Genomic DNA, 46,331 nt, shown 5'->3' on the forward strand with positions numbered 1-46,331 from the left:
GACCCGCATCCTCGGAAACGGCCCATGAGACAGTCGGGCAAGGCTCACCGATCGTCACCGAGGAGAAGGATGCATGAGAGCGTTGCCCGCCGTCACCGGCCGTGATGAGTTCGATGCCCTGGTCGTCAGAACCGACTACCTCGACGACCGGGCGTGGCAGGACGTGGCGGCGGCGCTGACGGAGCCCTGGGGAGACAGACAGTACGAGGCAGACGTCCACTTCATCGACGATCCGGCCTGGTCAGGGGCGACCGTTGACGAGGTGCTGACGGCAGTCCGCGGCGACGACAGTCTGGCCGTCGTCTTTCTTGCCGACCGTACAACCATGCAGGCCAAGAGCCACCCGCTGCTGGCGGTCACCACGCTGACACGGGAGGAATGCGTGGACGAAGAGGACTACGAACAACTGACCGAGTTCGGTCGTGATTTCCGCGTCATCCCCGCAAGACTCCACGAGGTCCACGCGAACCTGAGCATCGGGAACCTGGGCTTCGAGGAGTTTGCGGCATGGGCTCACGATGATCTCGAGGGGATCTTCCGGTCCTTCTGAACGGGTTCACGGAACTGCGGACAGAGCCGTCTTCCGGGCTCTGTCCGCAGTTCCGTGATGAGCGCGATCATGGTGGGAGTCCCAAACGCCCCAGGGGTCAGCGTCTGATCTTGGGGCGGCCGCTCTCCAACGCGTTCCGTGCCGCCTCCATGAAGGCGTAGCGATATTCGCGCTTGGCGGGACTCTGTTCGGGCGAAGCGGTGTTGCGCATGTGGGTGTGTAGCACCGTGGTGTAGTCATGGGCGGCCTGGGCGGGTAGCGGGCGGCCAGCCAGCGCGCGACACCGGCCAGCGCGGGCAGCGCCATCCCGGTGCAGGCCAGGGTCCAGGTGGCACCCTCCTCGCGCGAAAGCCGTACCAAGTGCGCCCAGACCGCATCGCGCGTACGGGGCGGGCACTGGCGGCGCAGCATCCGGTCCCGCAACTTGTCCAGAGGGATCGTGCGGTTGGGCAGGCCAGGAAACGGACGGCCGTCCAGGGACAGCGGCTCCGGCCCGCTCACCAGCCAGGCGAAGCTCTGTCGGGCGGTGTCCAACGGCAGCGACTGATGCGCGCCCCGATCCCAGTGCGGGTCGTCGCCTCGCTGTGCGTGAGCCATGTCAGGCGTCTCCCTTCGCGATCGGAAGAATCGGCGCCTTGAGGTAGCCACACGGCCGACAAGAAAAGAGCAAGACAAGAAAAAGGGTGCGGTGCGGCACGCTGTCCGAGTTGCTGTGCAGCACTTAATTGATGCCGATGACGACGCTGCTGTCTGAGTCAGTGTGAGTGGTCATCTTGTACGGCTTTAGTCGTCTCTTAGTAGCCTGCAGTAGGCGCTGACCTGCACTTTATGTGATCTAGGAGTCTTGCCTCTCAGGTGGTCGGAACAGGTGGGCACAGGACTTCCCGTCCTGCGTCCCTTTGGTTGATGGAGAGTGGATGTCAGGGGTCGGTGTTCTCGGGCGGGCGCTGAAAGGAATTGAAGAACTTGGCGGCGCCGTGTCCAAAACAGCCCCGAGAGCCGGACTTTTGCGGTGAGAGCGCACCGCATTGAGGGTGGGCATGAAGCCACACCAGCGTCTGGATCAGGCTCCGGAGGGCACGCGCCCTCCCAGCGCGCTGATGGCCATCGCCCTCATGCCAGCCTCTGGCGGACTGGCTTCATCTGGCCGGTCGCCCAGCTGCGCTGCCTCACGGAGGCCAGGGGAGCGGAGCGCTCGCGCAGCCTTGCGATGGCCCGCTCACCGGACTCATCGAAGTGGCGGAGTCGGTGGGCCGACTCGACCGGACTACCGAAGGCCGGCCGGCCGACCCTGTCACCCAGGCACACGCCCCTGAAGACGAGCGACAGGCTGCCCCAAAGTCCGTACACCGACCCGCTGCGGAAGCCAGTCACCTCCGCTGGGAACTGATCGCTTAGCAGTACGACCAAATGATCAGGCATGCGACCGCGATCCGTACGCGGACCGCGTCGACCCAGGCGATCCTTCGCCGCTTCACCCGAAACGCCTCCCGCCCCACCGACGCGGCGATGCTGGAGGTCGGCCGCGCCCCAAAGAGCAGCTTTGTGGCCCGCTACCTGCGGCTGCGCGACCTCCAGCGGGAGATCGATGAGGGCCTGAACGCGATGGAGTCTTCCAACGGCGCCAACTCCGTGATCGCGTACGGCAAGGGCGGGGAGATCGCCCCGAACCGGCGCGACGAGCAGGAGATGTTCGTCCTGTGCCTGCGGATCCTCCAGTCCGCCCTGGTGTACGTGAACACCCTGATGCCCAAGGCGTCCTGGGCGAACCGCAGTGGGCCGACCTCCTCACACCCGCCGACCACCGCGGCCTGACCCCACTGTTCTGGTCCCATGTCCGCAATTAAGGGGAGGCCAACCTCGACATGGGCGCTCGCCTGAACCTCACTGCGACCACCGTCCTCGGACAGCACAGCTAGTGGCTCGTCTCGTGACCTTGGGCCAGGTAATCGAGGTGTGGTCGGCGGGAGGTTTTGCCAAATGGTCGACCAATGAGCTTCTTCGAGCTGGCCACCGATCAGGTGATGGTCCGCGAAGCGCAACGAGCGAGGTCCCCGAGCTGTTGATCGAGATGTCTGACGTCTCGACCACGCTGCTCGGGGGCCTCGTTGGTCATCTATCCTGCCGCACTCGACCTGCAAGCTCCGCCCGTCTCAACGCGCGATGGTGGCACTGGTTTACCTGCGCGAACACACCACCCTGGCGAAGATCGCTGCCGGGTTCGGGATCAGCGAATCCACCGCCCACGCCTACACCAGCGCAGTCATCCGTCGGCTCGCCGAACGCGCGCCAGGTCTGCTGAAGGTCCCGCGCCAGGCCGATGCGGACTTCGTCCTGCTGGACGGCACCCTCGCCGAGTGCGACCGGGTCGGAGACGGACGGGCCGACTATTCCCACAAGCACCGCGGGCGCGGGGTGAACGTGCAGGTGGTCACCGATCCGGACGGCCGGCTGCTGTGGCTCTCACCCGCGCTGCCGGGCCGAGCTCACGACCTGACCGCGGCGCACATCCACCGGATCATCCGTATCTGCAAGCGCCTGGGCGTCCCCATCCTGGCCGATCTCGCCTACCAGGGCGGCGGCCCCTGGGTGACCATGGGCATCAAACGCAGACTCCTGCAGGAACTCACCCTCACCGAGAAGACCTCAAATGGGCCCTGGCCGCGGCACGAGCACCCGTCGAACGCGGTGTCGCACACCTGAAGGCCTGGCGGATCTTCCGCAGATCCCGATGCAGCCCAAACCGCATGACGCCAATCGCCAAAGCCATCCTCACCCTTGAGCGGCAACGCTGAAGAAGCTCACTGAACTCGGTTGTCAGAGGGGGGCCTTAAGGTGCGGATCATGACGGGCCGATCAGGCGCGGATCTCTGGTCCGCGCTGCTCGTCGTGCCCTCTGCCGGGTCCACCGGCAGAGTCTTCACAGGCGGAAGGAACCCGCGTGCACATACGCAAGTTCACCGGAAGAGCGGCGGTCTCGGCCGCCCTCGGTATCTCCCTCCTAGGCTTCGGACCCTCCGCATCCGCAGCCGACAGCAGCACCCAACTCCCCATCTCCTCACACGAGGACATCGTGGTGGACGGCGTCCACCGGCACGTCTTCATCAGCGACCCGGCCAGCGGCAGTGTCGTGGTGACTGGCTACGACGGGACGGTGGTCAAGCAGATCGACGGCGAGCCAGGCGCATCCGGCCTCGCGCTCTCGGCGGACTCCGGGACCCTCTACGTCGCGCTGCGCACCGCCGACGCGATCTCCGCGATTGACACCGCGACGCTCCAGGAGACCGCCCGCTACTCCACCGGCGCCGGCACCGCGCCCCAGTACCCGGCCATCGCCGGCGGCAAGGTCTGGTTCGGCTACGGAGGGGAGCCCTGGGGCGGCATCGGCTACGTCGACCTCTCCGGCCCCGACCCTGTGATCCACGCCCCCAGCGGCGGCGGGCGCACCTTCGCCTCCGCACCGATCCTCGCTTCGTCCCCCGGCAACCCGGGGCTGCTGGTGGCGGGCGACGCGAGCGTAAGCCCGCCCGTGCTCGCGGTGTACGACGTGAGCACGGGCGATGAGCGGCAGACCGCGCACACCTCGATCTCAGGGGGCAGCGTGGCGGACCTCGCCGTCACACCCGACGGCAAGGACGTTGTGGTGGCCAGCGGAGCACCCTACTACCACCAGTCCTACTCGACCTCGGACCTGTCGCCGAGCAACCGGTACACCACCGGCGCCTATCCCAACGCCGTAGCCATCACACCCGACGGCAGCACGCTTGCGGCCGGCCTCTACGCCCCGTACGACCCGGACGTCTACCTGTTCCAGCCGAGCGTCGACACGCAACTCAAGAACTACGACTTCCCGTCCACGTCCACCGACACCACCACGCTCCAGGAAGCGGGCCTGGCCTGGGCACCGGACGGCAGCCGGCTCTTCGCCCTCACCAAGACCTACGGCCTGTCGACGTTGACGCTGCGCGTCCTGGACCAGAGGGTTGAGTCCACCCTCACGCTGCAGGCCCCCGAGTCCGTCCGGCAGGGCAAGAAGGTCACCGTCTCCGGGACGCTGAGCGCGTCCGCGCCGTTCCCGGCCGGCACCGAGGTCGACGTGACCCGATACGACGACGCGCACCCGGAGCAGGGCGTGTCGCTCGGCAGCCACTCGGTGGCGGACGACGGAACCTTCAAGTTCACCGACATTGCAGACACCGCGGGCTGGGTGGGCTACGGCGTCCACTACGCGGGGGACGCAAGACACACCGAAGCCCGCGCCTTGGTCAATATCCGGGTCTCGTAGCGCCTTCCGCTCGCCCCTTCCGCCGCCCGCCCGACAGGGCGGGCGGCGGGTCTCTGGCGACTGGGAGGCCGGCCAGTACCCACACCTCCAGCGAACTGAGCATGTTCCTTAACCTCGCTGGTCACGTTCGGTGATGGTTGCGGGGCGTTTGACGGTCTTGCCGACGTCGTAGTGGGGCGGGGGTGCCGGTTCCTGGAGAGCGTCTCGTCAAGGTGCAGCCGAACTGGGCCAGCCGCCGGGCTGTATCCGGGGGCGTTTTTGTACCCGTTCATGACCTCCGTGCGATAGACCGGGTTGGCCCACCCGCGCGTTTCCGGACGGTGCGAGATCCCCTTGGTATGCGTTCCGATCGAGGCGATAGGGTCGCTGTGGCAGAGGAGTTGGGCCGAGGGGTTGGACGGCCCGGCCGGTTGTGAGACTGGAGGATGTCGGTGAGCCGGGCGATGCAGGTGTTTGTCGCGGTGGCTCTTGTGATGAGCGTGGCCGGGTACGCCGCGACAGAGGCTCTCAATGCCGAAACGCGGCATGCACCGGACCCGAATCCGACGGCGGACCGGGTCGAGGTTCGTCCCTCGCTGCCATGCGATTGGACACCTACTGCCGCACCTCCGACCGACCCTGTGCCGCGCACGGCTGTCGCAGTCGCATGTGATCCCTCGTACGACGGGGCGGATGGGTAGGACTGGGTCGCTCAACGCTTCCGAGGGGCAGAAGGGACGGCATCGCATGAGTGAGCAGGTTCGAGTCGAGGCGGCGTGGCGGCGCATTGAGGGGTGGCTTCAGAAGTACGCGCCGCAGTCTCACGGTTTGCTGCGTGCGCCCGCCACATTTGAGCAGATCGCGCAGACCGAGCGTGTCCTTGGATGTGTCCTGCCGCCGGAGCTGAGGGCGCTCTACTTGATGCATGACGGCGTGCACGGGGCGGACCTGGACGAGTTCGGCGAGCAGCCGTTTGCCCCGGAGGGTGAGGAGGATGCGTGGCACCGCAAGGCGAACGCGGTTGACTTCATGCCCAATGGCCAGGCATGGCTCCCGCTGGAGCACGTGATCACCGCGCACGGTGGGCCGTTGTCGGCGTTGGACGGTCAGGAGACCGCTTCTTGCGTGCCGGTCACCGCGAGCGCGAAGTACACGATGCTGGAGGGCATGTACCTCGACCTGGCCACGGGGCTGCTGGGTATCTGGGCGGATGCGCAGGAGCCGACGTCGCTACGGATCGGTCTGGCCGACTGGCTGGAAGAGGGTGCCGCTGCCCTGGCCGAAGGACGACCCGATCGCGTCCTCGGGATGTGCCCCTACATGTCGCCCACGGGTGACGGGCTGACCTGGTTCGACCCGGATCCGATGTACGAGCAGGACGGCTGGCGTCCCGTGACGAACTGACCTTGCATGGTGTGCCCGACAGACCGGCCCCGGACCCGTGGCGGGGTCCGGGGCCGGCCTGCGGAAGGTCAGGACATCACGGGCGCTGAGCGCACACGATCACGTCAGCTGTGGCATCACAGTCCTGGAATCCGTCGATGTCCACCCAGTACGTGTCCTTGTCGAGCAGCCGGAACGTGGACGCGAACGACCCGAACCGTGCCATCGACTGGGAGTTGACGTTGAGTGACATCGAGGACCGGCCGCAGGTTTCGTCCCAGGTCGGGGCCGCGTAGCGCTCATCGTCGTAGAGCCGGTAGGTGCCGTCGGGCAGCTTCTTCTCATAGGTCTGCACGCACTCCCGTCCCTGAAGGGCGTCCGAGACGGGCTTGGGGTTCAGGCCTCCCTCGCTGGTGGGCATGCCGGCCGACTCGTACGTCGCGTTGAACGAGTATTCGTCGCAGGAGCGTCGGTCCTTGTTGGAACTGGAGAGCTCCGGATGGAGTGCCGTGTCATTGCGGTACACCATGCGGTTTGCCGCTGCGCCGTAGCAGATCCGGTAGCGGTTCGAGTTTTCGCTGCGGCCCGTGCCGCCCGCACCCGCCGCGTTGCGGGTCTTGTTGGGCATGTAGTGCAGCGGAGTCACGGGTGTCTGGCCGAAGTACTCGGGGGCCAGCCGGTTCTGGATCAGCCAGGTATGCGCCGCGGCCGCCGGGAACTTCTTGGAGTTCATCGAGTAGCCGGGGCTGTAGGAGGGCACGACGCAGCCGCCGGTGCCGTACACCTTGTCGCAGCGGATCTCGAACGGACCGGAGGACACCTTGTCCTGGGTGACGACCATGTTGGGGGTGTCGGTGCTGAAGGACGCCCCGACCAGCAGGGTGAGTACCTTGGACAGGTCCTTGTCCTTGAGGCCGGCGGCGTTCGTGACGCTTCCGTCCCAGGTGAAGTCGGCCGTGCCCTGGGCGATGTGCTGATCGAGACCGGACGACCACGAGGGTGTCCGCCCGGTTTCCCAGTCGAAGCCCATGCCGTTGGTGCAGCCGGTGCTGCCGCAACCGGTGATCACGTTGAACGCCATGGCCTTGGGCGAGGACGGCCACATTTCCTGCACGGTGGGCATCAGCGGGTACATCTGCAGGAAGGTCTTGATCGTGTCGCTCTTGGGGTCGAGCTTCACCTGCCACATGACGTCCCAGTACTGGCGGTAGACGCCCTGCGGCGTCGTGCCCTCCGCACCCCAGGTGAACAGCAGGCAGGCCTCGGTGCGGCGGATGAAGGACTTCTGGTCGATCTTCGTCGGATCACACCAGGACGTGTCGAGGACAGGGCCCGTGTAGGAGCTGGCAGCGAAAGGCGTCGTGTCCGTCTGCGACTCCTGCTGCTTCCGGTACTCCTTGAGCGCCTTGGCCGCCTGCGGTGAGCGCTGCTTCTGGGGGGTCATGGTCAGTGTGACGTCACCGGCTTTGGTGACCCTCTTCTTCGGAGACAGGAGCGGGGGCGCGTCCACGGTCGTCTTCCCGGAACTGGTCACCGTGTTCCAGCCGTTCCACCCGAATGCCGGGTAGGGGTTGTTCCAGTCGGCAGGGTCCGCCGCGGTCGTCGCCGGCGCGTTCAGGGTGATGTCGACCTTGTGGCTCCGCGGCGCCGGGGCGGTTCCGGCGATGAAGCCGTATTCGCTGGTGGTGCCAACATTGTCCGCGCGGTCGACGGCCCGGGTGTCCACGTGGTGGGCGCCGTCGGACGTGGGCGTCGTGGTGAAGGAGGCAGAGGTGCCGGTGGTGGTCGACGTGGTGTTGACCGTGGTCCAGGTTCCGCTGCCGGGGACGCCCGCCTCGGGGTCGGGGTCTTCGCCGTCCACCCGGTACTGAAGGCGGTTGGCGTCATCGGCCGTGGTGGCCGTCCAGGTTCCCGCCTGTCCGGCCCCGCCGCCGTAGCCGCCCTCGGGGTACTGGCTGGAGGTCACCGGTGACGGTTCGCCGGGTGCCGTGGTGTCGACGACGAACTCGGTCCACGGCGACCAGTTGAGGTTGTAGTGGGTGCCGTCGTAGGCGTTGGTGCGGAACTTGTAGGTCTTGCCGTCCTGAAGCTGCCCGGCCGGCACGACCACACTGACCGGCTTGCCCTGTTCGCCGAAGTCGGAGACGAGCAGGCCCTCGCCCAGGGGTGTGGTGATGGGGGTGTTGGTGGCGGCGTCGTAGACCTGGAAGGTGCCGTTGACGGTGTCTCCGTCGGCGTCCGTGAAGGTGTCACGCAGAGTAGGTGTGGTGGTGTCCACCGCCCACACCCCGGCGTACGACTTGAAAGGCGTCCCGGCCTGGCGGGCACTGCCGTCCGAGGGACGGTAGTTGTAGGTCACGCTCAGCTTCGGCTGGTTGGCCGTGTTGTTACCGGAGTTGACGCGCTTCCAGGCACGGGTGTCGTCGGTGGCCGCACGCAGGCCCATGAAGCCGCGGGTCGCCTGCGCCGACGCCCAGGTCTGAACGAGGGCATCGACATCGGCGTTGATCCACCCGTCGGGCTGCGTGCCGGTGCAGCTGGGGTTGCCGCGTGTCTGGGTGGAGGAGTGGTACTGCTGGTTCCACGTGGGCTGATTCGTCCACCTTGAGGAGGTGGATGCCGCGGTGGTGTCCCAGATGGTCCACGACTGCGCCGTACAGTCGGTGTTGCCGGAGTGGAAGTTCCACAGCGCCAGGTTCGTGTCGATGATCAGCGCGTCCTGGATCGGTGTGGTGTTCCAGTGGATGAAGGACCGGGCTACCCGCGTGGTCCCGTCGGCGTTGGTGGTGCCGGGATTGCCGAAGTCGAGCTCGGTGTCCGTGGACAGGTCCACGGTCTCACCGCGCTGCACGTAGGTGTCGAACGTCGACGCGAGTGCTGAGGTCGACGGGTCGACCGTGACCGGGTACCGCGTAGCAGGGTCGGAGAGGAACTCGGTGCTGGGCGTGACCACCAGGTCGATGCGGCCGGTGCCCTTGTTCACCACCTTCATAGCCACGCGGGCCTTGCGGGTGTGCTCCCCGGACTGCTGGTCCACGGAGGCGTCCCACATCACGGGGGCTGGCATTGTGGCCCGCCGTCGCCCTGTCTCGGCGTCGGTGAAGGTGACCGACCCGTCCTCGTTCGCCTTGGCCTTCAGCCCCTTGGCCCTGACGGGCAGGGTGTAGGAGTAGGCGCCGGAGGGGCGCTGGTTGATCTCCACGAACTGCTCGAAACCGGTGCGGGTCGCTTCCACGATGACGTCGGCACCGGGAACGGCCTCGCGGTAGCGGGCCGTTGTCCCGTCCAGCTCCGGTGCGGGCAGGCCGCCCTTCCACTGGAGGGTCACGGCCTCCTCCCCGCTGCCGAGCGTCACCAGATCCCGCGGAGCGGCGTTCTGCGCGGCCGCCAGCGAGCGCGGGGCGGTGCCACCCTTGCCGGCCAGCCGCAGCCCGTTCGGGTGTTCCTTGGCCCTCACGGTCCCGTCGGCGGAGGTGGTCAGGGCGGCGTCGACCTTGTGCCACTTACCGCCGCGCCACACGCGCTCCGGTCCTGGCGTCAGCTCGGTCGTCAGCGTCCCGTCAGGGTTGGCGACGGTGTAGGACGTGGCTGTCGTCTCGTCAGGTGCGACGACCTTCTTGCCCGTCTTCTTCGCTTCCAGAATCGCCCACGCCTTGGAGCCCTTGGCGTGCGCGGCAGCCCACGCCATGTCGTCCTGGAGGATGTCCGCCTTCGTGGGCTGCGAGGCGGCGTCGCCGGCGGGTTCGGGAGCGGGTGCTGCGGAGGCTTGTGCGCCAGCCGCGATTCCCACCTCAGTGATGAGCAGTAGCGCGGCGGTTGCTGCGAGCAGGTTGCGTCGTCTGTGTCTTGGCGTCCTGCGATACGTGGATGAGTACACGAAGTGCCGTGTCCTTCCCCATAGCCCTGAATCGATCAGGTGTGCGATTCCGCACAAGATCAGGACTGTAGGCGGGAAGATCCATACCGATGAAGGCGATTTCCGGTCAGCATGTACACGCCAACCATTTGCCGGACTCGGTACCCGCAAGTTCAAGCGCAGGGCGGGAACCAAACGTCACACACATCACAACGCCGGTGAGGCAACACAGCGGTGACTCAACCGCGTTGGGGCGGCAGCGGAGCCTGGCGCATGCGCGCCCTCGGGCACCCGATCCGGCGACGGACGGCACCGCCCCCACACGACCGGAGCGATCGTGCGGGGCATCGGACCGTCCAGGCCCGACCGGGCGCCCGAGGGCGTGAGGGAATCCGCCCCCGCATCCCCGGACCACGGACACGATCCGTGCCGCCCGGCTGCGGCGCGAACGCGGTCGACCAGAACGCCCAACACCGTTCGGGGCGTTCGGCTGAGCACGGGTCCTGGTACCAGGACTCACTCCCGATCAGTCTCTAAGAACGGTCCGTGGAGTCGGCCAACGCCAGCCACCCGATGTCGCCGGTGGTGTCCGCCTGGCGCACGGCATGCTCTGGCGGCTACGCCTGCTGCTTGAGGTGTTGAGTGAGGCGCTGGAAGGTGGCCCAGGCATGCGGTTCGGTTCCATCGCCCAGGGGGTAATGGAAGGCTGGTTCGGCCGGAGGGCCGAGACGGGTGGGGGTGGGGCCGAGGGGCGGGCGCTCGGCGTGAGGCGGGCCTATGCGCCTCGCCTCGTCGTGGCCGAGCGTGAAGGACACCGGGATCGGTGGGGGTTCGAGTTGGGCGGGGACGGTGAGGTCGCGGCGGGCGGTGCGGAGCGACGTGAGCAGGGTGACGAGACCGTGTTTCGCGTCGAGTTCGGCCGCGAGAGTCTCAATGGCTTGCAGGGGCGGTGTTTCGTTGCCGCCGTAGCCGAGCGCGAGGGTGATGTCTTCTTCGATGCCCGCCGTCGTGCGGAGCACGCGCATGGTGGCGAGAGCGGGCCGGTCGGGGTGGCCGATGGCGATCAGCCAGCTGGGGCGGGGTGCGCGGGCCCGGGCGAGGTCGGTCAACTGGCTGGTCGACCAGGGGAGGTTGACCGGTTCGGCGGTGCTCCAGCCGGCGGGCGGGGTGCCGGTCAGGTGTCGGAAGGCGGCCTCCAGGGCGCGGCCGAGGACGAGGTCCGCATCTGCGGGGTGTCGGGTGCGCAGCGTGAGGAGTAGTTGGCGTTCACCGGTCTGGGTGGCCGGTTTGAACGCCTCGGCCACGGAGGCGGTGCCGTCCTCGTCGCGTACGGGGGTGAAGGTGCCGTTCTTCCAGTGGAGTACGGCACCGGACAGGCCGTCGTAGTAGCCGTGTTCGGGGTCTTGGACGACCCAGCGGTTGGGCGCCCCGCGCAGGGCGGTGCGGGTGGGCAGGGTCAGGCGGGACGTGGGTGGCGTGACGATGTGCAGGGCTCGGTCGCTCTCGGCGGCCACGCGCAGGGCATCCGACAGCCAGCTGGTCATGGCGACCAGGGGGCGGTCCTGGATGACCACGGCCGTGGTGGCGGTGAGGACGTCCACGGCCGGGGCCGCCGTGGCGGGGACCGGAATCGCCGAGACGTCGGTCGTGAGGGGGACGACATCCGTCGTGGCGGCCTCCGGCGGCCAGACCGTGCCGCCCAGCACGGTCGCCAGCCGCCCGGCGAATGAGCCGGCCAGCCGTCCGGCCTCGGCCACGGCGGTGGAGGCGCGGGCCTCCGTCCACCACACCGGCCCTTCCTCGACCGCGTAACCCAGCAGACGGGCCGTCTCACCCGGGACCTGGACCAGGATGGGCGCCTCCACCGAGACCAAGGGGCGGCCGTCGGGGGCGCAGAGCTGGACGACGGCGCCGTCTGCGGTGGTGTGCACGCCGAGGTCGGGGCCGCCGGCGTACAGGCCTGCCAGCAGGGTGGGCAGGTCCGGCATCTTGGGGGTGAGGGCGATGACGTCCTTGGTCACGGGCTCTCTTCGTCTGCTACGGCGGTCTGGATGAGCTGGTGGGGGCGGCCGCGGCGGACGAGCGTGCCCCGGCCGGGTGGCTGCTGGGAGGCGTACAGGCCGGGGAAGAGCTGGCCCTCGGTGCGCTCTCCCGTCATGACGAGGGCGGCGGTGCCGGTTTCGCGCAGGGCGGTCAGCAGCGGTTCGTACAGGGCGCGGGAGGTTCCGGCGGTGCGGCGGGCGATGACGAAGTGCAGGCCGATGTCCCGGGCGGAGGAGAGGTACGGCAGGAAGGGCGCGAGCGGCTGCTGGCCGGCTGCGGTCAGGATGTCGTAGTCGTCGACCAGGATGACGATCCGCGGCCCGGTGAAGGCGGGCTCAGTGCTCAGCGGCGCGTCGGGGTCGGCCGTCTCCGGCAGGCGCTTTTCCAGTTCGGTGGCGATGCCGGTGGACAGGGCCGCGGCGAGCTTGGCGTTGTGGGCGTAGCCGCCGCGGTAGGGCTCGGGCACCGTGCCGCGCAGGCCGCGGCGTGGGTCGTAGACGCCGAAGACGAGTTCCTTGTCGCCGTATCGCTCGATGAGCTGGGTGGTGATCAGCTTCAGCAGGTTGGTCTTGCCGCATTCGTTGTCGCCGAGGATCAGCAGGTGCTGGTCGGTGTCGAACAGGTCGAGCAGGACCGGGGCGAGGGCGTCCTGGTCGACGCCGAGAGGGATCTTGGCCGGTTCGGCGGCCGGGGTGGGCAGCTTGGCGGCGGGAAGGCGGGTGGGCAGGACCCGGACGGGTGGGGCGAGTTCGCCATGCCAGGAGGCGCGGATGGTGCGGGCGGCGCCTTCGAGGGCCGGGCCCAGGTCGCCGGTGGCCGGGCGGTTGTCGATACGGGGCAGTGCGGCCTGCGCGAACAGTTTGCCGTCGGTGAGGGCTCGGCCGGGGTTGTCGGGGGTGAGCGTCTCGGACAGTTTGCGGTCGATGGAGGAGTCGGCGGGGTCGTTGAGGCGCAGCTCGATGCGGGTGCCGAACATCGACTGGGTGGCGATGCGGACATCGTTCCAGCGCAGCATGCCCGCGACGACATGGATGCCGTACCCGCCACCGCGCTTGAGCAGGTCGGCGACCGGGTCGTCGAGGTCGGCGAACTCGTCGCGCAGGGCGCCGAATCCGTCGACGAGCAGCACGACGTCGGTGGCGCCCAGCTCGGGCAGCCGTCCCTGTCCGCGCAGGTGGCGCAGCTGATCGGCGGAGTCGATGCCGTGTGTGCGGAACAGCTCCTCGCGCGCCGTCAGCATGGCGCGGACCTCGGCGACCGTGCGGGCGGCCCGCCCATGGTCGGCGCGCCCGGCGATGCCGCCGACGTGCGGCAGGCCGGCCAGCGCGGTCAGACCGCCGCCGGCCAGGTCCAGGCCGTACACGGCGACGTCGTACGGCGTGTGGGTGAGGGCCAGGGACAGGGCGAGGGTGCGCAACAGGGTGGTCTTGCCGGACTGCGGGCCGCCGATCACGGCGATATGGCCACCGGCGACGGTGAGGTCCAGCAGCCAGGGCTGCTGCCACTGCCGGGCCGGGTCGTCGAGGGTGCCGAGGGGGATGCGCATGGGGCCGCCCGTGTGCACGAGGCGCAGTCCGTCCCCGTCGGCCGCGAGCGGGCCCGCTGCCGCGTCCAGGGTCACGGCGGCGGGCAGCGGGGGCAGCCAGATCCGGCGTACCGGGGGTGCGGCGGTGGCGAGTTGGCCGACCATGACGGACAGGACGCTCGGCCCTGTCTCCCGTGGGGCGGTGACCGGCTCCTCTACGACCTCGGTGTGTTGCCGGGTGTACGCCGGATAAGGCCGGGCAAGCGGCTCGTCGCCCCGCTTGTGAACGGCCGGTCCGTGGTGGGCGCCCGAGACGTAACCGGCCTTGAAGCGCTCGTACGTTGACGTGTCGACCTTGAGGAACCCGAAGCCGGGCAGCGGCGGCAGGTGGAAGGCGTCGATGGTGTCCAGGACGGTGCGGGACTCGTCGGCGGAGAAGGTGCGCAGGCCGAGGCGGTACGACAGGTAGGTGTCCAGGCCCTTGAGTTTGCCGCCCTCGATGCGCTGGCTGGACAGCAGCAGGTGCACGCCGATGGAGCGGCCGATGCGGCCGATGGACAGGAACAGGTCGATGAAGTCCGGCTTGGCGGTGATGAGTTCGCCGAACTCGTCGATGACGACGAACAGGTGCGGGAGGGGCTCCAGGTCGGGGCGCTCGGTGGCGCGCAGGAGGGCGTAGTGGCCGATGTCGGCGACGTTCCCGGCGTCCTTCAGGACCTGCTGGCGGCGCTTGACCTCCCCGGCCAGGCTGGAGTGGACGCGCTCGACGAGGCCTGCCTGGTTCTCCAGGTTGGTGATCATCCCGGCCACGTGCGGGAGTTCGGCGAAGGGGGCGAAGGTGGCGCCGCCCTTGTAGTCGACCAGGACGAGGGCGAGGTCTTCGGGGGAGTGGGTGGCGGCGAGGGCGAGCACTAGGGTGCGCAGCAGTTCGCTCTTGCCGGAGCCGGTGGCGCCCACGCACAGCCCGTGCGGGCCCATGCCGAGCTGTGAGGACTCCTTCAGGTCCAGGAGCACCGGTTCGTGCCGTTCGGTCAGGCCGATGGGCACGCGCAGGAAGTCACGTTCCCCGCGCGGCGCCCACAGCCTGTGGAGATCGAGGCGGGCCGGGTCCTCGATGCCGAGCAGTGCGGGGAAGTCGACGGGCCCGGACACCGGTGTGCCCTCGGCCGATGACTCCGCGGACAGCCGCAGCGGGGCCAGCATGCGGGCTATGCCCTCGGCACCAGGGGCGCTCACCTGGTCGACGGTGCCCTCCGCGGCGGCTGCCCGGCGCAGGTCGTCCACGACGATCCGGTCGCCGTCGACCGTGATGCGCACGTTCACCTGGTCGGGTTCGTGCACCTGCCGCTCCAGCAGGTGCAGCACGGTGACGCCCATGTCGGGCATGGCTACGGCCGAGTCCGGCAGCGGCAGTTCGGTGGCGTTGGTCCCGTGGGTGTCGCTGATGACGAGCATGCGGGACGTCAGACGCAGGGCATCGTGGTTACGGCCCGCCAGACCACGGCGCACCTCGGCCGCGTAGGCCGCGCGCCGGCGCAGGTCAGCGGCGCACAGGCGGGCCAGCTCGGCAAGGTCGTGGGCGATGCGCCGGGCGGCGACCGGGCCGTCGTACGTCTGTGAATCAAGGATGTGGGGCAGCCACTTGGCCCAGGCCCAGTCCGCTTCGTGAGGGCTGCCGAGGGCGAAGGCGACATCGTCCGGGGCATGCGTCACCGCGGCTTGCAGCAGCAGCGCCCGGGCGACTCGCAGGACGCCCTCCCGGTCGCCGACGATGCTGACGTTCCCGGCCCGGTCCAGGGGCACGGTCAGCGGGAAGTCCGTGGCTGTGCCGAAGCGGTTCCGGAGGGCGCGGGCCTCGTTCAGCATGAAGGGGTCGGGGGGCGTGAGGACGCCCCCGGCGCTGTTGTTGGCGATCGTGAGTTCCTGCGCGGGGACATCACCCGTGCCGGCCCGCACCCGCAGGAAGTCGGCGTCCGTACGGCGCCGTTCCCACAGCCGCGCGGGATCGCGGACGAGGTCGTACAGGGCCTCGGGCGGCGGGTTGAGCAGCCGGGACTGCTCACGCCGCTCCCGCTCGGCGTTGCCGAGTTCCTCGCGCAGCTCCTCCAGGTACTCCAGATAGCGTTCACGCTGCACGCGCCGGGTGCGCTGGGCCTTGCCGCGCTGGGAGAGGAACAGGGCGACGGCGCCGAGCAGCGCGACGACCAGGACGAGGGCGCCGATCGCGGCGAACTGGCTGTTGCGGATGACGGTCATGAGGACGACGGAGCTGACGATTCCGGCCATGGGCAGGAGTGCGGTGGCCGCGTTGCCGACCCGTCCCTCCGGCAGGTTGGGCGGTGCCTCGACGGTCCGGGACTCGGCGGGCGCGAGCGGTCGGGTGCTGCGGGCGGGCCGGTGGACCACGCGCTGCGTCACCTGACCCTCACCGCCCGCTGCATCACCTCGGCCGCGAGACGGACGGCCGCGTCCTGGGTGCTCCGGCCCAGCATGGCGGTGTGGATGGGGCCTCCTTGGGCGAGGTGACGGTCGTAGGGCAGCGGGACGACGAGCACGCCCGGTTCGCGCAGGTGCGCCACGGCGGTCTTCTCATCGAGGGTGACGTCAGGGGTGTTGGCGCTGAGCGCGACCACCGTGGTCGCCAGGGCGGAGTGCGGCAGCCGGGCCAGCCAGTCGAGCACCTGCCGGGTGCCGTGGATCCCCTCGGCGGTCATCGGGGCGACGATCACCCGCGCGTGCGCGGTGTCCATCGCCGTACGTGCCACCTCGCCGGGCAGCGTCTCGCAGTCCACCACCGTCACTGCGAAGTACCGTCGCAGCGCGAGCGTCACGGTCCGGTAGGTGGGGACGTCCAGCGGGGCGCCCACCCGCCCCTGGCCCGCGGGCAGCAGCCAGCCGCCGTCGGTCACTGGCACCAAGTAGCCGGTGACATCGGTGAGTTGCATGGAGGGGGTGAGGATCCGGGCGAGGTCGGCGCACGACCAGCGCACCGTGTCCGCGCCCATGCGCACCGGGAGCGTCCCGAGCGCCGCGTCGGCCTCCAGGGTGAGCACCGGGTCGTGCCGGTAGTGGTTGAAGGTGCGGCCGAGCAGCGCGGCGACCGTGGACTTGCCGACGCCGCCGCGGATCGAGGTGACGGCGATGACCCGGCCGGTGGTGACCGGCTGCTGCAACTCCTGGGCGAGGCGGGTCTGTTCGGTGACTTCCCGGGTGGCGGAGGCGGTGAGTCTGCGCAGCGATGACCCGGCGCGGCGCGCGACCGAGTCGCCGTGCTGCGGGCTGCCCAGGGCGAGGGCGAGCCGGGGGTCGACGGTGGGGAGGGACTCGGGGACCGGGACGGGGACACGCGGGTCAGGTGTCCGGCGGGGGGCCGGGGGTGAGGGTGAGGGCTGGGGCGGTTCGGGAGCGGCCTGGGCCGGCGACGGCGAGGGCGCGGCAGGGCCGACCGGGTCCGGGGCGCCGTCGGCCAGTTCCCGCAGCACGTCCCGCTGCCAGTCTCCGCCCTCTGCCATGTCCGCCACCGTGCCCTAGGCGAAGGTGCCGAGCAGCCGCCCGTACACCCCGAACACGCCGATCACCAGCGGGAACAGGGCGATCACGGCCACCGACTCCACCAGGTCCCCGGCGCGCCGCAGCCGCACCCGCACATGCTCGGCCGGCTCCACGGCCAGCACCACCAGCGGTACGACGGCCAGGACGCCGAGCGCGGCGACAGGACCCGCTGCCGCGGAACGCTCACCCCACAGGGTGACGAGCCGCACCGCCACCAGCGCCGCCGCGACGAGCAGCACCACAACCTCGGCGGTGAGCGGGAACGCCCGTGCCCGCAGCGCGAGCACCACCATCACGACGACGCCCAGGGACACCGCCCACACCGACACCACGCGCAGCACGAGAATCCCGGCCGCGCCCGCGGAGGTGGCGAGGACGACGGTCGCCAGCACCAGCCCACGGTGGGTGGCCGCGAGTGCGGTGCCCACCTGGTACCGGCTCACCGACACCCCGCCGGTACGTCGGTCGTCCAGCCCGGTCAGGCCCGACGCCATCAGGGCGAGTCGCGGCAGCACGCCGAGGACCACGAGGGACACCACGGCGAGCAGCGCACCGGCCTGGGCCTGCCCGGTGGCGGTCGCGGCCCCGCCCTGAAGCCAGAGGGCCGCCTCCCACACCGCGACGCAGCCGACAACGGCCGCGGCACCGGTCAGCGCCCCACGCCCCAACGGCGTGAACCACCCGGCCAGCGCCAGCGCGACGGTGATCACTCCCGCAACACCCGCCAGCCGCACGGCACTCGACCAGCCGTAGGCGTCGGCACAGGTCCAGATGCCGAGGACGGCCAGGACGGCGGCCGTGCTCAGCAGGGTGGCGGCGAGGGCGTGCCGCCGGGCCCGTCCGCACAGGACGCCGACGGCGGCACAGCCGAAGGCCACGGCGAGCAGCCCCGCACCGACGGCGGAGAGATCGAAGTGGCTCCGGGCCAGCAAGCCGGCGGCCAGGGCCCAGAGAACGGTGGCGCATCCGGCGACAGCGCGCCGTACCGCAGGCCGCCACCGCCAGGCCCGCAGGTCGAGATCGTCGGCGACCTCGTCGGTGACGTCGTGCACGACGGGCGCGGATGGCGCGTCCTCGACCCGCACGAGCCGCAACACGGCCCCGTCGGCCACACCGGCAGCCTCCAGAGTGCTGTCGTGGGCGAGCGCGGACCCGTCCGGGGTGACCAGATGCCGCAACTCGGGCCGGTCCCCGACCCGGTCGTCGAGCAGCCGCATGACCTCCGGCAGCAGCACGCCGACAGGCACCCGCGATGGCAGTACGAGGTCCACCCGACGCCGCTCACCGACCAGGGTCACCCGGCTGAGCGCCGTACGACTACCGGTCGCCGAACGACTCAAGGACCCCGTGGATATCACGCGTTCGAACCTATCACCGAGAAGAAGTAGCAGACGGGGAGGGAGTGGTGGAGGAGGACTGCCCCGAGGGCGCCGTCACGGAGGCCCCGTACGGGCTCTTCCCGATGACCCGGTGCGACACGAAGGACCACCCCACACATCCGGCACACACGACGGCCGCGATCACGACGCCGGCGAAGACTTTCCCCACCCGCTCGTCCAGGGACCGGCGCTGGCGCTGGGCACCGAAGAGGAGGGCGTCGCGGAGACGGCGGCGGCGTACGGACACCGACTCCAGGAGTTGGTTGTCGTAGTCCTGGGCCGTCATGTCGGGAACTCACCCAGCCAGCTGTGCTCGACGAGGTGCTTGGGGAGGTAGTCAGATTCCACCCCGAGGGCGACCTGCCCGTCATAGGCCCAGCAGGCCATCGCCAGCGGGCCCAGGGCGATGCTGCCGTCGATGTTCGCGGCCCGTTCCTCGTTAAGGGTCCAGTACGCCCGGTGCAACTTCAACGCCTCGACCATGCCCGAGGCGAAGCCTTCCCAGTCGTTCGCGATCAAGCGGGAGAAGAGGTGGATCGGCGGATAGAGCACGCCGTCGAGCAGGTCGCGGGGTGCGATACGGGCCACGTCGGGGTGCGACATCCGCAGCGTGGTGGTGAGCTTCTCCACTAGCCCGGGCCGCCGCAGCCAGTACGTCTGGAGCGTGTCCACCCAGTGGTAGATGTACTCGTCGTACTGCCCCTCCGGCGACCGCAGCCGCTCCAGCGGGATCTCGCAGAGCTGATTCATGCGCTGCGGCTCGCGGCAGATGACCGCCAGCCAGAAGGCGGTGAGCCAGTTACCGGCGTCGGCTGTGGAGAGGGGGCCGACGGTGGGGAGGGTGCGCACTTTATGGTCAATGCGGCACTCGATGGTCCCCTCACGCACAGCCGTCACGGCGAACAAAGCCGAGCCGACCTGCATCGCATTGACAGCAGCCTCCCACGTCTCCACTGCCGCTGCTCGCGGGTCGATGACACAGCGGGCACGCAACATCATGACCGCGGTGCCGAAAGTCGAGTCGATCACGGCCGTCGACTCCTCGAGACCGCCGATTTCCCAGGCCAGGTGCTCGCCTAGACGCTCGGCAAACTGCTCGGCCTCCGGTCCGGCCGACAGTCCATGCCGGGCAATTTGTACGGTCATGGCAGAGTCCCCTTGCTGATGTCGAACCGTCGGTACTGGTAGCCAGTGTACGAACCGGCGTTTTTCTCACCCTTGACGACGGTGTATTCCAGTTTTCCTTCTTTGAGCGCTGTCTGGAGATCCCGCACGAGGCCGAACTCGCCCCGTTTCTTCATGGCCTCCATGATGTCGAAGAAGTACTCTCTGCTTCCCTGGGAGACTTGCCGACCATTCGGAAGTGTGCGTCTACCAAGTTCGGTACCGGGACTGCTCTTGGCCTCGATGACGACAATTCGGCCGTCTTCATGCTTCCATACCTGGTCGAACTGGTCGTTACCGTTCTTTGGCCCCAGCAGCGGCTGTTTCTCGAAGTCTGGGTAGTTCTCGGCAATGTAGTGGTACTCAGCCGCTTTCTCGCCAAACGCCTCGGTAGCGTCCCCCATCGCGGTATGCGATTCCTTGTAGGCCCCCTTGGCCTCCCCCCACTGCGCGGCCGTGTCGACGGTGCCGTGAAGCTCGTGGGCAGCGCCCGTCTGCGCCTTCCAGTCCGCGACGAGGTTGTCGTATTGGACGGCGGCATGGCGCTCCCACGCCGCATCTTGCAGAACTTGGAGCCTGTCCGCGCTTGTCACAGTGTCCGCGCCCACGCGGATGTAGTCGGCGTCGAGGAAGTGCGGCTTGGGCGGCTCGGGAACGTCCTTGGCACGAATCCATGGACCGTTGTCCGACAGTCGCGTGAGCTGCGGCGGCGTGTACCCGCTCTCGTCGTAGCGCTCCAGGAGCTTGCGAGTGCCGTCCTTGCGGTAGTAGTGCTCGCGATACCCGGGCTCGTGGTTGGCCCGGTAGACCTGGATCTCCTCGATCTGCTCCCGTGTGAGCGTTCCGCGCGGTCCGTAAGGATTGACTCCGTCACGCATGTGGCTCGGTCGCGGAACCTCCGAGTGCTGACCGGGGATTCCACTGTCCGGGCCACTTACGCCGTCCAGGCCGCTGCCGCCGGAGCCGATACCGGCATGGCTGCCACCGACACCGCCGGAACCAGCCGAGCCGGATGCCTCAGATCCGGTGGCATACGAGGTTCCGGCTCCGCCGGATGCTTCCCCTGACGTACGCGACGCCCCGCCGGCCCCGGCGAGCTCCCGCTCCCGCGCCGGTGCGGTCCCCTCAGCGGGGGATCGTTCCTGCCTTGGCGCCTCGCCCACGAGGTCGCCATGCTTGTTGTAGGCGATGAACCTGCCGTCCTCGATGACGAGCTTGGAACCATCGGAGAGTTCCAGCACGCTGTGCGGAGCGCTCAGGTCGGGGATGTCGTCCAAGCCGCGCAGCCCCGCGGCGACCTCGGCGATCTTCGGGATGGCATGCCCCGTCACCTTGACCGCCGCGCCCACCGGGTCGATGACCTCGCCGACCTTCCCGACCGTATTGACGACCTTCGCCGCCGTACCCGCCCTCCCCGCCGACGCCGCCTTCAGCGGGCCCGCGCCCAGCGTGAGGACGTTGAAGGTGACCATCCCCGCCGCGCGGGCCGGGTTCTCCTGCCACTGGTCCCAGGCGACGAAGCCCTTGGCGAACTCCTTGGCGTAGACCTTGCTCTCCTGCGCGAAGTCGGACGCGAAGACACCGGTGGGCTGCTGCCCGCCGGACTCCATGAGGTAGGTCTCCGCGCCGACCACTGCGCGGACGAGGCCTTCCCAGGACTGCGCGGCCGCGTCCGAGCCATGGAAACCGGCGAGTGTCGCGAGGCCGTCGACGGTGCCCCAGACGCCGTCGACGACGAACCCGTCCCAGACGTAGTTCTTGACGTAATAGCCGAGATCGTTCGGGTCCCACCAGTCGTGGTCCTGCGTGACCGGCGTCCCCCAGGGCAGCTTCTCCGCCTGGTCCAGCACCTCGGCGCTGTAGCCGTACAACTCGGCACCGCGCGGTATGAACTGCTTGGCCCCGGTGCCCAGGACGTACTGCGTGCCGCCGACCAGTGCCGTGATCTTGTTGTGGCAGGCGATCTCGGCGACGTAGAACTGCTCCTGGGCGACGTTGATGTCGTGCAGCAGGGACTGATGCTCGGCGACCTTGTCCCCGTCATCGGTCCAGTTCTCGTCGAACTCCCCGGTGTCGGCCTTCAGGCCGGCCACGAAGCCGACCGCCTGCCGCTGCAGGGCTTCGAGTCGCTTGGCGATCGGCCCGACCTCGACCGCATACGCCGACAGGGCCTCCACCACGGTCGCGACCTTGTCCGCGTACGCGTCGGCGGTGTCCCGCACCGGGGCCGTCGAGGCAAACAGTTCCTCCGCCTCCGGCGCCTCGTAGAAGGCCGACAGGCCCTGGAACTGGCGATGCGCCTCCCCGCCGGCCCGACGGATCCCGTCCCCCTCGACGCGCAACGCGTCGATGTGCCGACCGAGTTCACCCAGGTCACCGGTGAACAGCGGGATCGACTCCGGCTGGATCACAGACGACCCGCCTTCCACCCGAACGGCATATCGGGCCGGACCAGCCCGGACGCCCGGTGCTGCGCCTCGGCCGCCATCTCCAGGTCACCCGACTGGTAGGCCACGGTCGCGTCCACGGCGCCGTTGACCGACTTGCCGATACGCACGCCTATGAACTGCAACTCCTGCGCTGTGCCCGTGAGGAACTCCGCGAGGGCTGCGGCCACCAGCCCGGTCTGACCCTTGTGCTCTCCGCTCGCCCCGCCCGGAGCGAGCGTCCCGGCCGCCGTGGCCGCGCCCTCCATGTCCTGCGAGTACGCCTTGACGATGTCGTCCAGGACCGTCATCACGTCCCCGACGTTCGAGACGACGTGTCCGACCCCGGACGGCGATATGTCCCACTTCGGCATGCGCCGACCCCCGTTTCAGAACCGTCCGACGTCAGCCGATGTTGTCGACGGCCGCCTTCGCCTTGGCCAGCGTCGACTGCGCGGTCCCGTCGTTGTTCTCCATCGTCGAGCGGACCAGTCGGATGATCTCGCGGACCTCACCGGCCGCGCGGTTCCAGCGCAGTTCCTTGCCGTGGTACTCGTCGGCGACGCCGTCCGCGGTGAAGTCGGCCATTGCGGCCTTCACCGCGTTGTCGCGGTCCGTGAGCACGCGCTCCAGCTGGCCGATGATGCCCTGCAGGCTCATCTGCACTTCGGCCGAGGCACCGGTGTCGTACGAACGGCGGTCGAGGTTCTGCCCCATGGTCGTGTTCCCCCTTGAAAACTTGACAGTTGAGAGCGAAGGACACCGGATGCGTCTACCGCGCGCCGAAGCGTGCCGCGTCGAAGTTGGCAACGCCCATGTTCTGATGGGCGTTGTCCTCCAGCTCCGTGTCACCGGTGCCGAACGCGGTGTCCATGCCGGCCTGGCCGCCCAGGATCGCGTCGAGCGAACTGTTCAGTGCGTTCGTGATCTCGTCGGCGTGCAGCTTGAAGGTGTCGAACGCCGCCTTGCCTGCGCCGTTGAACTTCCCCTCCAACGGCTCCGCCGCCTGGACCAGCCAGCTGATCAGCGTACCCAGATCCTGAACCGAGCCCCCGGTGCTCTTCCCCAGATCCGCCAGGGTCGTCGACCCCATGTCGAACTTCATCCACCCACCCCCGTAAGCGTGTTGTGCACTGCGATCGCCTGGTCGCCACTGCGTCATCGTGGGTCACGCATGGCTCACAGCGCGTCGAACACTCTCTCGCATCACGCGTTGCAGGCGCAACGCGGAGGGAGTCAACATGGCGTGATCTAGGTCATGAGTGGCTGCGAAAGTCTGTCGCGGTGCTGTCTCATGAGGTGGGCGACGTTCAACCAGGGCCAGCGGTGATCTTACGGACTCCAGCGGCCGTTGGTCGCAAAGAAGTACTGGAGCGCCGAGGCCTCGTCACGGTCGACCGGTGCATGCGACACGGTGTGGCTGAGCTCGGGCAGCGTTTGCTCCAAGATGTGCATGGTGGCTCTCCGTTGACATGCACGTTCCCAGAGAAGGTTGGGTGGCGCTGTTTGTGGCGACTGCCTCCTGAGGCCGTGCATCGACTCACACCCGGCTCCGTGGCACAGGGCGGAACCCCATCGGGCGATGCAGCCGGCAACTCGGATAGAACTCGCCTCACGGTGCGACAGGAACGTCGGCGTTCACAGAGCTGCTGCCGGCCGATGGTGTGGTGATCCCGGCCAAGGTGTCGTTGCGATCACGCCAAGTCCGGTACCCAGTCCGTGATTTCGAACTTCAATTCTATGAGTGTTGCCCTTGACCAGGTGCTCGGACGTGAGGTCCGGCACCACATGAGTTCGGGGGTACCACGATGCACGAAGCGCGGCTGTGCCGCATAGGCAGACGGATGTTGACCACAGGGACGGCGATCGCCGTCCTGTCTGCGGCGGCACCCTCCTTGGCGAGCGCGGACGACTCCGCGGATCTCCGCATCGAGTCGTACGTGCTGCTAGTGGGCGCGGCGAAGCCGACCCTGGCGGAGTTGCAGAGCGGTCGAGGCACGGAACGTTTGCGCGAGCTCGCGCACCAGGCGGAACCGGGGGCGCGGCTGGCTCAGGAGACGGTGGGTCCTGCTGGCTCGTACGCGCCGCTGTCGCGGCAAGCATCCGGTTCGGCGCCGGTTACCCAAACCGAAGGTGCCCGTTCCTCTATGGGCGCGCGGGCCACAGCTCCGGAGCCTGCGCGGACTATGACGTTCGAGGAGTGCGAGAAGGGGCTGGGCAGCGACAAGAAGTTCTTCGTCAAGTCCCGGTTCGCCGTGTGCAACGGGGCTTCGTTCCTGCAGACCTGGGTCCGCAACAATCAGCCGGTCGGCCAGAGCATGTTCAATGTCCGCGTAGTCGGGACGATCGCCAAGAACAGCCGAACCATCAACTTCCAGTACTACTTCACCGACTTCGCCACGACCGGCACGACTGGGGCCGCGGCGATGCCGATCACGACGAAGGGGAACATCCCGCAGAGTTGGCCGTCCGGGGTGCGCTATACGCGGGGCGGGAACATGCCCGGGACGAAGACGTTCGCCGAACTGAAGGCGCTGCGTACCTTTACGCAGACGGTGAACGCCAAGCCCGGTCAGGGCAGCAGCGGTTCCACGGACCTGATCTTCGCGGTGTACGAGCCGGCCATCAGTTACACGCCGCCGGCGGGCTGGACGCTGAGCGGTGCCCAGGGCGGCAAGCTGTTCATGCTGGCCCCTCGGTGGGATGCCGCGAGCTACCTGGCCAACTCAACCGGCGGCGGTAACCCGGACAGGAAAGGCGCGGCGACCTTCAGCTACGTGCCGACGATGACGTACAGCGCGAAGCCAGGCGCGGAGGAACGTGCGGTCGCACAGCACATCAAGACGGCCTTCACGAAGCCGGAGGACACCAAGCCGTACATGTCGGCGAAGAAGGTGCTGGGCCAGATGGCGAGCGATCCGCTGCACCGGACGGTGAATAAGGACCGTAGGGACGCCAACCGGAAAGCAGCGGTCAAGCAGTGCAAGCGGTACTGGGGCGCCAACTACAGCCACGGAAGCACCCGCGAGTGCGACGAGTACCCCTTCGCCACCACCTACGAGGGGGCAGCCGAGCACGACTTCGATGAGGACGCCAAGAAGTTCAACTTTTCCGTGAAACCGATCCCGGAGGATGACAACGGGGCCGGCGGCAACATCCTCACCAGCTTCTATGCCAAGAACCGCATCATCGACGGGATGAACGACGGCTTCATCGTGAAGATCGTCTCCTGACAGGGGCCGCCCCCGCCATCGCGTTCAGGGCTTGGCGGGCCAGAACTGCACGAGGTACTTCTCCACCCCCTCGCCGGTGCCCTCGTCCTCCGACAGGGCAGCCGCCTCGGCGCGGCCGGTGCAGCTCACGCGCACCCGCCACGAGCCGCCCTCGTCCGCCAGCGTGATGACGTCATCGGAGCGTCCCAGGCCCATGGACCACACGGCCACCTCGCCGCTGGCCGACTCGAAGTCGGCCTCGGCCTGCTCGTCCCAGTCTGCGGGGTCCTGCACGGGTGGCTGCCTGTCCCACACCTCTACGTCGACTGATGCCGTGTGGGTGTGGCCGGCGCTGTAGACGTCGAGGCGACCGGGGAAGGTGTTGAGAAAGACTCCCTGCTCGAAGTCGTCCGGGAAGGGGACCGGCAGGTCGCCGTCATCGGACTCCTGGAACCCGAAGGCGTGGTATTCCACGTCCGCGTCAATGTGTTGCTGCCGGACAAGCACGGCCACGAGAGCCCCCTTCACGTGACATCGACTGGTCGTCCCCGTGATCGTAAGGCTCCGCTCCGCAAGACGATGGGCTGTCGGGATGGTGCGGGACCTACCGAACACCGGGTGCGGACCGGGGTGCAGTGGCGGGATCTGCCCGAGCGGTTCGGGCCGTGGACGGCGGTCTATGAACGCCATCGGCTGTGGTCGGGCGATGGCACCTGGGCACGTCTGCTGCAGCAGATCCAAGCTGCCGCCGACGCCCCAGGCGAGGTCGACTGGGATGTCTCGGTCGACTCCACCACCGTGCGTGCCCATCAGCACGCGGCTGGTGCCCGCAATGATCCTCCGCCTGCTCCCGCGTCAAAGGGGGCGGAAGGTGTCGAACATCAGGGCGAAGCCCCGTGGCAGAGCCTGCTCGCCCGCCTGGTGAAGGTGGTGCAGGAAGTGAGGGCCTGGGCCGCTCGCGCGGTGGGTTCACCAGCAAGCTCCACCTGAGCGCGGACGGCCGCTGCCGCCCGCTGTCCCTGGTCGTCACGCCGGGGCAGCGAGCGGACTGCACCCAGTTCACGGCGGTGCTGGAGAAGATTCGCGTCCCCAGGCCCGGTCCGGGCAGGCCCCGCAAGAAACCCAACAGCCTTGCCGCGGACAAGGCGTACAGCACCGGCCCGTGCCGCAAGTACCTGCGGCGCAGAATCCGGCACACGATCCCGGAGAAGCCCGACAGCCCGGCCGCCCGCTTACGCAAGGGCTCACGCGGCGGACGGCCACCAGGCTTCGACGAGGAGCGGTTCAAGAAACGCAACACCGTCGAGAAGAGCAAGCCGCAGTGCTGTCATACCTGCGGTTCGCCGTCATGGGTGTTGTGCCTCGTTGTGGATTATCGCCAAGCGCTGGTGGTGGAGCCAGGCTTCCCCCGGGGATCGAGCTGCGGCCGTGGGGCTCACCCGATGGCGATGCGGGGGTGGGCGGACGGTGTGATCCAGCCCATGATCTGGTCCATGGTGGCGCGGGGGACGGAGACGCAGCCCGCGGTGGCGCCGCTGCCGTTGACGTGGAGGAAGATGCCCGCGCCGCGGCCGGGGGTGGCGGGCCAGCGGTTGAAGTTGATGACGAGGGCCTTGGCGTACTGAGTGGGGTAGTTGATGAGGTGTTCGCTGCCGCGGTCACCGGACTCGGTGAGCGGGAAGTCCGCGCCCGCCTCGCCGTGCATCTGGTTGTAGAACTTCGACTCCGGGTCCTGCACCCACCAGTCGTCGTCGGTGACGACGTGGTACGGCATGGCGGTGCCACCGGCGACGTGCCCGAAGCCCTCGGTGATGGTGTAGGTGCCGCCGGGCGTGGTGTAGGTGTTCTGCATCCGGGTCGCCCCGTCGGTGACCCCGTTGGAGCCGACCCGCCCCGAGCCGGTGCTGAACTGCGCCTTCCAGCCGGAGGGGCCCTTGGCCCAGGCAGTGACGGTGGCGTAGGAGCCGCTGGCCTTGACCGTGATCACCTGAGTCGCGTCGCCCACCTCCACGGGAACCGGGAAATCGGGCGCGGCAGGGGCGGCGGCGTCATCACCGGATCCGCCGGTCCCGGTGCCGCCGCCGGAGGTTCCGCCGCCTGCCTTCGTGGCGCTGCCTGGGGCGGAGGCCGAAGCCGTTGCCGACGCGGATGCCGTGGCGGAGGTGGAGGGGCTGGTGGACGGCGATCCGGAGGCGCTGGGCGATGCACTGCGGGAGGCGGTTGGGGTGCCCGAGTCAGCGGCGTTCGGTGCCGAGACCGAGTCCGAGGCCGCCTGCTGCTCGTCGTCCTGCCCACCGCAGGCGGAGGTCAGCGCCAGGAGGCTGAGGACGGCGGCAGCGGTCAGCACCTGCCGGGGAAGGGCGTGCACAGTGGGCTCCTTGCGTTCTCGTCTGCCGGGTGTGGTCATTGCTGGTCCTCGCTGCCTGCCGCGTCCGGTCGGGGCAGGGTGCCGGTGCAGGTGGCCCGGCCGAACTCGCCGCTGGCGGTGGCGCCTTGGACGTACTGGCCACGGATGGAGAGGGTGCAGCGGGCCTGCCCGCCGTGCTCGCCGAGGACGATGTTGACGACCGGCGCGCGGCCGAGGGGGACGGCGACTGTCTTGCGCCAGGGCAGGGCCGCCGCCTTGACGGTCACGGCCTTTCCGGACTCGCTGCGTGCCTGGTAGGTGATGTCGGCGGTGCCGGTGCCGGTGACTTCGTACGTCACCGAGGCGGTGGGGACCCGGCGTTCGGGTGCGGGTTCATCCTGGCCGCTGTCGAGGACGCCGTAGAGGACGAGTGCAGTGCAGGCGGCGAGGGCGGCGCCGGCGATCAGCAGCCCTGCCCGGTCGGGGCGACGGGAGCGGGATTCACCTGCTTCGCCGCCCGATTCGCCTTCTTCGGGCGCTTCCGTTTCCTCGGATTCCCCCATGGAAGGTGCTGACTTCCCAGTTACGGCACCCATGAAACGGCCCCTTCAAAAATAGGGATTGACCCGGACTTCGGACTGGACGGGGCGCTTTATACATGACGCTGCTATGCGGTTTCCACTGTGGGGACATTTCGGGCAGACGCTCTCCGGTTTACCGTCAACTGTCCCCAATGTCCCATCACTTGACTTGGCGTCAGCAGCTTGATTAGAAACCGGGCGCCGCCGCCTGTGGCCTTTTCCTGCACTCCGAAAATGAGGTCACGGGTGGTGATTTTCGGTCAGCTTCTTCAGGAAGGTTTGGTGTGAGACCCAGACTGGGGAGAACGATAGCTTGCCTGGTGGCAGCCGCGGTCATGAGTACCGCGCTGCCGCAGGTGGCCTATGCCGCGTCCGACTCGGGCGGTGACGAGAAAGGAATTCTCGACACCCTCAAGGGCTGGTTCACGGAGGAGGAAGAAGACAAAGACGGCCGCGCTGAAAAGCCGCCGTCGCATGACGAATTGGAGGTAGCGGACCGGCAACACCTGCCGAGGGAAAAGTCTCGGCCACCCGCCAAGCGCGTCCGCGAAATCACCGGCAGACGTACGGCGAGCGCCCGGTTCTGGGAGTTGTCGGACGGCCGCGTCGAGGCGGAGCTGGCGGCGGCGCCGACCTCGTACCGGTCAGGGAAGTCGTGGAAGTCGATCGACACCACGGTGCGCGAGAGTGGTGCGAAGGGCTTCGATCTCGCCAACACGACGAACGAGGGCCGTACTTGGTTCGGTTCTGACACCGGCCGGCTGGTGCGTTTCAAGTCACCGGACGGCCGGTCGGTCACCCTCGGCCTGGAGGGCGCGGGCAGGGCGCTGAAGCCGGTGGCGAAGGGCTCTGAGGTCACCTACCGGGACGCGGTCCATGGTGCGGATCTTCAGTACGTGGTCGGTGCGGGCCGGGTGAAGGAGAACATCGTCCTCGCCGACCGCCCCGACGGCCCGGTGAAGTTCACCTTCACGCTGGACACCGACGGTCTGGTGCCGAAGGCGCGTAAGGACGGCTCGATCGCGCTGTACGGTGCGCTGCCCAACACGCCGGTGATGGTGATCCCGGCGCCGTACATGACGGACGCGAAGAAGGCGGAGAAGTCGGTCTTCGGGCAGACCTACAGCACCAAGGTCACCCAGAAGCTCACGAAGGACGGCAAGTCCTGGAAGCTGACGGTCACGCCGGACGCGACGTGGCTGGCGGCGAAGGAGCGGCAGTATCCGGTGGTGATCGACCCGACGATCACGATCGCGCCCTCGCCGACCGGTTCTCAGGATGTCATGGTCCTGTCGGACCAGCCGTCGACGAACTTCAACACCAGCTGGAAGCTGTCCGCGGGCAAGACCGACACCGGCATCGCCCGCTCCCTGATCCAGTTCCCGCTGGACGAGATCCCCGCGGGTGTGGATCTCGACTCGGCGCGCCTGGAGATGTATTTCGACCAGGCGCACACCACGGGCGCCGACGACAACACCATCGAGGTGCGCCGGGCCACCGGCCCCTGGAACGAGACGACGGCGACGTGGTCCTCCACCAGCGGGCTGGTGGGTGAACTGTCCGGCACCACGGTGCAGTTCGACGACGGGGACGCGGGAACGGCGGCCGTCGGCACCTGGCCGCCAACGGGGTCGGCGCTCAAGGAACACGCGATCGGCAACGACTACGTGTTCAACCAGGACTCGATCTCCGGGGACACCTACACCTGGCAGACGCCGGTGGGCGACACCGGCACCTACCGGGTGGACGCGCACTATGTGGCCTCCTCCAACCGCACCACCGCCGCCCCGTACACGGTGACCTACAACGGCGGCACCGCGACCACCTCGGTCGACCAGACGGTCGGCCCGGATGGTGTGTGGGCCACGCTGGGCAATGGCACGCAGTACCAGTTCAACCGGGGCGGTACCGGCTACAAGGTGGTGCTGGGCGACACCGCGAGCCCGGCGGGTTCGGCGGTGATCGCGGATGCGGTGCGGCTGAACAACCCGGCGCAGATCGTGAAGAACAAGGGCGAGTACAGCCAGTGGCACAACTTCCCGGTCACCAACACGGTGCAGAAGTGGGTCAGCGGCACCGAGGCCAACCATGGCTTCGTCGTACAGGCCAAGGACGACACGCTGGCCGCCACGGCGCTGGGCGGTCCGCGCTACGAGGCCGGCGACGGTGCCTACGGCGGTGAGACCTCCACCATCCCGCGCCTCACGGTGACGTACGGCAAGGTCGGCACCAGCCTGAACTCGCCCACCGTGGTCCACTCCACCGGCCCGGAGCTGTCGTGGAAGCCGTACTCCAACACCACCGGTGACAGCGGTCTGGACCTCGTCGAGTACCAGCTGCACCGCTCCACGCAGCAGGCGTTCACCCCGTCCGCCGCCACCCTGGTGGCGCCGATCGGCTCGACGGCCACCACCTATACGGACACCACCGCCACCCCGACCCCGGACTCCTCCAGTGAGGAGATCGGCCGCTCGTACTACTACCAGATCGCGGTGAAAACGGCCGACGGCCAGCTGCTCGGCTCGCCGACCCGGATCGTGGGCATACCGAAGGCGGGCCGCACGATGCGGCTCATCCAGGGCACGAGCGGGGTCACGGACACCACCCTGTCGTCCGCGAAGCCGACCACCAACCAGGACACCATCAGTTACGACGGTGTGGGCCAGAAGTGGCTGAGCGTGGGCAACAACACGCCCACGAACAGCACGGAGAAGACCCGCGCGGTGATGAGGTTCGACACCTCGGCGATCCCGGTCACGGGCACGGTGATCGACTCGACGCTGTTCATGTGGGGGGCGGAGACCACCCGCACCAGCACCGGCGCCCGCTACAACCTGCACGGTCTGACCAAGGGCTTCGACGAGACATCGGCGACGTGGAACAACGCCACCGCGTCGACCGCGTGGAGCAGTGCGGGCGGCGACTACTCCTCCCTCGTGTCGGACTACGAGCCGTGGTGGACGAACGACGTCGGCCGGCACAACTGGAACGCCACGTCCCTGACCCAGGGCTGGGTGAAGACCCCGTCGTCCAACCACGGCGCGATGGTCAAGCTCGCGGACGAGAGTGCCTCGGGTCCGCAGGAGCAGACGGTGTTCCTGGCCTCGGAGGCGGCCGACTGGCAGATCGGCCCGCTGCTGCGGGTCATCTACGTCGACTCCACGACCGAGGACACCTACTACGCGCCGCAGACCCCGGCCCGGATGACCCCCAACTCCACCTACACGGTGGACTTCACGGTCACCAACACCACCAACTCCGCGTGGGCGACGGGCGAGCGGGAGCTGTCCTACACCTGGAAGCTCCCGGACGGCACCGACAAGACCACGGCCGCCACCCAGGCGTCCACGGCCATCCCTGCCCTGTCCCCCGGCCAGTCGGCGACGATCAAGGCGCAGGTCAAGACGCCGATCAACTCCGACTCCGGGAACAAACGCAGCCAGTACGTGCTGGGCTGGGACGTGCGGAAGGTGTCCGACGGAAGCTGGCTGTCGGCGGGGACCGGCGGAATCCCGCCGCTGAAGCAGAACGTGGCGGTGGAGGACCCCACCTCCGAAACGCTGGGTCTGGAGAAGTTCTACGCCTACACGGGCAAGAACACCGGCGCCGGTTCGACGGTGATGAACAACCTGGCCTCCGGCAACAGTGTGTGGTCGTACAACGCGTTCACCAACCCCGGCCGCGGCCTGACCACGTTCGCCCGCTTCGCCTACAACTCCCTCGACACCTCCGACAGCCTTATGGGCCACGGCTGGTCGGGCCAGCTCGCGGGCCCGACACGCTTCGGCGCCCCGCTGGACCTCCACCCCAAAGCCAACCCCACCGAGATCCGCCTGCCGGACGGTGACGGCACCACGCACACCTTCACCAAGCAGGCCGACGGCAGTTGGAAGGCCCCGGCGGGCGTGCACTACCGGCTCACCATGAAGGCGGGCCTGGACTGCACCCCGAACAAGGACCCCATCCCGGACGCCTGGACCCTGATGCGCCCCGACGGCACCCGGTTCCTCTTCGGCTGCGACGGTTACATGACGTCGGTCGTCGACAAGAACGGCAACACGCAGACGTACACCTACGAGGAGCGCACGTCGCACGGCAAGCCGACGAAGTTCCTCAAGTACATCACCGACCCGTCCGGCCGGAAATCGCTGCGCATCGGCTACTGGCTCAAGGGCGACGCGACCTACTCGTACATCAGCGACACCGGTGCCCAGGTCACCGGGACCAACCTCAACAACCCCAAGATCTACGACCACATCGCGTCGCTGACGGACATCTCCGGCCGCAAGATCTCCTTCTACTACACCGAGAAGGGCCTGCTGGGCCGCATGGTCGACGGCAACGGCTCCACCCAGCCCAAGACCTTCAAGTTCACCTACGACGCCACCCAGGGTGAGAAGAACGTCAAGCTCGTCAAGGTCACCGACCCGCGGGGCAACGCCACTTCGCTGGCGTACTACGCCCCGCCCGACGGAGACAGTAAGTACCACTGGTGGACCAAGACGATCACGGACCGCCTGGCCGGTGACACGGCCTTCGCCTACGCGGCCGACACCACCAACACCAAGTTCACGAACACCACCGTCACCGACGCCGAAGCCCATACGACCAGATATCAGACCGACGACTTCGGCCGCCCCATCGAGACCACCAACGCCAAGTCCCAGACCACGAAGATGAGCTGGGACGCCGACAACAACGTCACCTACCTGGAAGAGGACAACGGCGCCAAGACCGCGTACTGCTACGACCAGAAGACCGGCTACCCGCTGTGGCAGCGCGACGCGGAGAACAACCAGACCGGCGTCCCCGACCCTCGCACCACGTGCCTGACAGAAACCGGCGAGGTGCCCGCCCCGGACCAGTGGCCGGCCAACGCGGCGAAGTACCAGTACCAGACCCGCGCCGACGGCTACTCCGCCGACCTGTGGCGCAAGACCTCACCCGAGGGGCGGGCCTGGCAGTTCGGCTACGACACCTTCGGCAACCTCAAAACGGTCACCGACCCCAAGGGCGTCGCAACCGCGACGGCCGATGACTACACGACAAAGTACGACTACAACGCCTACGGCCAGCTCACCAAGGCGACCGATGCCAACGGCAACCCGACCAGCTACGGCGGCTTCGGCCCCACCGGATACCCGACCACCATCACCGACGCCAAAACCAACACGACGAGGTACGTGTACGACGAGCGCGGCCAGGTCAAGCAGGTCATCGACGCCAACGACAAGGTCACCACACAGGACTACGACACCTTCGGGCGTCCGACGGTCAACACGGTGCCGAAGAACCAGGCCACCGGTGAACTGATCACCACAGAAGCGCCCGTCTACGACGCCAACGACAACGTCACTACGTCGAAGGCACCCAACGGCGCCGTCTCCACCGCGGTGTACGACAAGGCCGACCAGATCACCTCGGCGACCGCACCGGCGAACAACAACACCACGCCGCGCACCTCCACGTACACCTACGACAAGGTCGGCAACCTCAAAACGACGACCGAGCCCAAGGGCACGGACACGCCTACGGACCTGACCGACTACGTCACCACGAACCACTACAACGAGATCTACCAGCTCACCTCCGCCGTCAACGCCGCGGGCGACAAGGTCAGTTACGAGTACGACACGGTCGGCAACGTCACCAAGGTCATCGACCCGAAGAAGAACGCCACCACCGACACGACCGACTACACCACCAAGACCGCCTACGACCTGAACCACCGGGTCACCTCGGTCACGGACGCGGCCGGAAAGACGAGCAAGCGCTTCTACGACAAGGACTCGCTCGTCACGTCGACCGTGGACGCGGAGAACAACACCACCACCATCGCCTACGACGAGCGCGGCAAGCAGAAGGAGGTCAAGGTCCCGCACTCCGGGACGACGTCGATCACGTACCGCACGACGCAGTTCGAGTACGACCAGGTCGGCAACACCACCAAGGTCATCACCCCGCGGGCCGTAGCGGCCGGCACGACCACGGCATTCACCGCGCGCACCGAGTACGACGCGCTGAACCGCCCGGTCAAGCAGTACCAGCCGTACGACCCGGCGGATACTCGCCACAACAACGCCAACGTCTACACCGAGACCGTCTACGACGAGGTGGGCCGGGTCAAGACGACCTCGCTGCCGCCGTCGGAAGGCGAGACAGTCCGCAACGACACCACGTTCGAGTACTTCGACAACGGCTGGGTGAGGTCCTCCACGGACCCGTGGGACATCGTCACCACCTACGACTACAACGAGCTCGGCCAGCAGACCAAGCGCACCCTGACCTCGGCGGGCGGCTCGTCCGACCGCACCATGACCTGGTCGCACTACCCCGACGGGTCCCTGAAGTCCCGCGCGGACGACGGAGTCCCGGTCGGCAAGTCGGTGGTCCTGGTGGACAACTCCGACACCCAGAACACGTCCTCCACAGGGACTTGGGCCACCGGTGACACCGTAGGCCAGCACGGCTACAACCACCGCACCCACGCGGCGGGCACAGGTACCGACGCCTTCACCTGGACGCTGAACATCCCCAAGGACGGCACGTACACCGCGTACGTGAAGTTCCCGGGGGTGACTGGCACCGCCACGGCGGCGAAGTACACGGTCACGCACTCCACGGGGACGGCCGACAAGACACTCGATCAGAACGCAACCGCGAACCAGAACACCTGGGTGTCACTGGGCTCGTACGCCTTCAAGCAGGGCAATATGGCCAAGCTCCAGCTGTTCCAGAACAGCGGCGGCACGGTCGTCGCGGACGGCGTGAAGCTGGTGCGTGACGCCAGCGGCGACCCGGCCGACACCGAGAAGAACAACTTCGCCTACACCTACGACCTCAACGGCAACCTCACCAAGATCGACGACACCTCGTCGACCGCGAAGATCGACGCGTACACGGTCGCCTACACCGGCCTCAACCAGGTCCAGAAGGTCACCGAAGCACTGGCTGGCACGGAGAAGAAGGCCACGTCGTACACGTACGACGCCAACGGCCAGCCGGAAACCGTCACCCACCCCGACCAGTTCTCTAAATACACCTACGACCTGCGCGAACTCGTCAAGACGGTGTCGGTCGGCAAGACCGCGACGGACGCGGCGCCGAAGGTGACGTCGTACACGTACACCGACCGCGGCCAGAAGCTGAAGGAGACCAAGGCCAACGGCAACACCGTCGACTACACCTACTACCTCGACGCGGCCCTGAAGTCGACCACCGAGAAGAAGGCCAACGGCACCACGCTGGTCGCCTCCCACACCTACGCCTACGACCCCAACGGCAACAAGGCGCAGGACGTGGCGAAGAAGATGAACGCCGACAACAACACGGCGTACCTCGACTCCACCACCAACTACACCTACGACCCGGCGGACCGACTGAAGGAGTCGGCCAAGACCGGCACCGGCGCAGGCACGGAGACGTACGTCCACGACGACAACGCCAACGTCATCCGCCAGACCGTCAAGAACCAGACCACACAGTACGAATACGATCGCAACCGCCTGCTGAAGGCGACCGTGGGCACCTCCACGGCGAACTACAACTACGACCCGTTCGGCCGCCAGGAATCGGTCACCTCGAACGGCCAGATCATCGAGCGGAGCACGTACGACGGCTTCGACCACGTGGTCAAGTCCGAGAAGGCGGACTCCACCGGCGCGCTGAAGGCGACGACGTACACCTTCGACCCACTGGACCGCACCGCATCCAAGACAGCCGACGGTAAGACAACCGACTTCTCCTACCTGGGCCTGTCGTCAGAGGTCCTCGACGAGAAGGTCGCCGGCGAGCTGACGAAGTCCTACCAGTACAGCCCATGGGGCGAACGCCTCTCCCAGATCAAGCACAACACCGACGGCACGACCGAATCCGGCTACTACGGGTACAACAGCCATACCGACGTCGAGACATTGACGGACAGCAACGGCAACACGAAGGCGACGTACGGCTACACCGCCTACGGCTCCGACGACGAGTCCGAGTACACCGGCATCGACAAGCCGAACGCTGCGGACCCGACCAAGGAGGCGTACAACGCCTACCGCTACAACGCCAAACGCTGGGACGCCCAATCCGGCACCTACGACATGGGCTTCCGCGACTACAACCCCGGCCTGAACCGCTTCACCACCCGGGACATGTACAACGGCGCCCTCGCCGACATGGGCCTCGGCACCGACCCGTTCACCGGAAACCGATACGCATTCACCGGCGGCAACCCCAGCAGCCGGGTCGAGTACGACGGGCACGATTGGTGGAACCCCGCGAGTTGGTTCTCCAGCGGCGGGAAGACATCCACCAAGACCGGCGGCGGCTGGTTGAGCGCCGTGAAGGTCTTCGCGGACGTCATCGGCTGGAACACCTCCACGGGAGCCAGCGGCTTCGAGTCGGAGCCGGGTGACCGTCCCAACTACAAGAAAGGCTTGCTGGTCACTCCGGACAAGAAGGTGGAGTGGCAGCCTGGCGCCGACCAGGTCCCGTTCGGCAAGGAGGACTGCCGAAAAGGCAAGAGCCAGGTCTACTACATGCCGCTGGACTCCCAAGGGCGAGCCAGGGGTGTGAACGCCTGTATTACCCTCGCAGACCTCAACTATGTTGACGACGAAGGGACATTGCAGGGACCAAATCGTACGACCAAGATTGTTGGCAGTCCGGTGCCATGGCCCTTGGAGACGCCCGATGACTGGGCCAGTCGCCCCAAGGGCTGGCAACCGCATTCAGGACTCAACCGGTCCCACCTCTTCGCCCGGCGGTTCGGCGGAAGCGGAACTGACCGCCGAAACCTGGTGCCGCTGCCCTGGCGCGTCAACCAGGTCGACATGGCCGGGTGGGAGTCTGCCATCGAGGAGGAGCTGGAGAAGGGCAACACGGTCTATTACTCCATGGCCGCGTCCTACGAAGGCAACAGCACGGAACCCACACTGGAAGGGTTCGCCCAGGTCATCGACGGAGGCGGCGGATCGTACCCCTGGCAGTACATCGCTGGCACCGGATGACGGCAAGAAAGGAGTGAGAAACTTGGATTGGGTGCGTGAACTCGTCTCCCTGACTGGCTGGCAAGCGGAGCGGCAGGAGATGGCTTGGATTGAAACCGAGCGCGAGTTCGGTACACCACTTCCCGCAGATTTCAAGGAAATCTGCGAGGTGTTCGGCAGGGGCAGTTTCTGCGGTTATCTGGAGTTGCTACTGCCGGTGGACTCGTCTGATCCGTACAGCCTAGTGGGGAGATGGGAGGCACTGAAGAGCCGAGCAGATAGCGCGTCGGTGCGTTCCTTCTTCGAGCCCTACCTGGTCTTTGATGGCAGCGGCATCATCCTCTGGGGTGTTTCGGTGACCGAAGCCTCGTATGGCTGGCTAGCCGACACAGCCACGCCGGCGGGGAAGTGGCCTGTCGTGGCACGGACCGATCCCCTCGAAGAGTGGCACCGCTTCGACGTCTCCACTGCAGAATTTATCTGCAAGGTGCTCACCGATCGGGAGTTCCGTCCGGTCTCCGTCGCCGCGAAGGTAGAACGCCCGTTCTTCCAGACATACGGCTAACGCCGTGAGCAAGGTGAACACACACCGGCGTCCGTAATATCAGGGTCTCCGGTTCAGCGGGTCCCCGCCCTCCCGTCCAGGCAGACTGGAGTGTGGGGACCCGCGTGTTACCCCTCCCAGGGCAGGACCGCGAACCTGGCCAAGGTCGTCTCCGCGACGGGAACCTTCGGCCTGAATGCCAACCATGTCCTCACCCCCGCATCCCTGGACGGAAATCGAATCGCCACATTCACGAGTGGAACCGGTACAAGATGACGGCCACGGAGTTCCTGTATCGGATCCTCACCGATTCAGCCTTCCTACCCACTCCGTGGCACGGCCGTCGACGGGCCGTTCGTCGAGCCTGCCTGAACTCCGGAGACGGAGAGAAAGGATCATCCTGCAATGGACGTGTGGAAGCGGCCGTCGTGCGGGCCCCAGCAACCAGCATGTGCACGATACGTGTAGCCGGCCACGTCGACGGCGGGCCGTGCGGGCAGCCGCGTGCCGTTGGTGGTGGCCTTGGCGATCGCGGCAGCTGGCGTGGTCCTCGCGACCGTGAGCATTCTGGTGTCCGGCGGTGAGACTACGGGTTACCGCACGTGGCACGCGGAGAGCGGGGCGATGGAAGCGACGTATCCCGCAAGGAGCGACGTCGCGGTGAAGCCCCTGGACGGGTCCGGCGTCCGGCGCGGTGACGTGGTCCTGTTCTCCGCCCGCGAGTGGGGCTCCGACAGCATCTTCATGATGCGGGTCATAGGCGCCGGCAGCGATCACGTCGTCATCGACGAGCCCGGCAGAGTGAGTATCAACGGCAAGACCTTGCACGAGCCGTACCTCTTCGACAGCGGCCCCTATTTCCCCCGCCTGTGGAGATCACGGTCCCCGAAGGCGGGTGCGTGAGTGACTCCAATCTTGCTGTGATACAGGACGGAATGTCATGGTTTTTACAACGCCGGATCCAGTGGTGGACGTGACTGCGATGATGCCGCAGCTGGTCGATTGGCGGAAGATAACGGTTCGCCTGCACCCTCGTCCGGGTACCCCGTCCTTCCAAGAGAGTCATGTTGGCGGCCCGATGCTCCGGATGCCTGGGCGGGCCTGGCCGAGTTGCGACGAGCATCCGGCCGAAATTAATGGGAGCCTTATTCCGCGGCCGATGGTATCGGTGGCGCAGCTATATAAGCAGCAATTCCCTGAGATCCCCTACCCGGTTGACAGTGACCTTCTCCAGATTTTCTGGTGCCCAAACGATCATTTCATCGAGTACACCGAATCATCTTTTGAAGGGCCAGCTGTCAAAATCGTCTGGGGTGACTCCAGTATGGGACTCGGTGGTTACCATTCCACTGCGGCCGACATAGTTGATCCGTTGATAGATTCCTACCTAGTGCGCCCTTGTGGTATCACTCCCGAGCGTGTGGTGGAATTTCCTGATGTAGATGAGCTCCCTGCTGATGTAAGATCCATGCTGGAGATTCTTGATCAGCGCGAGGGCCTGCGCTATCAGTACGCCCTTTCCGTCGCGCGAGGTTGGAAAGTCGGAGGGTGGGCAAGCTGGCACTCCACGGATTTGCTGGATTTGTCCTGCCCGGACTGTGACGGACCGGTCACTCTGCTCCTGAAGGTAGACAGTAATGAGTGGGATAGCGGTAGTAGACGATGGCGGCCCGTGGAGGATCGAGATCTTGAAGATGAGGAACTTCAAGTCGCGTATGCGCCAACCAGGGTTGAGGTGGCGAGGGCCGGGGAGCTGCGGATCTTCTGCTGTCGGAGCAATGTCCATCATCGCGTGGTCTTGGATACTCAGTGACCTTCGCACCAAGCCTGGTCAAGCTGCTTTTGAACAGCGCGATCATAATTAGGACTGTTTAGCGCTCCAGATGTCGACCGTCATCTTCATTTCCGCCTCGCAGTTTGTCGGCTGACATCCACTCAGGCATGACGGCGACGTCGCCAGACGGAGCGACCGAGCGGCCAATCCCAAGTCGGCACTACAGGAAGTTCCGTGACAGACAGGGACGTGTAACGGTCGACCAACGGTGATACGATTCGGGTGGGTTGTGAGTGAAATACAGAGATGTGGTAAACGCCTGGGCCAAGCCACTCCCGAGCAGGCCGCCCTGTTTAGCGCTGCGTGTGTGTCCCGTGTGCAGCCGATTGTGCGGGCCTGCGCGACAGCGTCGACCGCGGCCCGATTTGCCGCGCTGTCGGATCTCCTATGGCAGCCGGAAAGTCTGCTGGAGCAGCAGGAACTCATCCAGGCCCTGCAGAATTCTCCGGAACTGCTCGTAGAGAGCGCAGAAGAAATTCACTACTGGGCGCACCATGCCTTGGCCATGACTTTCGAGGCGACACAGGGGCAACAAGAACCGGAAGCATCCGATGCCCGTGCCGAGGCGTGCTGCGCCCTTGGACGCAATATTGCTGGTGACTTCGACGGAATCCTCGACGAGGACGAGGGGGCCTGGAAGTCACACTTCCGCCTCAGGGAATCCATGAGCAATTGGAGTCGGCAGCCCAGGGTGAGGTAATCGAGATCCTCTTCGCAGAAGACAATCCTCAAATTTGGATTACGCGAATCAGGGCATCCTTCGAGCCTGCCATCGCGAGATACACCGAGGATATGCCTCGCTTTCTCCGCTTGGGAGGATGGGCATAGAGTCAAAATGCGTAAGTACAGTTCAGCTCCGCCGCTCTCAACCTGCTGGACCTGACTTAGAGTCACAACTCTGCCTCCCGGCCGGTACAGGCCGGGAGGCAGAGCTTTCCATGAATTCACGAGTCTCAATAGTAAGGAAGTGTTTTGAGTGACGCTGGAAGGTGTGGGCGTGATCGATTTCCAGTTGTACCTGCTGAAGGTGATGGATCCCCCCGCTTCATTGCTGGACTCCAGCCTGAAGAAACTGAATCGAACCGCAGCTCACATGAAAGACCGCCACGGAGTGGTTTCTCAGTTGATTCGCCTAGGGTCGGGCAATGCGCGAAATCTTGAGATCATCCTCAAAGAGGCTCAAGTGGATTCGCGTGGCGAGAGAGGGCAGTGGAATGTATACCAACTCCCCTTGTGGCCTGATTTCAAATTCTCCATTCTTCTTGACCAGACCGGCCGATTCGTTGAGAAGATGGAATTTGAGCAATGTAACGATTCCGAGGGGGTGAACCAGATTGCACCCTGGAGGTTCCTTGAGGCCGACCTGGCTGCAAACTTCGACCAGGTTCGAACGATTGATGGCTGGGGTCACTATCACACCTACAACGCCCAGGGTTTCGATAGGGAGAAGTATTTTCTCAGGTTTGCCTGGGGATTGCTTCAAGAGATCGAACTAATCCGATGATACGGACTGCGCGGTCGCGCAGCGGACCCGTTTTCCAGCCCTCGGCTCTACTCGGCGTGCCGCCATCTGCGGATGGCAGAACAACAGTAAATTCCAGAATTCCCATAAAGCAGCGTGGGTCGTAGCGCAGCCCTGGGTGCAGATCCGAGAAGTCACTGGGTAACGAACTGCCCGGTGACTACAAGCAGTTGTGTCAGGCGTTCGGGGTCGGCGAGTTCTCGCAGGAGGTGTGGGTGCTGTGCGCCGACGAGACCCGCTTGGGTGATCTGCTGACGGAGTGGCAGGGACTCCTGGAGGGCGACGGCCCTTCGGACGGGCCGCCCGGTGGATGCATGGCCGGTCCTGGCCATGCAAGTGGACATTCACGAGTGGAACCGGTCTGTATGGATCGGGACGGATCGTGGAGCGGGCCCGCGCAGTGCGCCGTACCCCCACCACAACTTCGCCGCCCAAGGTGGTGCGGGACTTCGACGGAGTGCCTGCACGGCGTCTACCTGTAGGGGAGGAATCACGGGATGCGGGTGGGGATCACCGGGTCATCGGGGGCTCAGCGCGGATGTGGAGCAACAGATGCGCTCGATGGCGTCCCGCGTGATGGTGTAGGCGATCACCGTGCGGGGGTGCGCGGGCGGGTGCCCGGGGCGTGCATCCGGTGACGGTCTCCGCTCCCTGCGCATGAGGCAGGCCACCGTGCAAATCTCCCTGGTGAACGGCCAGTTCAACCTTGGAGGTGCCCGATGGCCTTGTCTCAGTCTGACCTACAACGCCTGCTGGAGTCACTAATCCGTTGCTAAGGCGGCCAGGATCGAGCTCGTCCGCAACGTCGCCGAGCGCATGCTGCAAGAGCTGATCGAGGCCGAGCTCAGCGGCCGGATCAGCGCCCAGTGGAACGAGCACACCGAAGCCCGCACCGCCTTCCGCAACGGCCATCGGGAGAAGACCCTGGCCACCCAGGCCGGCGATCTGGACCTGGCGATACCGAAGTTGCGCAGCGGCAGCTTCTTCCCCTGCCTGCTGGAACGGCGGCGCCGCATCGACCAGGCGCTCTACGCCGCCATCATGGAGGCATATGTGCACGGGGTGTCCACCCGCTCGGTCGACGACCTGGTCAAGGCGCTCGGCGCGGACAGCGGCATCTCCAAGAGCGAGGTCTCACGGATCTGCGGTGACCCGGACGAACAGCTCACGGTCTTCCGCGGCCGGCCCCTGGATCACAGCCGCTTCCCCTACCTCTACCTGGACGCCACCTACTGCAAGGTCCGCGTGAACCACCGGATCGTCTCCCAGGCCGTGGTCATCGCCACCGGCATCAGCGAGGACGGCGGCCGTGAGGTGCTGGGCGTGATGGTCGGTGACAGCGAGACCGAAGCGTTCTGGAGCGAGTTCCTGCGCTCCTTGCGCGAGCGCGGCCTGGCAGCGTTGTCGTGTCCATTGAAGCCGTAAGGATTCAACATGGTGTTTCGCTGTCTCCTGTGACGGATGCGAGGACGTCGGCGGCCGTGGTGAAGCGTCGTTCGGCAAGCGTCGGGATGTACGGGTCCTGTTCGAGGAGGGGACGGACATCCTCGATGGCGTTGCGGAAATCATGTGACCAGCAGACCCTGGCCGACTTGTTCGGTGTCAGCCGCGGCACCATCCACTTTTGACGGAAGACGCCCCCACGGGTTCCTGGGCGCCGGTCGCCGCCGCGTTTGCGGTGCCGACGTTGTTCGATCGTGGCCTGGTAGGGCACGGTGATCCGGTCGATCAGCGCCTGGAAGTCCGGGCGGGGCATGCCGGTGAGTGCGTGATGGGACAGGGTCTGGGAGAGAGCCATTCGGCTGGTGGTCGCACCACCTTCTGCCCAGTCGCGTAGTTGCTGGGTGGAGGAGAAGTAGTGCGCGGTCTGGCTCCACCCGCGCCTGTGGACGGCTACGACCAGAGTCCGTGACCACGGTAATCACACCATTGCATCCCATGCAGGTTCACGTGCCCGGGAGCTTCTCGGCACGGAGCGGTTGCCCACGGCTACGCTGCCCCCGGTGCAGCGGTGCGTTCGGTGTCGCGGACGTAGGCCCATTCGTCGAGACCTCATGCCTACGGGTTTCCCTCCGGCAGTGGCTGTTCGGTCCAGACTGTTTTGCCGTCGCGGCTGTAGCGGGTGCCCCAGCGTTCGGCCATCTGGGCCACCAGGAACAGGCCGCGTCCTCCTTCGTCGGTGAGGCGGGCGCGGCGCAGGTGGGGTGAGGTGTGGCTGGGGTCGCTGACTTCGCAGACCAGGGAGCGTTCGCGGATCAGCCGCAGGATCATGGGGCCGCTGGCGTAGCGGTAGGCGTTGGTGACCAGTTCGCTGGTGATCAGCTCGGTGGTGAACGCGAGTTGCTGCAGTCCCCATTCGGTCAGTTTGTCGGTGACGAGTGCTCTGGCCCGGGTGGCTGCGGTGGCTTCGCGGGGCAGCTGCCAGGAGGCGACGTTCCGCTCCGGCAGTACGCGGGTGCGGGCGATGACCAGAGCGATGTCATCGGCCGGGCGAGCGGGCACAAGGGTGAGCACGACTGCCCGGCACGTCTCCTGCAAGGGGTCTGCCGGGCGGGTCAGTGCTGCGCACAGTCGTGCCAGGGCCTCGTCGATATCCATGGTGCGTTCGCCGATCAGTCCATTGGTGTAGAGGGTGATCAGGCTTCCTTCGGCGAGGTCGAACTCCTGGGTCTCGAAGGGCAGACCGCCCAGACCGAGCGGCGGGCCGGCGGGCAGGTCGAGCAGGCTCGCCTGTCCGTCCGGGGTGGTCACCACCGGGGGCGGGTGGCCGGCGCGTGCGGCGGAGCACCGGCGGGAGATGGGGTCGTAGACGGCGTACAGGCAGGTGGCGCTGAGGAGTTGCTGGGTCCCCGGCCGTTCGCCGGCTGCCTCCCGCTCGGCTGCCAGCAGATTGACCAGGTCGTCCAGGCGGGAGAGGACTTCGTCCGGTTCCAGGTCGAGGCTGGCCAGGGTGTGGACCGCGGTACGCAGTCGGCCCATCGTCGCGGCGGCGTGCAGACCGCGGCCGACCACGTCGCCGACGACGAGGGCGACCCGCGCCCCGGACAGGGCGATGACGTCGAACCAGTCACCGCCTAGGCCAGTGCCCGCCCCGGCGGGCAGATAGCGGGGGACCGCCTCGACGGCCGACTGCTCCGGCACCGCGCTGGGCAGAAGGCTGCTCTGCAAGGTGAACGCGGTCTGCTGCTGCTCGGCGAAGCGTCGGGCGTTGTCGATGGACAGGGCCGCACGTGAGGCGAGTTCCTGCGCCAGGGTGAGATCGTCGGCTTCGAACGGCTCGGGGCGCCGCGAACGCCATAGGCTTACCGCGCCCAGGACCAGGCCCCGCGCCGCCAGCGGCACGACCATCAGGGAATGCGCGCCGGGTTCCGGAACGGGCCGGCCCGAGTCCGGCTTGCGGGACAGCCAGTCGGAGGGGAGAACCGGTTCCAGGATGGGTCGGCCGCTGGCCAGGCATCGGGCCTGGGGGGTGTCCGGTGCGTACTCGAACGGCTCGCCTCGTGGGTCGCGCGGGCTCGGTTCATGCGCGCCGACGCTGCATGCCCCCGCCCGTACGACGGCCCCGCCTGGGGCGGGCGCTGGCTCCTCGCCGCGGGTGACCGGCTGTAGCAGGTCCACCGTGGCGTGGTCCGCGAGGTGGGGGACAAGCACGTCGGCGAGTTCCCGGGCGGTCTGTTCCACGTCCAGGGCCGTTCCGACCCGGGTGCTGGCTTCGGCGAGGAGCGCGAGCCGCTGCTGGGCACGGTGGCGGTCGGTGATGTCTTCGATCATCTCGGCCACGCCCAGGATCCGGCCGGCGGCATCCTTCATGGGGAAGGACGACACCGATGCGACGCGCTCTCGCGCCGGGTCCCGTTCCAGGCGAACGTACTGTTCGGAGTAGACCTGTGGTCTCCCCGTCCGTATTACCTGGCGCACCCGCTCGACGGCCTTGCGTGCGTCGTCGGGGACGAGCATGACGCCCGTGGGCAGGCCCCGAAAGTCGGCGGCCGGAACGCCCGTGAACCGTTCGATCGCCCGGTTGACCCGCACAACCCTCATGTCGGGGCTGTGCACGACCAGGCCGATCGGACACCGTCGGTACAACCCGTCGAGGACCGCGCGGTCCCGCTGCCACTGAAGGACGTCAGCCGCAGGTGCCCCGGCGAGAAACCACTCGCGGAGCTGGTCACGTGAGAACTCGGAGACTCTCAGCCCCAACTCCACCCGGTGCCCGCTACGATGCCGCACCGGAACCAGCCCGAACCAGCCGCCGGCTCTCCTGCACCGCACCGCGGCATCCCTGGCGGCCGGCAGATCGACTGGATCCACCAGTACCTCGAATGCCGAACGGCCGATCACATCGGGGCCCGGGTAGCCGATCAGGTCCTGGGCTCGTCGGCTCCATCCGACCACGGTCCCCTGCTCGTCCAGTACGGCCAGGGCGGCCAGGTGCAGGCCGAGCGGATCCTCGTCGCTCTCGCTGAGCTGCGTCACCCGCATCTCCACTGCTGGACATCGCCTCCTCCGCGCTTGCTTCTCTGCCCGGGGTCTTCGGCCGCGGCCCACCGGATCGTGCGAGGAGTAGCGGTGCCGGTGCCGGTGCCGGTGCCGGTGCCGGTGCCGACGTGTCGGCACGGACGGTCGGCCGCCGGACTCGTCAGGCGGATATGTGATCACCGGAGCGTTCGGCCATACCAACAGCCTCCCCCTGTTTGTGCTTGCGTGCATGCGGAGACGGGGCCGTCAGGGAATTCGCAAAGCGTGGAGGAACCAGTGCTCCAAACACATTGACCCGCCCAGGGGAAGAGCCGAGGCCCGCCTGGCCGCACGGCGGCCCTGTTGGGCTGGATTTTCCGTTGATCTTCTCAGGACGGATTCGATTCCGCAGGCCTGGAGCTCCCCATAACGGGGGTGTGAACAGATGGCGATCGATGGCAGTTGAGCGTGTTCTGGTGCGTATGAGTGAGCCCTACCTAGGGCAGTGGCAGGCGCATTCCCGGGGCGGGAACGGGAGTTCTTACGTCGAATGCGTGACCTTTCCTGGTGGTGGTCGTTGGGCGTGGTGACGGATTGACGCGACACCGGTGGGGGGTGACGGGGATGGGCGGGCTGCGAGAGGTGGCGGCGCCGTTCGTGGTGCCCGGTCCTTCGGGGGTCGCGATCCGTACCCGGCTCAAGGGCCTGACTGC

General features: G+C 67.2%; 28 protein-coding genes and 5 pseudogenes. 16 read left to right on the top strand and 17 right to left on the bottom strand.

All coding sequences use genetic code 11. The features are described 5' to 3' along the window. The first annotated feature begins 73 nt into the window (after positions 1-73). From H4N64_RS36860 to H4N64_RS36880, 5 genes and pseudogenes are all read left to right on the top strand, one after another. Entirely contained in the window at positions 74-550 is a 477-nt protein-coding gene (locus H4N64_RS36860; RefSeq protein ID WP_186286958.1) for a DUF6924 domain-containing protein, read from the top strand. Between the two features lie 1,410 nt (positions 551-1,960). Next, positions 1,961-2,365: a Tn3 family transposase gene (locus tag H4N64_RS36865; RefSeq protein ID WP_222109834.1), complete on the top strand. Its 405-nt coding sequence runs from the start codon at positions 1,961-1,963 to the stop codon at positions 2,363-2,365. A 321-nt stretch (positions 2,366-2,686) separates the two neighbouring features. Next, positions 2,687-3,345 (top strand): annotated as a pseudogene (locus tag H4N64_RS36870) (transposase); the annotation flags it as partial. 146 nt (positions 3,346-3,491) lie between these two features. After that, complete coding sequence (locus tag H4N64_RS36875) at positions 3,492-4,835, top strand: YncE family protein (protein WP_186286959.1); 1,344 nt, start codon at positions 3,492-3,494, stop codon at positions 4,833-4,835. Positions 4,836-5,561: 726 nt separating this feature from the next. Beyond that, the gene (locus H4N64_RS36880) at positions 5,562-6,218 is read left to right on the top strand and encodes an SMI1/KNR4 family protein (RefSeq protein WP_186286960.1); all 657 of its coding nucleotides are present in this window, start codon (positions 5,562-5,564) and stop codon (positions 6,216-6,218) included. A gap of 76 nt (positions 6,219-6,294) precedes the next feature. Here the strand turns inward: H4N64_RS36880 and H4N64_RS36885 are convergent, their stop codons facing one another. Then, positions 6,295-9,987, bottom strand: coding sequence for a DNRLRE domain-containing protein (locus tag H4N64_RS36885; protein ID WP_336246908.1), 3,693 nt, complete (start codon positions 9,985-9,987; stop codon positions 6,295-6,297). Positions 9,988-10,329: 342 nt separating this feature from the next. On the opposite strand from H4N64_RS36885, the pseudogene H4N64_RS45895 reads away from it, so the two are divergent. Further along, positions 10,330-10,590, top strand: a pseudogene (locus H4N64_RS45895) (IS200/IS605 family accessory protein TnpB-related protein); the annotation flags it as partial. An 80-nt stretch (positions 10,591-10,670) separates the two neighbouring features. Here the strand turns inward: H4N64_RS45895 and H4N64_RS36890 are convergent. The 11 genes from H4N64_RS36890 to H4N64_RS45900 all read right to left on the bottom strand — a co-directional run bounded on the left by H4N64_RS36890 (position 10,671) and on the right by H4N64_RS45900 (position 23,597). After that, positions 10,671-12,074, bottom strand: a complete 1,404-nt coding sequence (locus H4N64_RS36890; protein WP_186286961.1) for a DUF6177 family protein — start codon at positions 12,072-12,074, stop codon at positions 10,671-10,673. Further along, the gene (gene eccCb / locus H4N64_RS36895; protein WP_186286962.1) at positions 12,071-16,039 is read right to left on the bottom strand and encodes a type VII secretion protein EccCb; all 3,969 of its coding nucleotides are present in this window, start codon (positions 16,037-16,039) and stop codon (positions 12,071-12,073) included. The genes H4N64_RS36890 and eccCb overlap by 4 nt, the downstream gene beginning before the upstream one ends. Then, positions 16,036-17,133 carry a CpaE/TadZ family protein gene (locus tag H4N64_RS36900; protein ID WP_186286963.1) on the bottom strand — a complete coding sequence of 366 codons (1,098 nt, stop codon included), beginning with the start codon at positions 17,131-17,133 and terminating at the stop codon, positions 16,036-16,038. The genes eccCb and H4N64_RS36900 overlap by 4 nt, the downstream gene beginning before the upstream one ends. 15 nt (positions 17,134-17,148) lie before the next feature. After that, positions 17,149-18,513 carry a type VII secretion integral membrane protein EccD gene (gene eccD, locus H4N64_RS36905; protein ID WP_186286964.1) on the bottom strand — a complete coding sequence of 455 codons (1,365 nt, stop codon included), beginning with the start codon at positions 18,511-18,513 and terminating at the stop codon, positions 17,149-17,151. Between the two features lie 31 nt (positions 18,514-18,544). After that, complete coding sequence (locus H4N64_RS36910; protein WP_186286965.1) at positions 18,545-18,838, bottom strand: hypothetical protein; 294 nt, start codon at positions 18,836-18,838, stop codon at positions 18,545-18,547. Beyond that, complete coding sequence (locus H4N64_RS36915; RefSeq protein ID WP_186286966.1) at positions 18,835-19,698, bottom strand: immunity 49 family protein; 864 nt, start codon at positions 19,696-19,698, stop codon at positions 18,835-18,837. Before H4N64_RS36915 ends, H4N64_RS36910 begins: the two co-directional genes overlap by 4 nt. Then, a complete protein-coding gene (locus H4N64_RS36920) occupies positions 19,695-22,127 on the bottom strand; it encodes a hypothetical protein (protein ID WP_186286967.1) in 2,433 nt (810 codons plus the stop codon). Before H4N64_RS36920 ends, H4N64_RS36915 begins: the two co-directional genes overlap by 4 nt. Then, positions 22,124-22,516, bottom strand: coding sequence for a DUF6507 family protein (locus tag H4N64_RS36925; protein WP_222109835.1), 393 nt, complete (start codon positions 22,514-22,516; stop codon positions 22,124-22,126). The genes H4N64_RS36920 and H4N64_RS36925 overlap by 4 nt, the downstream gene beginning before the upstream one ends. A gap of 31 nt (positions 22,517-22,547) precedes the next feature. Then, complete coding sequence (locus tag H4N64_RS36930; protein ID WP_186286968.1) at positions 22,548-22,859, bottom strand: pore-forming ESAT-6 family protein; 312 nt, start codon at positions 22,857-22,859, stop codon at positions 22,548-22,550. Between the two features lie 55 nt (positions 22,860-22,914). Further along, a complete protein-coding gene (locus H4N64_RS36935) occupies positions 22,915-23,247 on the bottom strand; it encodes a hypothetical protein (RefSeq protein WP_186286969.1) in 333 nt (110 codons plus the stop codon). A 227-nt stretch (positions 23,248-23,474) separates the two neighbouring features. Next, positions 23,475-23,597 carry a hypothetical protein gene (locus H4N64_RS45900; RefSeq protein ID WP_260860198.1) on the bottom strand — a complete coding sequence of 41 codons (123 nt, stop codon included), beginning with the start codon at positions 23,595-23,597 and terminating at the stop codon, positions 23,475-23,477. A gap of 353 nt (positions 23,598-23,950) precedes the next feature. Between H4N64_RS45900 and H4N64_RS44600 the strand changes: the two genes are divergently transcribed. Beyond that, complete coding sequence (locus H4N64_RS44600; protein WP_222109836.1) at positions 23,951-25,375, top strand: NucA/NucB deoxyribonuclease domain-containing protein; 1,425 nt, start codon at positions 23,951-23,953, stop codon at positions 25,373-25,375. 24 nt (positions 25,376-25,399) lie between these two features. Here the strand turns inward: H4N64_RS44600 and H4N64_RS36945 are convergent, their stop codons facing one another. Next, positions 25,400-25,867 (bottom strand): hypothetical protein, encoded by a 468-nt coding sequence (locus H4N64_RS36945; RefSeq protein WP_186286970.1) that lies wholly within the window; start codon positions 25,865-25,867, stop codon positions 25,400-25,402. 105 nt (positions 25,868-25,972) lie between these two features. Between H4N64_RS36945 and H4N64_RS47010 the strand changes: the two genes are divergently transcribed. Next, a complete protein-coding gene (locus H4N64_RS47010; protein ID WP_186286971.1) occupies positions 25,973-26,344 on the top strand; it encodes a transposase in 372 nt (123 codons plus the stop codon). Beyond that, positions 26,251-26,514 (top strand): annotated as a pseudogene (locus H4N64_RS47015) (transposase); the annotation flags it as partial. The gene H4N64_RS47010 and the pseudogene H4N64_RS47015, both read left to right, overlap by 94 nt. Before the next feature lie 275 nt (positions 26,515-26,789). On the opposite strand, the gene H4N64_RS36955 reads toward H4N64_RS47015, so the two are convergent. Together H4N64_RS36955 and H4N64_RS36960 are read right to left on the bottom strand one after the other, a co-directional pair. Beyond that, complete coding sequence (locus tag H4N64_RS36955; protein WP_186286972.1) at positions 26,790-27,722, bottom strand: L,D-transpeptidase family protein; 933 nt, start codon at positions 27,720-27,722, stop codon at positions 26,790-26,792. Between the two features lie 35 nt (positions 27,723-27,757). After that, positions 27,758-28,264, bottom strand: coding sequence for a hypothetical protein (locus tag H4N64_RS36960; RefSeq protein ID WP_260860199.1), 507 nt, complete (start codon positions 28,262-28,264; stop codon positions 27,758-27,760). Between the two features lie 353 nt (positions 28,265-28,617). On the opposite strand from H4N64_RS36960, the gene H4N64_RS36965 reads away from it, so the two are divergent. The 7 genes and pseudogenes from H4N64_RS36965 to H4N64_RS36995 form a co-directional block, all read left to right on the top strand. Further along, positions 28,618-37,281: a golvesin C-terminal-like domain-containing protein gene (locus H4N64_RS36965; protein WP_186286973.1), complete on the top strand. Its 8,664-nt coding sequence runs from the start codon at positions 28,618-28,620 to the stop codon at positions 37,279-37,281. 31 nt (positions 37,282-37,312) lie between these two features. Further along, positions 37,313-37,825: a hypothetical protein gene (locus H4N64_RS36970; protein WP_186286974.1), complete on the top strand. Its 513-nt coding sequence runs from the start codon at positions 37,313-37,315 to the stop codon at positions 37,823-37,825. A gap of 537 nt (positions 37,826-38,362) precedes the next feature. Beyond that, on the top strand, positions 38,363-38,707 hold the full coding sequence (locus H4N64_RS36975; RefSeq protein ID WP_186286975.1) for a S26 family signal peptidase: 345 nt from the start codon (positions 38,363-38,365) through the stop codon (positions 38,705-38,707). Between the two features lie 70 nt (positions 38,708-38,777). Then, positions 38,778-39,617 carry a hypothetical protein gene (locus H4N64_RS36980; RefSeq protein ID WP_186286976.1) on the top strand — a complete coding sequence of 280 codons (840 nt, stop codon included), beginning with the start codon at positions 38,778-38,780 and terminating at the stop codon, positions 39,615-39,617. A gap of 328 nt (positions 39,618-39,945) precedes the next feature. After that, positions 39,946-40,338, top strand: a complete 393-nt coding sequence (locus H4N64_RS36985) for a hypothetical protein (protein WP_186286977.1) — start codon at positions 39,946-39,948, stop codon at positions 40,336-40,338. Between the two features lie 276 nt (positions 40,339-40,614). Continuing rightward, complete coding sequence (locus H4N64_RS36990) at positions 40,615-41,142, top strand: hypothetical protein (RefSeq protein WP_186286978.1); 528 nt, start codon at positions 40,615-40,617, stop codon at positions 41,140-41,142. Between the two features lie 737 nt (positions 41,143-41,879). Further along, a pseudogene (locus H4N64_RS36995) lies at positions 41,880-42,564 on the top strand (IS256 family transposase); the annotation flags it as partial. Between the two features lie 217 nt (positions 42,565-42,781). On the opposite strand, the pseudogene H4N64_RS47150 reads toward H4N64_RS36995, so the two are convergent. Next, positions 42,782-43,036 (bottom strand): annotated as a pseudogene (locus H4N64_RS47150) (ISAzo13 family transposase); the annotation flags it as partial. Positions 43,037-43,218: 182 nt separating this feature from the next. Continuing rightward, positions 43,219-45,642: an ATP-binding SpoIIE family protein phosphatase gene (locus H4N64_RS37005; RefSeq protein ID WP_186286980.1), complete on the bottom strand. Its 2,424-nt coding sequence runs from the start codon at positions 45,640-45,642 to the stop codon at positions 43,219-43,221. Positions 45,643-46,331 lie beyond the last annotated feature (689 nt).

Origin of the sequence: Streptomyces cupreus (assembly GCF_014257025.1) — a bacterium.
Lineage (GTDB): Bacteria > Actinomycetota > Actinomycetes > Streptomycetales > Streptomycetaceae > Streptomyces > Streptomyces cupreus.

What these genes read in the sequence shown, in the direction of transcription:
- H4N64_RS36860 (WP_186286958.1), top strand. Translation starts at nt 74, where the DNA reads ATGAGAGCGTTGCCCGCCGTCACCGGCCGTGATGAGTTCGATGCCCTG.
- H4N64_RS36865 (WP_222109834.1), top strand. Translation starts at nt 1,961, where the DNA reads ATGATCAGGCATGCGACCGCGATCCGTACGCGGACCGCGTCGACCCAG.
- H4N64_RS36880 (WP_186286960.1), top strand. Translation starts at nt 5,562, where the DNA reads ATGAGTGAGCAGGTTCGAGTCGAGGCGGCGTGGCGGCGCATTGAGGGG.
- H4N64_RS36900 (WP_186286963.1), bottom strand. Translation starts at nt 17,133, where the DNA reads ATGGCAGAGGGCGGAGACTGGCAGCGGGACGTGCTGCGGGAACTGGCC.
- H4N64_RS36910 (WP_186286965.1), bottom strand. Translation starts at nt 18,838, where the DNA reads ATGACGGCCCAGGACTACGACAACCAACTCCTGGAGTCGGTGTCCGTA.
- H4N64_RS36915 (WP_186286966.1), bottom strand. Translation starts at nt 19,698, where the DNA reads ATGACCGTACAAATTGCCCGGCATGGACTGTCGGCCGGACCGGAGGCC.
- H4N64_RS36925 (WP_222109835.1), bottom strand. Translation starts at nt 22,516, where the DNA reads ATGCCGAAGTGGGACATATCGCCGTCCGGGGTCGGACACGTCGTCTCG.
- H4N64_RS36930 (WP_186286968.1), bottom strand. Translation starts at nt 22,859, where the DNA reads ATGGGGCAGAACCTCGACCGCCGTTCGTACGACACCGGTGCCTCGGCC.
- H4N64_RS36935 (WP_186286969.1), bottom strand. Translation starts at nt 23,247, where the DNA reads ATGAAGTTCGACATGGGGTCGACGACCCTGGCGGATCTGGGGAAGAGC.
- H4N64_RS45900 (WP_260860198.1), bottom strand. Translation starts at nt 23,597, where the DNA reads ATGCACATCTTGGAGCAAACGCTGCCCGAGCTCAGCCACACCGTGTCG.
- H4N64_RS44600 (WP_222109836.1), top strand. Translation starts at nt 23,951, where the DNA reads ATGCACGAAGCGCGGCTGTGCCGCATAGGCAGACGGATGTTGACCACA.
- H4N64_RS36960 (WP_260860199.1), bottom strand. Translation starts at nt 28,264, where the DNA reads ATGGGGGAATCCGAGGAAACGGAAGCGCCCGAAGAAGGCGAATCGGGC.
- H4N64_RS36965 (WP_186286973.1), top strand. Translation starts at nt 28,618, where the DNA reads ATGAGTACCGCGCTGCCGCAGGTGGCCTATGCCGCGTCCGACTCGGGC.
- H4N64_RS37005 (WP_186286980.1), bottom strand. Translation starts at nt 45,642, where the DNA reads ATGCGGGTGACGCAGCTCAGCGAGAGCGACGAGGATCCGCTCGGCCTG.